General features: G+C 37.8%; 62 protein-coding genes (2 of these 62 only partly in view). 24 read left to right on the top strand and 38 right to left on the bottom strand.

What is annotated here, in order from left to right; translation table 11 throughout:
• The 20 genes from ASG38_RS10425 to ASG38_RS10330 all read right to left on the bottom strand — a co-directional run.
• Positions 1-594: the 5' end (the start) of a multicopper oxidase family protein gene (locus ASG38_RS10425; protein ID WP_056070236.1), read on the bottom strand. It extends 1,755 nt beyond the left edge of the window; only the first 594 of its 2,349 coding nucleotides appear in the window; the start codon lies at positions 592-594; the stop codon falls past the left edge of the window.
• Between the two features lie 21 nt (positions 595-615).
• A complete protein-coding gene (locus ASG38_RS10420) occupies positions 616-1,065 on the bottom strand; it encodes a heme-binding domain-containing protein (protein WP_056070234.1) in 450 nt (149 codons plus the stop codon).
• 1 nt (position 1,066) lies between these two features.
• Positions 1,067-1,663, bottom strand: a complete 597-nt coding sequence (locus ASG38_RS10415) for a DUF3347 domain-containing protein (RefSeq protein WP_056070227.1) — start codon at positions 1,661-1,663, stop codon at positions 1,067-1,069.
• Positions 1,664-1,666: 3 nt separating this feature from the next.
• A complete protein-coding gene (locus ASG38_RS10410; protein ID WP_056070225.1) occupies positions 1,667-2,092 on the bottom strand; it encodes a hypothetical protein in 426 nt (141 codons plus the stop codon).
• A 9-nt stretch (positions 2,093-2,101) separates the two neighbouring features.
• Entirely contained in the window at positions 2,102-2,545 is a 444-nt protein-coding gene (locus tag ASG38_RS10405) for a DUF3347 domain-containing protein (protein ID WP_056070224.1), read from the bottom strand.
• A 212-nt stretch (positions 2,546-2,757) separates the two neighbouring features.
• A complete protein-coding gene (locus ASG38_RS10400) occupies positions 2,758-3,327 on the bottom strand; it encodes a DUF2652 domain-containing protein (RefSeq protein WP_162239693.1) in 570 nt (189 codons plus the stop codon).
• A 386-nt stretch (positions 3,328-3,713) separates the two neighbouring features.
• Positions 3,714-4,508: a porin family protein gene (locus ASG38_RS10395; RefSeq protein WP_082482201.1), complete on the bottom strand. Its 795-nt coding sequence runs from the start codon at positions 4,506-4,508 to the stop codon at positions 3,714-3,716.
• 171 nt (positions 4,509-4,679) lie between these two features.
• A complete protein-coding gene (locus ASG38_RS10390) occupies positions 4,680-5,873 on the bottom strand; it encodes an MFS transporter (RefSeq protein ID WP_056070217.1) in 1,194 nt (397 codons plus the stop codon).
• A 228-nt stretch (positions 5,874-6,101) separates the two neighbouring features.
• Positions 6,102-7,049, bottom strand: a complete 948-nt coding sequence (locus ASG38_RS10385) for a cation diffusion facilitator family transporter (RefSeq protein WP_056070214.1) — start codon at positions 7,047-7,049, stop codon at positions 6,102-6,104.
• Between the two features lie 155 nt (positions 7,050-7,204).
• On the bottom strand, positions 7,205-7,753 hold the full coding sequence (locus ASG38_RS10380; protein WP_056070204.1) for a hypothetical protein: 549 nt from the start codon (positions 7,751-7,753) through the stop codon (positions 7,205-7,207).
• A gap of 166 nt (positions 7,754-7,919) precedes the next feature.
• The gene (locus ASG38_RS10375) at positions 7,920-8,927 is read right to left on the bottom strand and encodes a hypothetical protein (RefSeq protein WP_056070201.1); all 1,008 of its coding nucleotides are present in this window, start codon (positions 8,925-8,927) and stop codon (positions 7,920-7,922) included.
• Between the two features lie 9 nt (positions 8,928-8,936).
• Complete coding sequence (locus tag ASG38_RS10370) at positions 8,937-9,203, bottom strand: hypothetical protein (protein WP_157486143.1); 267 nt, start codon at positions 9,201-9,203, stop codon at positions 8,937-8,939.
• Between the two features lie 222 nt (positions 9,204-9,425).
• The gene (locus ASG38_RS10365; RefSeq protein WP_056070194.1) at positions 9,426-10,049 is read right to left on the bottom strand and encodes a hypothetical protein; all 624 of its coding nucleotides are present in this window, start codon (positions 10,047-10,049) and stop codon (positions 9,426-9,428) included.
• A 100-nt stretch (positions 10,050-10,149) separates the two neighbouring features.
• Positions 10,150-11,022 carry an alpha/beta hydrolase family protein gene (locus ASG38_RS10360; protein WP_056070191.1) on the bottom strand — a complete coding sequence of 291 codons (873 nt, stop codon included), beginning with the start codon at positions 11,020-11,022 and terminating at the stop codon, positions 10,150-10,152.
• 44 nt (positions 11,023-11,066) lie between these two features.
• Positions 11,067-11,945 (bottom strand): AadS family aminoglycoside 6-adenylyltransferase, encoded by an 879-nt coding sequence (locus ASG38_RS10355; protein WP_056070188.1) that lies wholly within the window; start codon positions 11,943-11,945, stop codon positions 11,067-11,069.
• Positions 11,946-11,950: 5 nt separating this feature from the next.
• A complete protein-coding gene (locus ASG38_RS10350) occupies positions 11,951-12,313 on the bottom strand; it encodes a cupin domain-containing protein (RefSeq protein ID WP_056070185.1) in 363 nt (120 codons plus the stop codon).
• A 117-nt stretch (positions 12,314-12,430) separates the two neighbouring features.
• Positions 12,431-13,003 (bottom strand): AAA family ATPase, encoded by a 573-nt coding sequence (locus ASG38_RS10345; RefSeq protein WP_056070183.1) that lies wholly within the window; start codon positions 13,001-13,003, stop codon positions 12,431-12,433.
• A gap of 20 nt (positions 13,004-13,023) precedes the next feature.
• Positions 13,024-14,184: an NAD(P)/FAD-dependent oxidoreductase gene (locus ASG38_RS10340; protein ID WP_056070181.1), complete on the bottom strand. Its 1,161-nt coding sequence runs from the start codon at positions 14,182-14,184 to the stop codon at positions 13,024-13,026.
• A 32-nt stretch (positions 14,185-14,216) separates the two neighbouring features.
• Positions 14,217-14,972 carry an AraC family transcriptional regulator gene (locus ASG38_RS10335; RefSeq protein ID WP_056070179.1) on the bottom strand — a complete coding sequence of 252 codons (756 nt, stop codon included), beginning with the start codon at positions 14,970-14,972 and terminating at the stop codon, positions 14,217-14,219.
• 21 nt (positions 14,973-14,993) lie between these two features.
• On the bottom strand, positions 14,994-15,461 hold the full coding sequence (locus ASG38_RS10330) for a GyrI-like domain-containing protein (RefSeq protein WP_056070177.1): 468 nt from the start codon (positions 15,459-15,461) through the stop codon (positions 14,994-14,996).
• 217 nt (positions 15,462-15,678) lie between these two features.
• On the opposite strand from ASG38_RS10330, the gene ASG38_RS10325 reads away from it, so the two are divergent.
• From ASG38_RS10325 to ASG38_RS10300, 6 genes are all read left to right on the top strand, one after another.
• Entirely contained in the window at positions 15,679-17,493 is a 1,815-nt protein-coding gene (locus tag ASG38_RS10325) for a hypothetical protein (protein ID WP_056070174.1), read from the top strand.
• A gap of 46 nt (positions 17,494-17,539) precedes the next feature.
• Positions 17,540-18,229 carry a VIT family protein gene (locus ASG38_RS10320; RefSeq protein WP_056070172.1) on the top strand — a complete coding sequence of 230 codons (690 nt, stop codon included), beginning with the start codon at positions 17,540-17,542 and terminating at the stop codon, positions 18,227-18,229.
• Positions 18,230-18,315: 86 nt separating this feature from the next.
• A complete protein-coding gene (locus tag ASG38_RS10315) occupies positions 18,316-18,750 on the top strand; it encodes a thioredoxin family protein (RefSeq protein ID WP_056070171.1) in 435 nt (144 codons plus the stop codon).
• 12 nt (positions 18,751-18,762) lie between these two features.
• Positions 18,763-19,686 (top strand): FAD:protein FMN transferase, encoded by a 924-nt coding sequence (locus ASG38_RS10310; protein ID WP_056070169.1) that lies wholly within the window; start codon positions 18,763-18,765, stop codon positions 19,684-19,686.
• Position 19,687: 1 nt separating this feature from the next.
• Positions 19,688-19,903 (top strand): DUF4266 domain-containing protein, encoded by a 216-nt coding sequence (locus ASG38_RS10305; protein ID WP_056070167.1) that lies wholly within the window; start codon positions 19,688-19,690, stop codon positions 19,901-19,903.
• A gap of 19 nt (positions 19,904-19,922) precedes the next feature.
• Entirely contained in the window at positions 19,923-21,110 is a 1,188-nt protein-coding gene (locus tag ASG38_RS10300; RefSeq protein WP_056070164.1) for a DUF3570 domain-containing protein, read from the top strand.
• Between the two features lie 73 nt (positions 21,111-21,183).
• Here the strand turns inward: ASG38_RS10300 and ASG38_RS10295 are convergent, their stop codons facing one another.
• The 3 genes from ASG38_RS10295 to ASG38_RS10285 form a co-directional block, all read right to left on the bottom strand.
• Entirely contained in the window at positions 21,184-21,717 is a 534-nt protein-coding gene (locus ASG38_RS10295) for a hypothetical protein (protein ID WP_157486142.1), read from the bottom strand.
• A gap of 190 nt (positions 21,718-21,907) precedes the next feature.
• Positions 21,908-25,348, bottom strand: a complete 3,441-nt coding sequence (locus ASG38_RS10290; protein ID WP_056070153.1) for a methylmalonyl-CoA mutase family protein — start codon at positions 25,346-25,348, stop codon at positions 21,908-21,910.
• A gap of 237 nt (positions 25,349-25,585) precedes the next feature.
• A complete protein-coding gene (locus tag ASG38_RS10285; RefSeq protein WP_056070152.1) occupies positions 25,586-27,067 on the bottom strand; it encodes a catalase in 1,482 nt (493 codons plus the stop codon).
• Positions 27,068-27,234: 167 nt separating this feature from the next.
• On the opposite strand from ASG38_RS10285, the gene ASG38_RS10280 reads away from it, so the two are divergent.
• Positions 27,235-27,990 (top strand): DUF4197 domain-containing protein, encoded by a 756-nt coding sequence (locus ASG38_RS10280; protein WP_056070150.1) that lies wholly within the window; start codon positions 27,235-27,237, stop codon positions 27,988-27,990.
• Positions 27,991-28,201: 211 nt separating this feature from the next.
• On the opposite strand, the gene ASG38_RS10275 is transcribed toward ASG38_RS10280, so the two are convergent.
• The 4 genes from ASG38_RS10275 to prfA are packed head-to-tail and all read right to left on the bottom strand — an operon-like array spanning position 28,202 to position 31,350.
• Complete coding sequence (locus tag ASG38_RS10275; protein WP_056070148.1) at positions 28,202-29,008, bottom strand: ABC transporter substrate-binding protein; 807 nt, start codon at positions 29,006-29,008, stop codon at positions 28,202-28,204.
• Positions 29,005-29,400 (bottom strand): DoxX family protein, encoded by a 396-nt coding sequence (locus tag ASG38_RS10270; RefSeq protein WP_056070143.1) that lies wholly within the window; start codon positions 29,398-29,400, stop codon positions 29,005-29,007. The genes ASG38_RS10275 and ASG38_RS10270 overlap by 4 nt, the downstream gene beginning before the upstream one ends.
• Before the next feature lie 5 nt (positions 29,401-29,405).
• On the bottom strand, positions 29,406-30,218 hold the full coding sequence (pyrF, locus tag ASG38_RS10265) for an orotidine-5'-phosphate decarboxylase (protein ID WP_056070141.1): 813 nt from the start codon (positions 30,216-30,218) through the stop codon (positions 29,406-29,408).
• A gap of 55 nt (positions 30,219-30,273) precedes the next feature.
• Positions 30,274-31,350: a peptide chain release factor 1 gene (gene prfA / locus ASG38_RS10260; protein ID WP_056070137.1), complete on the bottom strand. Its 1,077-nt coding sequence runs from the start codon at positions 31,348-31,350 to the stop codon at positions 30,274-30,276.
• A 344-nt stretch (positions 31,351-31,694) separates the two neighbouring features.
• On the opposite strand from prfA, the gene ASG38_RS10255 reads away from it, so the two are divergent.
• From ASG38_RS10255 to ASG38_RS10235, 5 genes are all read left to right on the top strand, one after another.
• Positions 31,695-32,189, top strand: coding sequence for an SRPBCC domain-containing protein (locus ASG38_RS10255; protein ID WP_056070134.1), 495 nt, complete (start codon positions 31,695-31,697; stop codon positions 32,187-32,189).
• 1 nt (position 32,190) lies between these two features.
• Positions 32,191-32,997, top strand: a complete 807-nt coding sequence (locus ASG38_RS10250) for a DUF6597 domain-containing transcriptional factor (protein ID WP_056070131.1) — start codon at positions 32,191-32,193, stop codon at positions 32,995-32,997.
• Positions 32,998-33,068: 71 nt separating this feature from the next.
• The gene (locus ASG38_RS10245; protein ID WP_056070129.1) at positions 33,069-33,584 is read left to right on the top strand and encodes a DUF6265 family protein; all 516 of its coding nucleotides are present in this window, start codon (positions 33,069-33,071) and stop codon (positions 33,582-33,584) included.
• A gap of 34 nt (positions 33,585-33,618) precedes the next feature.
• Positions 33,619-34,050 (top strand): VOC family protein, encoded by a 432-nt coding sequence (locus tag ASG38_RS10240; protein WP_056070127.1) that lies wholly within the window; start codon positions 33,619-33,621, stop codon positions 34,048-34,050.
• An 86-nt stretch (positions 34,051-34,136) separates the two neighbouring features.
• On the top strand, positions 34,137-34,685 hold the full coding sequence (locus ASG38_RS10235) for a PepSY-associated TM helix domain-containing protein (RefSeq protein ID WP_056070125.1): 549 nt from the start codon (positions 34,137-34,139) through the stop codon (positions 34,683-34,685).
• A gap of 54 nt (positions 34,686-34,739) precedes the next feature.
• Here the strand turns inward: ASG38_RS10235 and ASG38_RS10230 are convergent, their stop codons facing one another.
• Together ASG38_RS10230 and def are read right to left on the bottom strand one after the other, a co-directional pair.
• Positions 34,740-35,174, bottom strand: coding sequence for a DUF5606 domain-containing protein (locus ASG38_RS10230; RefSeq protein WP_056070122.1), 435 nt, complete (start codon positions 35,172-35,174; stop codon positions 34,740-34,742).
• A 38-nt stretch (positions 35,175-35,212) separates the two neighbouring features.
• Positions 35,213-35,800, bottom strand: coding sequence for a peptide deformylase (gene def, locus ASG38_RS10225; protein WP_056070119.1), 588 nt, complete (start codon positions 35,798-35,800; stop codon positions 35,213-35,215).
• Between the two features lie 175 nt (positions 35,801-35,975).
• Between def and ASG38_RS10220 the strand changes: the two genes are divergently transcribed.
• The gene (locus ASG38_RS10220) at positions 35,976-38,198 is read left to right on the top strand and encodes an FUSC family membrane protein (protein WP_056070116.1); all 2,223 of its coding nucleotides are present in this window, start codon (positions 35,976-35,978) and stop codon (positions 38,196-38,198) included.
• 48 nt (positions 38,199-38,246) lie between these two features.
• Here ASG38_RS10220 and ASG38_RS10215 read toward each other — a convergent pair whose 3' ends face one another.
• From ASG38_RS10215 to ASG38_RS10200, 4 genes are all read right to left on the bottom strand, one after another.
• Positions 38,247-39,746, bottom strand: coding sequence for a malate:quinone oxidoreductase (locus ASG38_RS10215; protein ID WP_056070113.1), 1,500 nt, complete (start codon positions 39,744-39,746; stop codon positions 38,247-38,249).
• 107 nt (positions 39,747-39,853) lie between these two features.
• Positions 39,854-40,270, bottom strand: a complete 417-nt coding sequence (ruvX, locus tag ASG38_RS10210) for a Holliday junction resolvase RuvX (protein ID WP_056070110.1) — start codon at positions 40,268-40,270, stop codon at positions 39,854-39,856.
• A 1-nt stretch (position 40,271) separates the two neighbouring features.
• Positions 40,272-40,853: a hypothetical protein gene (locus tag ASG38_RS10205; protein WP_056070106.1), complete on the bottom strand. Its 582-nt coding sequence runs from the start codon at positions 40,851-40,853 to the stop codon at positions 40,272-40,274.
• 25 nt (positions 40,854-40,878) lie between these two features.
• Complete coding sequence (locus tag ASG38_RS10200; RefSeq protein ID WP_056070103.1) at positions 40,879-41,616, bottom strand: class I SAM-dependent methyltransferase; 738 nt, start codon at positions 41,614-41,616, stop codon at positions 40,879-40,881.
• A 117-nt stretch (positions 41,617-41,733) separates the two neighbouring features.
• Between ASG38_RS10200 and ASG38_RS10195 the strand changes: the two genes are divergently transcribed.
• Both ASG38_RS10195 and ASG38_RS10190 read left to right on the top strand, forming a co-directional pair.
• Positions 41,734-42,549, top strand: a complete 816-nt coding sequence (locus tag ASG38_RS10195; protein WP_056070100.1) for a 2,3,4,5-tetrahydropyridine-2,6-dicarboxylate N-succinyltransferase — start codon at positions 41,734-41,736, stop codon at positions 42,547-42,549.
• Between the two features lie 89 nt (positions 42,550-42,638).
• On the top strand, positions 42,639-43,700 hold the full coding sequence (locus ASG38_RS10190) for a glycosyltransferase family 9 protein (protein ID WP_056070096.1): 1,062 nt from the start codon (positions 42,639-42,641) through the stop codon (positions 43,698-43,700).
• Here ASG38_RS10190 and ASG38_RS10185 read toward each other — a convergent pair.
• Both ASG38_RS10185 and ASG38_RS10180 read right to left on the bottom strand, forming a co-directional pair.
• On the bottom strand, positions 43,697-44,509 hold the full coding sequence (locus tag ASG38_RS10185; protein ID WP_056070093.1) for a glycosyltransferase family 2 protein: 813 nt from the start codon (positions 44,507-44,509) through the stop codon (positions 43,697-43,699). The genes ASG38_RS10190 and ASG38_RS10185 overlap by 4 nt on opposite strands.
• A 22-nt stretch (positions 44,510-44,531) precedes the next feature.
• A complete protein-coding gene (locus ASG38_RS10180; RefSeq protein WP_056070091.1) occupies positions 44,532-45,290 on the bottom strand; it encodes a lipopolysaccharide kinase InaA family protein in 759 nt (252 codons plus the stop codon).
• Between the two features lie 110 nt (positions 45,291-45,400).
• Between ASG38_RS10180 and ASG38_RS10175 the strand changes: the two genes are divergently transcribed.
• The 9 genes from ASG38_RS10175 (at position 45,401) to ASG38_RS10135 (ending at position 55,235) form a co-directional block, all read left to right on the top strand.
• Positions 45,401-46,252 (top strand): glycosyltransferase, encoded by an 852-nt coding sequence (locus tag ASG38_RS10175; protein ID WP_056070088.1) that lies wholly within the window; start codon positions 45,401-45,403, stop codon positions 46,250-46,252.
• Positions 46,253-46,638: 386 nt separating this feature from the next.
• Positions 46,639-47,592 carry a hypothetical protein gene (locus ASG38_RS10170; RefSeq protein ID WP_056070086.1) on the top strand — a complete coding sequence of 318 codons (954 nt, stop codon included), beginning with the start codon at positions 46,639-46,641 and terminating at the stop codon, positions 47,590-47,592.
• 6 nt (positions 47,593-47,598) lie between these two features.
• Positions 47,599-48,735, top strand: coding sequence for a hypothetical protein (locus ASG38_RS10165; RefSeq protein ID WP_056070084.1), 1,137 nt, complete (start codon positions 47,599-47,601; stop codon positions 48,733-48,735).
• A 5-nt stretch (positions 48,736-48,740) separates the two neighbouring features.
• Positions 48,741-49,814, top strand: coding sequence for a DegT/DnrJ/EryC1/StrS aminotransferase family protein (locus ASG38_RS10160; RefSeq protein ID WP_056070083.1), 1,074 nt, complete (start codon positions 48,741-48,743; stop codon positions 49,812-49,814).
• The gene (locus ASG38_RS10155; protein WP_056070080.1) at positions 49,811-50,443 is read left to right on the top strand and encodes an acetyltransferase; all 633 of its coding nucleotides are present in this window, start codon (positions 49,811-49,813) and stop codon (positions 50,441-50,443) included. Before ASG38_RS10160 ends, ASG38_RS10155 begins: the two co-directional genes overlap by 4 nt.
• Complete coding sequence (locus tag ASG38_RS10150; protein ID WP_056070077.1) at positions 50,440-51,000, top strand: L-threonylcarbamoyladenylate synthase; 561 nt, start codon at positions 50,440-50,442, stop codon at positions 50,998-51,000. Before ASG38_RS10155 ends, ASG38_RS10150 begins: the two co-directional genes overlap by 4 nt.
• A gap of 37 nt (positions 51,001-51,037) precedes the next feature.
• The gene (locus tag ASG38_RS10145) at positions 51,038-52,471 is read left to right on the top strand and encodes a CCA tRNA nucleotidyltransferase (protein WP_056070074.1); all 1,434 of its coding nucleotides are present in this window, start codon (positions 51,038-51,040) and stop codon (positions 52,469-52,471) included.
• A 35-nt stretch (positions 52,472-52,506) separates the two neighbouring features.
• Positions 52,507-53,532: a heme A synthase gene (locus ASG38_RS10140; RefSeq protein WP_056070072.1), complete on the top strand. Its 1,026-nt coding sequence runs from the start codon at positions 52,507-52,509 to the stop codon at positions 53,530-53,532.
• Positions 53,533-53,537: 5 nt separating this feature from the next.
• Positions 53,538-55,235: a S41 family peptidase gene (locus ASG38_RS10135; RefSeq protein ID WP_082482200.1), complete on the top strand. Its 1,698-nt coding sequence runs from the start codon at positions 53,538-53,540 to the stop codon at positions 55,233-55,235.
• Positions 55,236-55,616: 381 nt separating this feature from the next.
• Here the strand turns inward: ASG38_RS10135 and ASG38_RS10130 are convergent, their stop codons facing one another.
• The 3 genes in view from ASG38_RS10130 to ASG38_RS10120 are tightly spaced (at most 37 nt apart) and all read right to left on the bottom strand, a layout consistent with a single transcriptional unit that may run on beyond the window.
• Entirely contained in the window at positions 55,617-56,372 is a 756-nt protein-coding gene (locus ASG38_RS10130) for a LytTR family DNA-binding domain-containing protein (protein WP_056070066.1), read from the bottom strand.
• 37 nt (positions 56,373-56,409) lie between these two features.
• Complete coding sequence (locus ASG38_RS10125) at positions 56,410-56,727, bottom strand: 2TM domain-containing protein (protein WP_056070062.1); 318 nt, start codon at positions 56,725-56,727, stop codon at positions 56,410-56,412.
• 4 nt (positions 56,728-56,731) lie between these two features.
• Positions 56,732-56,964: the 3' portion of a 2TM domain-containing protein gene (locus ASG38_RS10120; protein ID WP_235498583.1), read on the bottom strand. Its footprint extends 112 nt past the window's final position; 233 of the gene's 345 nt are visible here — the last part of the coding sequence; the start codon falls outside the window, past its right edge; it ends in the stop codon at positions 56,732-56,734.

Genomic DNA, 56,964 nt, shown 5'->3' with positions numbered 1-56,964 from the left:
ACTTTGCGTGGCTCCTTTTCTTATGGCAAACCAGTCGGTAGCTGAATGCAGCATACGATGTACATTGTCCGGACTAAGGTTAGTCCATTCACTTAATACAATGGGCACTGAAGGCAAATCGTCAATACCTTTACGGAATGTTTTATCATCAGCCCTTTTATACATGACGAAATTACCATACATCCCTATCTGTTCCTGTAAACCTTCATGTGAATGATACCAGTGCGTACCATTCTGAATAATAGGAAAACGATATGTAAATGATGTTCCGGGTTTAATAGGCTTCTGAGTTAAATAAGGAATACCATCTTCTTTATTGGGCAGAAACAGGCCATGCCAGTGAAGGGCTGTGCCCTCTCTTAGTTGATTATGTACAACAATTTCAGCCGTATCGCCTTCTGTAAATTCAAGAGTGGGCATTGGGATTTGTCCGTTAGCCGCAATGGCTCTCTTCTGTTTACCGGCAAAGTTGACAAGAGTGTCTTTGAGTACCAGTTCATACCGCACTACCTTTTGTGCAAAAAGCGACTGCGTACAAAATAATATAAAAATTGCCGGCAATAACCTTTTAAACATATGGATGAGTCTATTCATTTTTTAATTTTTTATTGAGATTTACGGCTGTTCTTTCAGCCATTTCGTCAAAACTTCAATCTGATCTTTACTAAGTACCGCATTCTTGTGCAGTAAAGTATAAGAACGTAGCGGCATTTGCCCGGTTTCTACCTGCTCTGCCATTGAATGTAACAGGCGTTCCTGTTTACGGGCTGAGTAATTGCCCCATTCATTAAAATTCAATTCATTTTTAGCCTGTCTGATGTGTTTCTCTACGAGCCATCTGCCCGGTTGTACATAGTCATACCATACATAATTGGTATTATTACTATGGCAGTCATAGCAGGAGGCCTTGAGCATTGTGCTTATTTCAGCAGGCATTTTATAAGTGTGAGTAAAATCGGTAGTATAAACCCTACCTTCATCTGTATTGAGAGCAGGTTGAAAAAACTGTATCACTAAAAAAACAAAGAGTATTATGACCAGAATTTTTTTAATTACCTTTTTCATTTCAATACTCTTTTTTTACAGACCCGCAGGTAATCATCTTACTGCCGTAGTATGGATTTTTAATTTCTTTTGTTTCGCTGATCCAAATAGCTCCTTTACCATCATTGAACATTGGACAATGATCCTCATATAGCTTTTGTTTCGTACCAAATAATTCAATCAGATCTGCAACATCTTTGCTTAATGAAGCGAAATGCTCCCGTTGATGAGCTATCTTTTCGGCACTAACACTTATATGTTCTGCATTTTCTTTGGCATTATCTGCAATTTCTGTATAGTCCCTGAGTTTATCTCCGGGGATTGTTTTCATATCCACAGCATTCAGAGAACCAAAGAGCTGTTTACCTGCTTCGGCCGCCGCTTTGCCATCATCTATTGTAAGCGCAGTTTTTAAAGTCAGATAATCTTTAACTATTGTTTCAATAGAGAAATTTTGCGGAGCAGTTGTGCTATTTCCTGCTTCCCCGGTTTCCTGCCCGTGTAGCGCAGGAGCCTTTTCCTCTTGTTTTTCATTGCTTTTATCCGGAGCCTGTTTGCAGGAAAAGACAATGATAACAACAGTAGCAAGGACAAGGATAGATAGGATTCGATGTTTCATATCTTATTTTTGTTTAAAGAAGGTTTTATAGTTTTTATTGTTCTCAAAGTAAGACACCTCACTATTGTCGCCTGTGATGGCTATCACCGCTTTGGCTTTATCTACCTGTTTTTTGGAAACAGGATCAACAGCCATCCTCACCTCTTTTTCTTTTGGAATTCTTTTCTCACACATTTCACAGCAGCCATAGTATTTCTTTCCCTCATATTCTACCTCAATCTGCTTTTTACCCATATAGGCATCATTGACCATGCATACTTCATTATGCGGTACCACATCACCTTTTTGATAGGCAACCCCATTGGCTTTTCCGTCGCTATGGCTATGATCCCTATTTTCTGTTGAAACATTTTGCGACTTGCTATTCTGCGCGCAGGCAACATTTAAAATGGCAAAAAAAAGAACGATAATTATCCTAAAGTTTTTCATAATACAGTTTTATTGTTTAGTTGAGGTTACTTTTCCACAGGTAAGCATTGAAGAGCCGTAATAAGGGTTTTTTATTTCTTTGTCCTTGCTTAACCAGTAAGTTTTTTTCATAGGACAGTATTGGTAATAAACGGTCTGGTCCAGCTTTTTATCACTTTCTACCAACTTCCAGAGAATGACAGACACATTGTTCAGTTCTGCTCTTTGCTTTTCAATATTTCCTGCCTTGCTGAGCTTTTCTGCAGCCTGCAGCAGTTCTTGTTTCTGGTTAAAACTATCTTCTTTTTTGATAGATTCATACAACGAAGCAGTAGCTTCAGAGGCAGCTTTACTGTCACCGTTTACCAATGCATTTTTTACATTCAGGTAGTTGTTTAAAAGATTAGCCGTATTCTGGGCAAATGCTGGAAATCCAAAAAATAGTACTACCAGTACCAACATTAATTTTTTCATATTGTTATAATTTTAAAGGCTGAATAAGAGGATCGATACAAGTCCGGATCGGAAACTTCTAATTTTTAATGACTAACAGTATCTTAAAGGCAAGATTCCAAACTGATAATTTTCAATCCTATTCCACTCTGCTGTTTTAGATATTACAAATTTCAGTCGATTCTGTTCCGTCTTGTTTACAATTTTTCTTATTTGATTTGTGATATTTACTGTTACAGATAGTGTATGTAGCCTATTTCCGGAAGATACTTACAATCTTCGCAAGCATCATATTGCACCATTGATCTTTCAGGCTGGTCAAAATTGGCTCTCACAAAAGTGTCTGAAAATAGTGCATAGGGAGGATATTGCGCAATACGGTTCTTCAACATCTTGTGCGCTTCTACCACAGTTGCCCCATAGAGTTTCTCAAACTTACCTATTCTGTACTTAGTAAATTCTCCATAGTGCACAATGGTTTTTAGCGAAAGCGGAATCTCAAGCGCCAGTTTTTTTGACAGGCGGCGCAGTTCCTTTTGAAACTCACTGTATGTTTGCTCTATCTGTATCAATGTTTCCTGAAATGTGGGTAGGTTACGATACTTGTAAAAGAGTACAGCATCACCTTCTATTTCAGAGATTTCAAAGCCAAAGATGTTACTGTTTATTATTGATTTGATAAGGTTTTCTGTAATATATTTACCTACTGAAATGTCTGAATTGATAACGAAATCCGTAAACCCTGAAATGTCAGGAATCATCAATATTCCCTTTTTATCTTGGATACTTTGTTCTTTCATCATTAGATTTATTATGATAAAATAGTGATGCCCACTGAACATTCTCACATTTAGAGTTGAATTTATAATTTGGGAAATTTGTCACCAGTGTTGGTCTTTACAGTTTGCACTATTGCTTTGTATTATATAGAAATTTACTTAACCCGACTCAGATTTAAGGAACCAGGATTAAAAAAGCTGAAAGAAGGAGGCAGGTATTACTTTATCCCAATTATTCAGGTAGTTACCGCAGAATAAAATTACCTTATAAAGGAAAAGAAGGAATGCTTTTTATCACCTAAATCACTATCCTATTTACTTACCTCTCTCTCACAGCCCCCAAACCAATTAACACAAAAACTCTTAACCTGCATCAGGTTATTAAAAAATTTAATCAGATGGGTTTATAGTTACAGGCTGTAGGCATAGCCAATCATAACAGTGGCAGCGCCCGATTTGTTTTTTCCATTGGCAGTTCCTTTCTGTATATCGATAAAACCGTAATTTCCACCTCCTTCCAGGAAAATAGTACTACGCTTTATTTTATAACCTATTCCTACATTTCCCTCCAATCCGAAATTGAATTGACGGAGCCTGTCCTTAATATTTTTAGTATTGTCAAAGGATAAAGTCAAAAGTCCCTGAGAAGGATTGGCTGGATTTAAAGGAACAGGGGTTGTCCTACCTTCATCAAGATATACCTGACTTGTTCCTTCTGTTACCTGTTTTGCATCAAGCAACAAACCCACAAATGGTCCGGCACCTGCATAAATCCTCCATTTCTTTTTGGGTCCCAAATCCCAACCAAATTTGGCTAAAACCGGTAACATCAAATAATCAAATTTAGCTGTACTGTTAAAATCAGCATATAAATAAGGAGGAGCCTGGCTGCCAAATAAAGGAGCCATTTGTGCCGGAACCGGAAATGCCTGAAAACCATTTTTCTTCCCACCTTGTTGTGAATATTCTATCATTATCTGAATAGAAAAAAGTTTGCTTGTCTGGTATTCCGCAAAAACACCAAATCCAGCTCCCAAACGGGAACTGTATCCTTTACTTAGTGGATTATTCGCTGAACCACTACCTGCCGTTAAGTTAGGTATTGAAAGTCCACCACGGGCTCCGATGCTCCATTGTTGGGCCGATATTGAATTTGTATAAAACAAAACGGCTGCCATTACTAATGAGAATATGTATTTTTTCATTGCTAAACTTTTAAATGCTGTCTTTATTCCATTTCTCTGCAAGTCGTAACTGTTGGTATTATTTTCAAGAAATGGATGTATTTATAATCTTGTAATCTGTCTTACAAATTTCAACAGTTGAAGGCATAGCAGCATTGCGATTTTCATGATTTAATTTGCGACATTTACAGATTACCGGACAGATTTGCCCTGATACCAGGTAATTCTCAGGGCTGCTATCAAAGTAATGACTAACATTGGTATCAGTACTATATTTACACCTTTCCATCCCCAATGATTAAAAAGATTTCCGGCAAAGAAACTGGCAATACTGATTACTGCAAAAACGGTAAAATCGTGAAAAGCCTGTGTTTTCTCTTTCTCTTCCGAGCGATAGACTTTAGTGAGTAAGGACGAACCGCCAATAAACAGGAAGTTCCAGCCCAAACCTACAACAAATAACGCTGCAACAAAATTTCCGGTGCCTGTTCCGCTAAGCGCAATAATAATATAGAGAAACATAATGAACAGACCCGAAATAATAATACGGTAAGTCCCGAATTTCTGGATGAGCAGTCCGGTAAAGAATGAAGGTAGAAACATTCCCAATACGTGCCACTGAATAACTGTAGCCGAACTCTCCGCAGAATGTCCAAAACCATACATTGCTATGGGTGTAACGGTCATAGACATCCCCATTACAGCAAATGCGGTAGATGAAGCGAGTAATGCAAGAATAGTATCTTTATTTTTAATGATTTTCTTTAAAGAACGGCCCTTATCTGTATTGTTTTTATCATTTTTTTGCAATGAGGTCTTATCCAGTTTTAGCAGCGATACAATACCAAATGCCAGTATGCTCAGCAAGACGATAGAAAAGTAAGAATAAGCATAAGGCACCTTACCTAAATGCTGTGTGAATTTTGCCAGATTAGGCCCGGAAAAAGCAGCAACAATACCTCCCGCAATTACCAAAGAAATGGCTTTGCTCTTCGCTTTTTCCGGAACAGCATCAGCCGCAGCAAAACGATAATATTGTGAAAATCCCTGATAAGCTCCTATTAGCATATTACCTATAGAAAATATCCAGAATGAATTCTGAATAATACCATACCAGGAGACTAATCCGGCCAGTACTCCAATCAGCGTACCAACCATAAAGGCATTACGCTGGCCTGCTTTTCTGATAAGCATAGAGGCAGGAATCATCATCATTGCCGTACCTACCGTAATCATAGCTATTGGTAATGTAGCCAGATTTTTATCAGGTGCCATTGCCAGCCCTACGACGCCTGATAGTGTAATAACCAGAATGGAGGCTGTCTGGAACAATGCCTGTGCTATAAACAGTAGATATACATTACTCCATTTAGCTGTTGTTTTCATATACATAAAACTTAGGGTACAAAATTCAGTACTTGCCTTCTTGCTGCTATTGTGTTATTTCTTATTTGTTTTATGATGTTTACTGATTAGATAAAAAACAAAAGGCTGTAGTACAACAATACCACAACCTTTAATGATGTTATTTTTGGTTTTAATCTTTAAAAACCATTCAGCACAATAGAGCTATGCTGCTATAATTATAAATTATTTAGTGAGGTTTGCAGTAAATTAATGATTATGGTCGTGGGCAATTACCTCTGCCTTTGTAGTACACAATACCGAAGCATCATGCAAGTGTGCCGGCGTTTCCAACTGGATAGTTACGTGATGTATTTTTAAGTGCTCCAAATCGTGTTCTATTTTACGAAGCATAATCTCTCCTGCTTCAATTGTCATTTTTTCATCAACTACCGCATGGCAGGTCAATACGTTTAGTCCGCTTGTAATCGTCCAGATATGCAGGTCGTGGATACTGATAATACCTTCAGTTTCCAATATTTTTTGTGTTGCTTTTTCCACTTCAACATTATCTGGTGTGCCTTCCATCAACACATGTACCGATGATTTCGTAACCAAATAGCCGCTACGCAATACCAACACAGAAACGATGACACTTGCGAATGCATCTGCCCAGACCCAACCAAAAAACATAATAAGCAAAGCCGCGATGATGGCGCCTACCGAACCAAGCATATCACTTATCACGTGCAGATATGCCCCTCTCATGTTCAAATTTTCCTTGACATCTGCACCACGCATCATTATCCAGGCTACAAGCACATTTACGGCCAGACCTACAGCAGCGATGATTAGCATTCCGCCGGAAGTAATCTCCGGTGGCTTTTGAAAACGTTCAATAGCTTCATAAATAATATAGACTGAAATAAGTATGAGTGTTGCCCCATTGATAACAGCAGCTAATATTTCAAATCGTTTGTAACCATACGTTTTGCTATAATCTGCTATTTTGCTGCTGAATGTAAAAGCCATCAGGGCTATAAAAAGTGATATGGCATCACTAAGCATATGCCCGGCATCTGCCAGCAGGGCAAGACTATTTGTAATCAATCCGCCTACAACCTCTATAACCATATAAGCCGTAATAATAACAAGGCTAATGATTAAGGTTTTTTTATTCGCGCTACCAGAATGATTGTGTTCGTGGTCATGTCCCATAAGTATTTGCTGTGAATTATTTGTCGTATTTCTATTTATTTATGTAATACGATACAAAACTGGCGACAATCTACGTGACTAATGTTGTGGAATTCTTTGATAGATTTGTAAGATTTACCTTTTGTCAAAAAAAAAGAGACCGAAGTCTCTTTTAATTATTTTCTTGTTACTATATTTTCTTCCTTAATGCCATATGCTTTAACTACAGCTTCATAATCTTTATAATCGACTGTCTGAGTTACTGTCTTACCTTTACTTCCTGCAGACCTTGCGAATATTGGGTTTTGCCCAGGAACAACTATAACTCTAAAGAACTGGCCTACACTATAATTTGGGATGGAAGCAAGGTTAATATCTGTTTCTGTCCAAATTTTAGCCTCCGTAGTTGTAAAATCATAGTTATAAGTTAAATACCCTGATATACTTGGATATTCATTATTAGGGAAATAAATATTTTGCGGAATTAATCTCCAAACCGGATTTCCGTTAGTAGTAGTACTTTCCATCCAGTAGATTAAAACTACGTCGCCAGAAAAAACTTCACCTGCATTAAACGGGAATATAATTTCTCCTTGTGCATTAAAGCTTTTATTAATATCAAAAACTAATCCGACTGTATCGTTATCAACGCGGTCGTCATCATTGCTACAACCTTGTAATGCCGTCATTCCGACGATAGCTAAAAGTAAAAGTATTCTTTTCATAATATTATTTTTTATTTGTTTATAAATGTATTCCAAAAATAAAGCCAAAAAAAAGTTTTTAGAGAATTTTAATACTTTTTCCCTTATTATCTGGATGTCTTTTCACGACAAATATTTACTAATTTACTGAATTTAAAACAGTTATTTAAAAATAATTTTAACAAAATTATTCTTTATTAAAATTATTTTTTCTTTTCGTCTCCAAATAAACTCTTAAAAAACGACTCAAATCTATTTGATGCAATTTCTGCGTTTTATTGATAAATGGCTTTCTCGAAAAATTTTCATTGGTTAAATAATAATGGAATCCGTCTTGTGTAGCAATACCTTCAACCTGATGGAAAGGCAATCGTAGTTTAATTCTTCTTTTATTTCCGGTAAAAAAATCGGTTCCGTGAAAATCATACAAGAGATATAAAAAAGGCTTGAGGTGTTTTGAGTAGCCGCACAAAACAATGGTACTTTCTGCTTCTAAAAATACCGCACCCGTAACTAATCCGCGAATGTCATGTACCGTTTTTAGTTGGGCAACATGATTTCCCGGAGTTTTAGGCAATGAATAGAGGGCCGTTTTTTTGGATGTCCATTGTTTGGTAAAAATATAAATACTGTCTTTTGAAACTACCATGGCCTCGCCGTCATAATCGGTTTGGTTGGCTTTTGAGGGTATGAGGGGATTTGCCTGGCCTGAATAACGGAAAGAGATAGTATCTATGACAGGGTTTACGGCAAGAGATTTCTTTTCAATTCTTAAAATATGCAGATCTGTTCTGTTACCGGCCACATTGTTGCCAAAATCGCCTATATACAGATAACTACTGTCCTGGGCGATTTCTTCCCAATCTTTATTGACTACTTTTTTTAGTTCATAACTTTCCTGGATATTTCCCGAAATGGTATCGATTCCATAAATAACCGTGTCTTTATCGTCATTATGTGTCCATAATTTTCGATTCCAAAAAATCAATCCCGAAGTTTCGTGTAATTTTTTATCCAGCTTTTTTGAAAATTCAGGTCGAATTGCTGCTCTTTTGTATTGGCAACTCCCGTCGTTTATTGTTGCTTCCGGATTGTAATTTTTAGATAATGGGTCTGTACAACCGGCAATTTGCGCTGCCATATCAGCTATAAAAAAAAGATTCAAAAAAAACAGCCAGCTGCAAATCGTTTTCATACTACCCAATTAAATCGTTTTTCCTTTGGCAGTCCTGGCTCGTTCAATATCTTCCAATGTTGCACATTTGGTATTGATTTTTACCTCATCTACAACAAAAGGCAGGTGAATATATTCTACTTCAGAAAGGTCTTCATTTAGATAATCGGCAACATCCTTCAGGTCATAAAACCAATATTTATCAAATTGTACCTTCTTTATTGAAGCGTCCTTTAGGAGGATTTCTTCTTTTAGCTTCTTTACCATAACAATATCTGCTGATTTCTTTTCCTGCAAATTACGTTATTTGAATTATAGAAATGTTCAGTTTTTAGGTGTTTTAACAAAAAAAGACTTCTGTTAAGGAAGTCTTCTATTTGATAAATTTTGCGTCTCTGCGTCTTTGCGAGCAGCTGTTTTCACGCAAAGACGCAGAGACGCTAAGTTAGGGTATAACACATTTCGATGTAAGGTTTCTAAACTTAGCATCTAGGAACCTTAGCAACTTGGCCCCTCTTTCTAAGATGTCAAAAAGTAATCAATTAATATCTCATTTTCTTGTTTCCAACGAATCCATCCTGATTTTATGGGATTTCCGTCATCATCACAATGCGAGCCCGTAAAAATCTGAATCCAGTCGCCTTTCATAGACTTGACCTGAAAGCAATCTTCGCCATCAAAAGGAATTGTTCTGGCTGAATCATTAGGTTGTGCTTTGATTTCTTGCGGGAAAGAATTTCGGGAAATCATAAATGCATTTTTCAGAAAACCTTCCCAGGTATCCAAGTCAACCGATTTTGTCTTTCTTATCCAGTAAGATTCACCGGTTTCGTTATTTACGATTACCTCAATCCAAAAACGTTCTTCTGATTTGCATCGGAAAACCAATTGGTCATAGTCCAAAAAGAAACCTTCCGGTTTCAGCCATTTTTCAACGGACTCAATATCGCGTATGTCAGGGCTTCCTGTTACTTCGTCCTGGTAAAACTGGATAACCTGTTTTGGCTCTTTATCATAAGCGGCTGCATACAAATTCAAAACAGAGTTACCTGTATATTTTATAGTTGCAATTCCAATTCCTAATTCTGATTGTGCGGTTGCATTGACTGCAAATAGAATAAATAGTGCTTGTAAAAATTTCATTATCAGGGCATGCTTGTTTTTGATAGCATACTACAAAGAACGCTCTAAAAAACTTTTTATTTTGTTTTTTAAGAAACTGTTATTTCTTTATTATTAAGGCTTATTGGGCTGTTGCGTTGTTTACTTTAAATATTTTGGAAAAAAATAACACATGATAAGGCAAGGAATTTTCCCAGTATTCCCACGTATGGGCACCCGGCCGTTCTGTATAATCATGCGGCACCTTACTGTAAACCAATCTCCTGTGTAATTCCCTATTAGGCCCAATCAGAAAATCATCGAAACCGCAGTCAATAATGAGAGGCAGGCCGTTTGCTTTCATTTTATCTATCATATTCAACACTGCATGTGCAGCATATACTTCCTGAGGTGCGCCCTGAGGCCCAAAAACAGGTTCCATCAATTGGTCAATTCTCTCCGGTGTATCGATTCCCATATTTTTCATGGTTCCCATGTCAACAGCTCCGCTCATACTTCCGGCCGCCGCATATATGTCCGGGTGTTTGGCTGACAAATACAACGCACCATGTCCTCCCATTGACAATCCGGTAATAACCCGGCCTTTTTTCTCATTGATTGTTCTGTAGGTCTGGTCTATTTTCTGTACAACTTCTTTAGTAATGTAGGTTTCGAACTGGCTGCCTTTATTGACGGGACTGTCCAGATAGAAGCTAAACGTTTCGCCTTCCGGCATGACAATGATAATATCATACTGGTCTGCCAAATTCTTAACCGTACTGTTTTTTGATGTAGCATTTAACCAGTCTCTGAAATGTCCGTAAGCACCATGCAGCAAATATACAACCGGATATTTCGCTTTGCTTTTTGCATATGAATTAGGAAGGACAACTGCCGCATTATAGGTTTTGTTCATGGCAACACTAGGAATTGCAAGTGTGTCTACCTTTGCTGCCTGAGAGGCCAACCCATAGAATAAGAAAATGGCACTCCATAGTAATTTCAGATTTTTCATAACATTATTTTTCAGGTTGATAATTCCGTTGATGGTTGCAGTCGTTAGCTATCTTTACTTTCCATTGATTTTACGTGATTCAGATAATTTCTTATTTTAGAATCAAGTTCTGTCGGATATACATAGCCCAGCTTTTGCGCCATTACGGTTCCCAGTTCTGTACCTATATCTGCATAGGCAAACAAGGCACGCCAATTGTCCTGTATGTCACTGCCGGAAAAAGTGGCTTCTATCTTTTTCCACATTTCGGGAGAAAGGTATTTTTTAAACAATCTCCCTTTTTTATTGGTTGATACATTCCAGTTGTGCTCCAGCCCTATATGCCATTCTATCATTTTCTGGAAGTATTGCGTTCTCATATTGTCTTCAAGCATGAATTTGACATAAAAAAGATCATCGCGCCACAGGCATTTCGCCACATAGGTCATGTCCCACCAAAAATCATTAAATAGGATTGTAAACTCCTGTTTTGTAGGTTTTTTAACCATAACCGCATTATAGGTTGGCGGCTTCATTTTTTTCGTAATACCATCTTTGTCCAGCAGTACCTTATAGCCTACATCCCAATCTTCCTGCAATTCTTCATTGTTTACTTCTTCGAGAAATTTATCTACGGAATAGATTTTATAGTCCACTTTGGTATAATCTTCATAAAAAACCATGCGCATGGCGTGTTTGCCTTCAAATGCTTCTTCGTTTTCTACAATCATGGCTATTTTTTTGCCGAAATTCTCTACCCAACTATCATCTGACAAGAACTGTTGCAGGTTACTCACGACAAACTCAATATCCAAATCGCTAAACTGGTCTACCGGAGCATAGGGATTAACAAGCGAACTTGTTAGTAGCACCGCCCTGATGTCATCATTCGATGCCGCCCAATCCATGATTTCCATTAATTGGGTTTCTCTTTTGTTTTCCATTGTTGCTAAATCGTATCCAGGGTTCGTTTTGTAAGGTCGCTTTTTTCTGCATCGCCTGTATTAAGTGTCGATGCAGGTTCAAACAACAAAACAGATACTTCCTGTGGCGCTACAGGCCGGTGTTCAACTCCGCGTGGTACAATCAAAAATTCGTTCTCTTTGAGTTCAACGGTCTTATCCCGAAATTCCATGTTGAATTGGCCTTTGACCACCAAAAACATTTCGTCTTCATTGTCGTGTTTATGCCATACAAATTCACCCTGAAATTTTACCAGTTTGACATGTTGCCCGTTCAATTCTCCAACAATTCTTGGGTTCCAGTAATCGTTAAATAAAGAAAGCTTTTGGGCGATAGTTACTTTTTCCATTTTCTTCAGACTATAAAGACGAAGTTATAAAAAATAACGCTTGTTTGAACCCACTCTTTTCCAATCGTTATCAGTCAATTTAATATCCCTTTCCCAATTCAAACTTATTCTTCTGACTTAATCTTCATCAGATGTATTCTGTTTTATCCTATTTATTATGAACTCCTTCCTCTTCTCAACGGTATCTTTTGGCACTTCTATAATTTCATAACCATAATCCTGATAGGTCTTTTTCATGGCTTCAAAAGTAGCTTCGGCTTCTTTCCAATCCTGTTTTCTTTCCTCATCTGTTTCGTAGATAGCCTGCCAGGGCGGGAAGATGAATATTTTTGTATTATACTGATAATGTTCTGCTATTTCCTGTATTTCATTTGACAGGTCCAAACCTACCATTCGGGCATAGCAGACTGCATCCAAAATTCCCCTATCAAAAAAAACGGGAAGCAGACTGTTTTTAGAAATAGCCTCACGGTAGCTTTCAGCAGAAGCTTCTACCATTAACTGCATATAAATCTCCTTGCTTTTCCAGGGTAATGCCTCTCCGCCAGTTGCCATCTGTTCTTTGATAATTGCACGTGCTGTTTCTGGCATAACAGTGTAACCGCTTTTTTCCAGTTCGTTTAAAACGGATGTCTTGCCAACACCGGGACCGCCGGTAAGAATATAAAAGTTCTCGTTTTGGTATTTCATTTCATTATCATTATTCCCATTTATTCTTTAAACAATTCCAACATATGGGAGATTGCATTTTCAGAATGTAGGGCTTCGGTTTGTTCTAATGTCATTTTTGCAATTTCGGAGGCTCTTTTACGCATCTGCTTTTCATAATGGGCAATTGCTTCTTTGATATCTAAAAAATCTGTTCCCGTAAGACAATTGCTGAGTTCAAGGGCATCAAGCATTGCCATATTTACGCCTTCTCCGGCATAGGGTGGCATCAAATGTGCTGCATCACCAATCAGAGTAGAGTCTGCCTGGGCTTTCCATGTCTGGTCTAACGGCATACAGTACTGCGGACGCGGAACAAAAGAAGTACCTTCCGTTGCAAATAATTCCAGCCAGATTTCATCCCAATCTGAAAATTCTGTACGAAACCAGGTTGCTACTGATTGGCTATCCTTAAAATCAATACCGCTATCGCGTACCCAGGTTTCCTGTGTTTTGCAACCTGTATAAAAAGAGAGACTTCCATCTCCTTTTGCACTTACAATAAGTGACTTTTGATTACCAAAGGCAAAAACTTTTCCGCCCTTAACCATTTCATAGATTCGGGGTGCTTTTTCCGCCGCCTCATAAAGACTACCTTCTACGACTGTAATTCCGGAATAGAAGGGCCTGATAGTTGTAAGATAAGGACGTATTTTTGAATTGGCACCATCTGCCCCGATAACCAGGTCTGCTCTTTCTGTTTTTCCATTTTGAAAAACAAGCTTCCAGATACCGTTTTCCTTTTCTAATGCTGTAATATGACTATCCCATACTATTGTTTCCGGTCGTAACGAATCAAGGAGCAAATCACGCAAAGGACCACGGTCTATTTCAGGGCGGAAGTGTTCGTGTCCAAAATCAGCCATATTATCAGGTTCGTTATGCTGGTCGTAAACAAGGTTACCATATTGGTCCGCAATACGCATCTTGTCGGCACCAGGTCTGTAATATTTTTTAAACGCTTCCATTAGTCCGGCCTCTTTGAGTGCTTTAAGGCCTGAATTGTCATGAAGGTCGAGCGTGGCTCCCTGTACTCTTACAAATCTTCCCGCATCTCTTTCATATACTGTTACATCAACCCCTTTTTGTTGCAGCAGTCGGGCAAGTGTCAATCCTCCAGGTCCACCACCAATAATTGCTATTTTTTTGTTTTTAACTACCATGATTTTAAAGATTTAGTTTTATCAAGGCAAAACTATTTCTTATTCAAGGTGGAAAATTGTATAAATCGGTCGTTTTTATTTTGGGATAATTCTTTGGGAAGCACACCGGAGAACTTTTTTACATCACGGATAAAATGGGCCTGGTCTGTAAAATCCTGTTCGGGAAACAATTTCCCTTCCTTGAGATGTTTAAAGGAAGCTCTGAAGCGCAAAATATTGCAATAGGTTTTTAACGGCAATCCAAACTGATGGCTAAAATAACGGTTCATCTGGCGACTGCTCCATCCGGCCTTTTCAGAAAGTTCTTTCACCGTTAACGTACCATTTGAAGTGTATATTTGGTCAAACAGTCTGAGTTTCCTGTTATCGGGTACTGTTTTAATAAGGCTTTGTATTTTTCCGGTTAGCTTGTTGCAAAAAGCATCAAAATCGGAAAGGTCTTCTTTGGCAATATTCCAGAAACCTTCCGGAAGAAGACGTCCGCCATTAAGCAAAGATGAAACGCTGGCTTCTAAAAGATATTCAACCGCTAAAAGGCGAAGGCTAACCGCAAACATGGTTCTTCCTGATTGCATCAGGGTTTGTGAAGCTTCCGTTTCCAACCCTAAAAGAACGGCACGAAATGGTTCGGTATCGGAATATGAAAAAATAATATCAATCCTCCCGTCTGGCAATACTATGATATTTTTGGGTTCTCCGGAAGGTGTCCTGATTTCCCAAAAGCTTTCAACATATCCGGCAATCGACGAATCGGGTTTTACTATTTTATATTTAAACGGACCGTCCATTTTTTAATGATGGTCGTTAGGTTATTTTTTTACGGAAAGAAAAATATCCACTTCTGCATTGTTCCAATCTGCACAGCGTTCATCATATATTTCAAAATCATATTGATAGGCCCTGTTCAAATTGGCATCTTCTTTCCATATTTCTCTCCATGCTTCTGCAATACAGGCCGGCATGACGCCTTTGGCTATTTTTTGAGTATAGGTTTGTGCCGGTATTTTCAGACTTTTGAATCCTTGCGGAACTGCCGTACCTTCTGCTACTTTGCAGCCTATGAAATAGGAATACGGTTGTGTATGGTCGCCATCATAGTCAAAATAAACAGCATAGATTTCATTACCTAATTTACCTCCTATCTGGCCGTATCTCTTTTCCGTCTCGAATTGATGCCAAAGTCCGCCACAGTCTATGGCAGCCTGACCATCTTTATTGGTTGTTTTGTTATCAAGTTGAATGCCTATCAGTAGGAAGTTTGCTTTACCGGTTTCCATTTGTTGTATGTTATTTTTCGAAGCTCCTATATTAGTGTGTTCCAGAAAAAAAGATTATTATTTTCTAAACCGGATAATCACATTATCTTACGAAATTAATAAAATAAATGGGATATGTCGCTGTGACCTTTCATCTGCTTTTCCAAAACTGACATTTATCATCTTTTACGACAATTGGTTTATCCATATTTGCAGCTATCTTAAATTAATATGCATTATGGCGCCTGATACTTCTGTACATACTTTTCATATTCCTGTAATGGGACTTTCTTTTACAATTGACAGTCCAATCCGGGTGGCTCATTATGGAATTTCTTCCGTAGTTTCTATTGTAGACGATGAACTTATTGAAAAGATGAATGCTTTTTACAGCAAGAAATTTTGTTTGCCTTATCAGGAAATTACAAAAAAAATCCATGACTATCGTGCCGAACGCATTAAAAGTTATCTGGATATGATGGACCATGTTGTAAAGGAAAAGTTTCAGGCTTTTAAACGCGAACTTTCAGAAAGTCGTCCGGCTTTGGAACGTTTTCTGGGTATGCTTCCGAACCAATCCGATTTTAAAAGAAGTTTACAGGAGCTTTTGGAGAATGGTTCCGAATTGAAACAGGGCATCAAAAGTTTCCTTGAAAAACATTTCACACCCGGAGCTATTGATGTCAATATCATGACTAAAGTTGACAGAGAAAATTATGATAAAAAAGAAGCCCTGTCTATTGATTTTAATGATGCGCATGCCGCTTTGAGGGGATTTGCAAACAGTAAGCTTCAATCTTCAATAGTATTTTCGGCAGGTATGAATCCAAGACTGTATAGCTATCTTGAAAGTTTCAATTGTTTTTTTCCGGATACAGAAGGAAAACTCGAAAAGAAAATTACATTGAAAGTCAGTGATTACCGTTCAGCATTAATACAAGGCAATTTTCTGGCAAAGAAAGGCTTATGGGTTTCTGAATACCGCATTGAATCGGGACTGAACTGCGGAGGACATGCCTTTGCCACCGAAGGTTTTCTTTTAGGTCCAATATTGGAAGAATTCAGAACAAAAAGAAAAGAACTCATCCAAACATCACACGAGTTGATGGCAAAAGCACTTGAACAAAAAGGACTTCCCGCGCCATCCCATCCGCTTCCTTTAAAAATTACAGCTCAGGGCGGCGTAGGTACTGCTGAAGAACATGATTTTTTATTACATCATTATAGAATGGATTCTGTAGGCTGGGGCTCGCCTTTCCTGTTGGTTCCTGAAGCTACTTCTGTAGATAATGACACCCGATTATTATTGGCGAAAGCAGAAGAAAAAGACCTTTATCTGAGCCATATATCTCCTTTGGGCATTCCTTTTAATACAATTCGCGGCACAAGCAATGAACAGCTAAAACAGCATCGCATTACAGCTGGGCGACCGGGAAGCTCCTGCCCTAAAAAATACCTGGCATTGGACAGAGAACTAGATAAAAAGGGAATTTGTACGGCTTCCCTAAAATACCAATCTCATAAACTGGAAATGTTGGAAAACAGAAAATCTGAACTCACGGCTATGGCTTATGAACAGGCAAAGTTCAATATTACCGAAAAAGCCTGTCTTTGTGTTGGACTCGCCAATGCGTCCTATCTTGAAAATGGTATTACCGTTAAAGGTGAAGCACAAGGTGTTGTTATTTGTCCGGGACCTAACATGGCCTATTTTAACAGAGAAGTTTCATTACAGGACATGCTACGTCACATCTACGGATATGATTCTGTAATGGATTTTCCAAACCGTCCAAATTTGTTTCTAAAAGAAATACAGCTTTATATTGATTATCTGAAAAAAGAAATAGCCCTACACCATAGCACTGCAACTCCAGCCCAATTTAAGAAATGGACAACATTTCAAAAAAACCTGCTTTCCGGAATTGATTATTATGAGAAGTTATTTCTTTCTGTTTCTTTAGGAACTGACACCCATCCGTGGAACAACCTGCGTAAAGAAATTGAGGCAATTGAAACAGGTCAGGTTTCTTTTGAGAATCTTCAGACAAGTTAACCAAACAAACAAAACCTTTGCTATATTTATATTAAAATAGTGAAATATGCAAAATGAGACACATTACATAACCCGTAGCGGCTGGCTTAGGGCTGCGGTATTAGGAGCCAATGATGGAATTCTCTCTACCACGAGTCTGGCTATTGGAATAGCTGCTGCTTCCGAAACCAGGTCACCTATCATACTGGCTGCTTTGGCTGGAGTGGTAGCTGGCGCGCTTTCTATGGCAGCGGGAGAATATGTATCTGTCAGCTCACAAAGCGATATCGAAAAATCCGACCTGAAACGGGAAATGAAAGAATTGGAAGAAACGCCTGAATCGGAACTGGAAGAACTCACGCAAATTTATATTTCCCGCGGACTTACTCCTGAACTCGCAAAAGAAGTGGCCCTGCAACTCACCTCACATAATGCACTCGAAAGCCATGCCCGTGATGAGCTTGGAATCAATGAAATTACTCAGGCCAGGCCTATGCAGGCAGCATTGGCTTCTGCCCTGGCATTTATTTGTGGAGGAATATTGCCGCTTTTGGTAGCAATTTTTGCCCCGTTGAAGTATATGGTGTTTTTGCAATACGGATTTGCTATTATTTTTCTAGCCCTATCGGGAACATTGGCTGCAAAAGCCGGCGGTTCAAATAAAATAAAATCGGTGGCCCGTATCTGTATCTGGGGAACGGTTGCCATGGTAGCTTCAGCGCTTGTCGGCTATGCTTTTGGTGTTCAGACTTCGTAAGGTAATCTTAAGCCAATCTTAAGGAAACAGCAATACATTTTCAGAACGCTATTACGTTAATCTGCTATAACGATAACTGTATAGCGATGAAACTTTTCACCTTCTTATTCTTGCTGGCATTTGTTCCTTTAAAATGGGAAACAGATTTTGACACCGCCCAAAAAGATGCCAAAGAAAAAAAACAACTAATCCTGCTCAATTTTTCAGGGTCTGACTGGTGCGCGCCCTGTGTAGCTACTAAAAGGGACTATTTTGAAAACGATTCCTTCGTGTCTATGGCAAAGGATAATCTTGTTCTGCTTAATGCTGATTTTCCAAGAAAAAAGAAAAATCAACTCTCTCCCGAACAAATCAAAAAAAATGAAGCACTTGCTGAAAAATACAACAAGCAAGGCAATTTTCCATTCACTCTATTATTGGATTCAAATGGCAAAGTGCTGAAGTCATGGGTTGGAAAACCTGAAGTTTCTGTCGAAAAATGGACAAAGGAAATCAAAAATATCTGTGACTCTCACAAATAAGAAACAGGCACCATGCTGGAATTTTCACAATCGCTAAGGCTGATGGGGAATCAATTTACCATAACGGTAGTAAGCCCTACTAAAACAGAGGCAGAATCACATATCAATACTGCCATAGAAGAAATAAGGCGTATAGAAAGACTGCTTACTACTTTTGATGAGAATAGTCAGACCTGCCTAATCAATAACAATGCAGGCATTTCACCTGTAGAAGTTGATACAGAAGTAGTAGAATTAATTGAACGAAGCATCGGAATTTCAAAAATTACGCAAGGTGCTTTTGACATAAGCTATGGCAGCATTGACAAAACACTCTGGAATTTTGACAGGAATATGACTCAACTTCCTTCACGTGAAGAAGCCCTGAAAATGGTACATCTTATTGATTACAGAAATATTCTTATTGATAAAGAAAACAGTACCGTATTTCTCAGGAATAAAGGCATGAGGATTGGATTTGGAGGTATTGGTAAGGGCTATGCCGCCGAAATGGCAAAAAGGTTATTAATGCAAAAAGGCGTAGGGAGCGGAATCATAAATGCCAGTGGCGACCTTAGCGCATGGGGACATCAGCCTTCAGGAAGACCGTGGAGAATAGGAATATCTAACCCTGACTTTCCGGAAGACATTTTTTCCTATTTAGACATTAGCGGAAAAGCCGTAGCAACTTCCGGTAATTATGAAAAATATGTCATGATAAACGGAAAAAAATATTCGCACACCATAGACCCTAAAACAGGATTACCCATATCAGGAATTAAGAGTGTTACAATAATCAGCAGCAATGCTGAATTTGCCGATGCAATGGCAACTCCCATCGCTGTCATGGGCATAAAAGCGGGGCTTTATCTCGTCAACCAGATACCGGAACTGCACTGTATCATTATTGATGATGACAACCAGCTATATACTTCAAAAAATATAAATCTTACATAAAATGAAAAATCTCCCCGTTTGGATAGCAGCATGCTGTATAGTGATGACTGCCGGGTGCTCGTCCGTTAAAGAGTACCAAAAAAATAAGATAAACGATTCCGAAATGGCATTGTCTAACCGGAAAGTCGAAAAAACCGAACTGAGCTTCCAATCTTACAGGGAAGGCTCATCTGGTGCCAATGCCGGAAAAAGTGGTGGCGGATGCGGTTGCAATTAATCCCTAACTGTATAACAAAATGAAAAGAGTTTTTATAACCGGCTTTGCTCTGCTGGGACTTTTAAAAGCCTATGCCCAAAATGAACAGGCAGATTCGACCGCATATAAGCCTAAAAAACTTAAAGTCGATGAGATAAATCTTGTGTCCAGCTATTACAGACAAAATGGAGACAATTCAGCTGTTACAGGAGGATTGGGAACAGAAAAACTTACTGATATATCCAATGCGATAGACCTCAGGGTGGTAAAATACGGCAAGAATAATATCAAACATAATTTTGATGTTGAAGTAGGTGTCGACCATTATAGTTCTGCCTCTTCAGACAAGATAGATCTTAATGCCAATTCGTCTGCATCGTCTTCTGACATAAGAGTATATCCTTCGTTGAACTATATCCGAGAAAATGAAGAAAAAGGACGTACATTGGGTATTGGGGTTTCTTCCTCTACAGAGTATGATTACCAGTCTTTTGGAGGAAATGTGAGTTTTTCACAAAAAACCAAAGACAGAAATGGCGAATTTGGAGTAAAATTTCAGGCTTATCTTGATCAGGTAAAACTACTTGCTCCTATAGAACTTCGCGGATTACCCAATGTTGATGATTCTGGCAATGCTTCCCGAAATACATTTGTTGGGTCACTCACTTATTCGCAGATCATTAACAAAAACTTCCAGGTAATGTTTCAGGCTGATCTGATATCGCAGCAAGGCTATCTTTCACTGCCATTTCACAGAGTATATTTTACTGACGGTTCAGTACATCAGGAAAAACTTCCGGACAGCCGCCTTAAGATACCGCTGGCTGCCAGAGCAAGTTATTTTTTAGGTGATAATGTGATTATTAGGGGTTATTACCGGTTTTATACTGATGATTGGGGAATCCAGTCTCATACAGCCGATATTGAAATACCGGTAAAAATCACATCATTCGTATCCGTTTCTCCATTTTACAGATATTATACGCAAACAGCTGCCAAGTATTTTAAAGGCTATGAAATGCACAATCTCCAAAGTGATTTTTATACCAGCAATTATGACCTTTCAAAATTCGACAGCAGTTTTATTGGTCTTGGCCTTCGACTGACTCCGGTTAATGGCATTTTTGGTATCAAGCATCTTAATATGCTGGAAATACGTTACGGACATTATGCCCGTTCCAATAATTTAAATTCTGATATTGTCAGCATCAACATCAGATACAAATAAATGAGAATTAGAATAGAGTTAAAAAAATCCGAAGCTAGCTTCGGATTTTTTAGTTACGTCAAGTCAATACTTTTTATTTCGGTATCGCCAATAATTCACAAACCTCTTCATAGCTCCTGTCTCTTAAATTTATAGATCTGGCGGCGGGAGTTCCTCCAGGGATTATAATATAACGAAATTTAACACCAAAGCCAACAGAAATGACAGGCGCTACTCCATCGTGACGATACCTGAAAATTTTCAGATTTCCTAAAGCAGTAATGGCCTCTATTGTATTTATATTACCACCTGCCCTTGAAGTATAGGGTAAGGCAAAAATATCTGCACCATTAAATTGCATATACACCAGAACGGTACCACTATTCAAAATTTCATTGGTTATCTGAGGTACAGAATAAGTATATAACATTCCAGAAGTTGCATCAATCGTCGTTTCTGTTCCATTGGGGCGTTCGAGCCAGTCACTATAAATTACATTGGCTGTTCCGGGTTCACCATCCATTCCATTTAATCCGTCTACTCCATCTTTTCCGTCATCGGAACAGGAGATGATACTTGTTCCTAAAATCATTAATAAAAGAATACTGAGTTTTGCAATTGATTTCATATTTAGGTTATTTTAAATTTATGAAACGAAGCTAGGCATTCAATAAGGTCAAAAAAACAAGTAATAGACCAATAACGTTTTTAATCTACCAATGACAGTGGACAGTGGATAGTCGGTAGTGGGTAGTGGGTGGTTAATAAAAAAAGACCTTCGATGAAGGTCTTTTTTTTGGCAATTATGTGATATGTTCTTACATATTTCTTCTGTATTGTCCACCTACTTCAAACAATGAAGCAGTGATTTCGCCTAATGAACACACTTTGGTTGCTTCCATAAGCTGTTCAAAAATATTCTGGTTGTTGATAGCTACATCCTGAATGATAGCCAATTGTTCTTTCATTTTATCGCCATAGGCTTTGTGCAGGTTTTCCAGAGTGTGAATCTGGAATTGTTTTTCTTCTTCACTGGCACGGATAACTTCGGCAGGAATAACCGTTGGCGAACCTTTGGAACTCAGGAAAGTATTTACGCCAATAATAGGAAACTCCCCAGTATGTTTCAGTGTTTCGTAATACATACTTTCTTCCTGTATTTTAGAACGCTGGTACATGGTTTCCATAGCTCCCAATACGCCTCCTCTTTCTGTAATCCTGTCAAATTCCTGCAATACAGCTTCTTCTACAAGATCAGTCAATTCTTCGATAATAAAAGAACCCTGTATCGGATTTTCGTTTTTAGCCAAACCAAGTTCCTTGTTTATAATCAGCTGGATTGCCATGGCACGACGCACCGATTCTTCAGTTGGCGTGGTGATCGCTTCATCGTATGCATTGGTATGCAACGAGTTACAGTTATCATAAATAGCATACAATGCCTGTAATGTAGTACGGATATCGTTAAAATCAATTTCCTGAGCGTGCAATGAACGGCCTGATGTCTGGATATGGTATTTCAACATCTGTGCTCTTTCGTTGGCACCGTATTTATTTTTAAGTGCTTTCGCCCAAATCTTTCTGGCTACACGTCCAATTACGGCATATTCCGGGTCAATTCCGTTCGAGAAGAAGAACGAAAGGTTCGGACCAAAATCGTTGATGTCCATACCACGGCTCAAGTAGTATTCTACATAGGTAAATCCGTTAGCAAGCGTGAATGCCAATTGTGTGATAGGGTTGGCTCCGGCTTCTGCAATGTGGTATCCTGAAATAGATACCGAGTAGAAGTTACGTACATTTTTGGCAATGAAATATTCCTGTACGTCACCCATTAACCTTAAAGCAAATTCTGTCGAAAAGATACAGGTATTTTGTGCCTGATCTTCTTTTAGGATATCTGCCTGAACGGTTCCACGTACTTGTGATAAAGTTCTAACCTTGATCTGCTCATAGACATCTTTTGGCAATACCTGATCGCCGGTTACTCCTAAAAGCATCAGTCCCAAACCGTCGTTTCCTTCAGGAAGTGTTCCGTTATAACGCGGTCTTTCTATATTTTTCTTTTTATAGATTTCGGCTATGATTGCTTCAACCTCGTCTTCCAGATTATTTTCCTTGATGTAAATTTCGCATTGTTGGTCTATTGCAGCATTCATAAAGAATCCCAACAACATCGGAGCCGGACCGTTTATGGTCATACTTACTGAAGTCAGCGGATGTGCCAGATTGAATCCTGAATATAATTTTTTGGCATCGTCCAAACAGCAGATAGATACTCCTGCATTACCAATTTTTCCGTAGATATCCGGTCTTAGGTGCGGGTCATTTCCATATAATGTTACACTGTCAAAAGCAGTAGAAAGTCTTTTTGCCGGAAGCCCTGCGCTCACATAGTGGAAACGCTTATTGGTTCTTTCAGGTCCTCCTTCTCCGGCAAACATCCTTGACGGGTCTTCTCCTTCGCGTTTGAACGGATATAATCCGGAAGTGAACGGAAACTCACCCGGCACATTTTCCTGCAGGCACCATCTTAGAATATCGCCCCATGCCTCATACTTCGGCAAGGCTACTTTCGGTATCTGCGAATGTGATAAGGATTCCGTGTGTGTTGCTATCTTTATTTCCTTGTCACGTACTTTAAAAGTGTAGACAGGATTTTTGTATTTGTTTACTTTTTCATCCCAGGTAAAGATAATTTCCCAATTATACGGGTCCAAATCCATCTTTACTTTGTCAAACTGGTTGAGCAAAAGGTTTAGGAAGATTCTGGTTTCGTTGTGTTCTTCTACTGCGCTTGGCAAAACAGAATCATCATTTATTCCGGCTTTTGTCAATTCCGGGGTTTTACCTGAAACCGATTCAATAGTTTTGAAAATACCGTATAATTTTTGTGCTACCTGCTGTTGTGTCAAAGCAACTGCATCGTATTTTCTGTTGTTTTCTGCAATTTCAGATAAATAGCGTGTCCTGTGCGGCGGAATGACAAAGATTTTTTCACTCATTTCACGCGTAATCTCAAATGTGGATTTAAGATCGGCTTCTGTCTTTTCAACAATCTTGTCCATGATTGCCTTATAAAGCGTATTCATGCCCGGATCATTGAATTGGGAAGCAATGGTTCCAAATACCGGAAGATCGTCCGGATTGGCATCCCAAAGATTATGGTTTCTCTGGTATTGCTTTTTGACATCACGCAAGGCGTCCAGCGAACCTCTCTTATCAAATTTATTAATGGCTACCAAGTCTGCAAAATCAAGCATGTCGATTTTTTCTAACTGCGTAGCGGCTCCAAATTCAGGAGTCATCACATAGAGCGAAACATCGGAATGGTCCATGATTTCGGTATCTGACTGTCCGATTCCCGAAGTTTCCAATATGATAATATCGTATTTAGCAGCTTTGAGTACCTGAATGGCTTCTGCAACATATTTGGACAAAGCCAGGTTGGACTGTCTTGTTGCCAAAGAACGCATATAAACACGTGGATTGTTGATCGCATTCATACGAATCCTGTCTCCTAAAAGTGCTCCGCCAGTTTTACGTTTTGAAGGGTCAACCGAAATCAAACCGATTGTTTTTTCCGGAAAGTCAATTAAAAATCTTCTGACCAATTCGTCAACCAAAGATGATTTACCGGCTCCACCTGTTCCTGTAATACCCAGAACCGGAATTTTGCTGGTTTCATTTTGTTTGTGTATCGCATCAAGGGTTTCTTTTGCAATTTCAGGAAAATTTTCTGCTGAAGAAATAAGACGGGCAATTGCCGTTGGGTTCTTCTCTTCCAAATGTTTGGCCTCTCCGTTTAGCTTGTCGCCAATCGGAAAATCAGATTTCTGAACAAGGTCATTAATCATTCCCTGCAGTCCTAATTCACGTCCGTCATCTGGCGCATAGATTCGCGTAATTCCATATTCCTGCAATTCTTTTATCTCATCCGGCAGGATAACTCCGCCTCCTCCGCCGAAAATTCGGATATGGCCTGCTCCTTTTTGGTTAAGCAGATCATACATGTATTTAAAATATTCATTATGCCCACCCTGATAAGAAGTCATGGCAATGGCATTGGCATCTTCCTGAATAGCTGTATTTACAACTTCTTCAACGCTCCTATCATGTCCTAAATGGATTACCTCGACTCCTGTCGACTGGATAATGCGTCGCATAATATTAATGGCAGCATCGTGTCCGTCGAAAAGTGCTGCTGCTGTTACAATTCTTACTTTATTTTTAGGAATATAAGGTTTGGCTTGTTCCATTTTGAAATATATGTCTTTTTAAGGTCGGCAATTTACGAAATTCCTAAAAATTTCGAAGTGTTTATTAAGTATTTTAACTGAACAACCTTTCCGCACCCTGGCAGGGTTTAAAACCCTGCCAGGGTGCGGAAACGTTAAAAAAAGAAAGCCCTTCCGGTAGAAAATTACCGAAAGGGCCCAGGGGGTCAAAACTCTAAAATATTGACTTATCTGTAAAATCCTGTTTATTTAGGATTCTTATTTCATCATGGTCGGATCGACTTCAACTCCCAATCCTTGTGCAATTCCCATTCCTAATCGCGGATCGGCCCGGAACCAATGGCAAAGCTGGCGGTTGATGATTTCCATTCTTTTTGGCCCTTCAATGCCTGACATTGCCCCCACTACATTGCTAATCAGATTCTTTTGCTGTTCCGGTTCCAATAAGCGGAAAAGATTACCCGGCTGTGTGTAATGGTCGTTTTCACCTTCAGCATTGCGGTCATACCAACCCGCTACATTACTTTCCAATGCCCATGCAGGTTCTTTATACGATTGGTCAACAACAATATTGTCAAAACTGTTTGGGAAATAATTTGGAGCACTGCCTCCGTTTCCATCAATACGCATCTGTCCGTCTCTTTGATAATTGTTTGTAGCAAACGGACATCTGTTTACCGGAATTTGCTCATAATTGGCACCCAATCTGTAACGATGCGCATCCGGATAAGAAAGCAATCTTCCCTGCAACATCTTATCTGGCGAATATCCTATTCCGTCCACGACATGTGCCGGAGCGAAGGCGGCCTGTTCTACATCCTGAAAATAGTTTTCCGGATTTTTGTTGAGTTCGATAACACCAACGTCAATTAGCGGATAATCGGCATGAGGCCAAACTTTTGTAAGGTCGAACGGATTAATATGGTAGGTTCTTGACTCTGCTTCGGTCATCACCTGAATTTTCATGTCCCAACGCGGAAAGTTACCCTTGTCAATATTTTCAACCAGGTCTCTCTGAGCAAAATCCATGTCTTTTGACTTCATTTCTGCTGCTTCGGCATCCGTAAAATTTTTAATGCCTTGTTTGGTAAGCATATGGAACTTTACATAGAATCGTTCGTTATCCTTATTGATAAAAGAAAAAGTATGGCTTCCAAATCCGTGCATATGGCGGTAACCGTATGGAGTTCCTCTGTCAGACATTAATATTGCAACCTGATGCAAACTTTCCGGATTCAACGACCAGAAATCCCACATCATGGTAGGCGACTTCAAGTTAGTATAAGGATCACGTTTTTGGGTATGGATAAAGTCTCCGAATTTTTTCGGATCCTTGATAAAAAATACAGGCGTATTGTTTCCTACCAAATCCCAATTTCCGTCTTCGGTATAAAATTTCAACGCAAATCCTCTTGGGTCTCTTTCCGTATCTGCCGAACCTCTTTCACCTCCAACAGTAGAAAAACGAAGCAGAAGTTTTGTTTCTTTTCCTATATGTGAAAAGATTTTTGCCTTGGTATATTTCGTAATATCGTGTGTTACAGTAAAAGTTCCGAAAGCTGCCGATCCTTTTGCGTGTACTACCCTTTCCGGAATACGCTCCCGGTTAAAATGAGCCATTTTTTCGTGCAGGATAAAATCCTGAAGCAAAAGTGGCCCTCTGGGTCCTACTGATTGTGAATCTTCGTTTTCGGCATAAGGCTTTCCTGAGGCTGTGGTGAGTTTGTTGTGTTCTTTCATAATTTTTATTATTTGTTGTTAGTACCTAATTATCAGTTTGTTTTACTCAAATTTAAACAATCCTTTTTGATAAACAAAATTGATTGTTTTTATATTTTAATAATTTTTAACTATATTATTAAACGGTATGATGTTTGATTATCTTTGAATCGAAAAACTTTACTCTCATGAAAAGATTATTACTAGTGGCGTTTTTAGTACCTGCAACCTGCTTTGCACAATTGGATGGATTTATCAAAAAGGCAACCGAAAAGGTACAATCGAAAACAGAAAAAACACAAACTAAAACAAGTTCTAAAAAAACCGGCAGCCTATTGGGAAGCACCGATATTAGTGCCGGACTAAAAGAAGCACTTCAAAAAGGAATTACGGAACAGGTAACCAAACTGACGGCTGTGGACGGATTTTATAAAAACGAAGCCGTAAAAATTCTCTTCCCGGAAGAATTACAGAAAGTGGACAAGACTTTACGTTCTATGGGATTGTCAAGCCTGGCTGACGAAGGAATTAAAGTATTGAATCGCGCAGCTGAAGATGCCGTAAAAGAAGCAACTCCTATTTTTGTAAGTGCCATTAAAAACATGAAGTTTGCCGATGCAAAAAACATTCTTTTAGGCAATGAAAATGCCGCAACGACTTATCTACAAGGTGCAACTTCTACCGAACTCTACACAAAATTCAATCCTGTTGTAAAAACATCATTGAGCAATGTAGGTGCTGATAAGGTATGGGAAGGTATCATTAAAAAATACAATACGATTCCTTTGGTCACAAAAGTGAATCCTGACCTTAACGACTATGTGACTGATAAAGCTATGGAAGGTGTGTTTAAGATGATTTCTGTGGAGGAGAAAAAAATCCGCACCGATATTGGAGCCCGTACTTCTCCACTACTAAAAAAGGTGTTTGCCATGCAGGATTAAGAAGGACAAAACAGACCCTTAAAAAATTAGTAATCAATAACATATAAATAACATTGCCTTAACACATACGCTCCAAAAAAAGTTGGACATTTGCAGAGAGATTAATGGTTTTCTCATTTGGTTAGGGTTAGTTAGAAAAAAAATGCCAGTGTTTTTAGGAACACTGGCTTTTTTATTATATCAGCTGACAGTTATAGTTTCTGATAATAGATTATAAATTAGAATGCAGCTTTTTAAAATAATCAAAGGCTTTTGCCATTCGGCTTCCATACCAGGAAAACATTTCGCCGTCAACAAAAACAGTCTTGGCATGATGTGTAAAACGTCCCAATTCAAAAGCATGCTCATCTTTGAAAGGAAAAGGTTCTGAGGATAGCAAAATCAAATCCGGATCACCTTGTATTCTCATTTTTTGAATCACAATTTCCGGATACCTGCCTTCGTATTTTGGATGATTATCATAAATATTGACAAACTTGTTCAGCTTTAGCATTTCATTGATAAAATTATCGCCTCCCGCTACCATATAAGGATTAGCCCAGATAAAATAGGCTACTTTTTGCTCTTCTTTGTCTCTGATAAAATTTTGAAAATCGGTTAAGGCAAATTGTATTTTGTCAATCCACTTCTGAGCTTCCGTTCGCTTATTAAATAATTGTCCAAAATCTGAAATCATCTGCAGGCTGTCCTCAATAGTAAGGATATTGGTGACCCAAACCGTACAGATTTTACGCAATTCTTCTACAATTTCCTCCGTATTCTCTTCTTTGTTGGCGATAATAATATCGGGCTGTAACAGCTTTATCTTTTCATAATGCACCTTTTTGGTTCCTCCGATAATCTTTTTGGTTGATTTCAGATGGTAAGGATGAATGCAAAATTTGGTAATTCCCACAAGATTTTCTTCCAGTCCTAAATCAAACAGCAACTCTGTTTGCGATGGTACGAGGGAAATTATTCTTTTGGGAACCGATTCAAAAGTATGCGAATTGCCCAATTGGTCGCTGTACGTTTTCAATGGTTATTTTTTGAAAGTTTACTATTTATCCCTTCCGGGAACATAATTGCCAAAAGCACAAAAATAAGAAGGAAGTTAAATTCAACGCCGTTTCTTCCGCCGCCAACCACAAACCAGCCTTCCGGATAATGAACCATGATAATGCCCATAATCAAAACGAAGATAGTAACGATAGAAGCAATCTTGACATATTTATTCAGCAAAAGCAATACCGCCGCAACTACGTGTGACAGCTTAATCAACCAGGCCAGTAAAACTCCATAAGGAGCAAATCCAACTGTATTCAGATAAAAGGTTCCAAACTCATGGATCCCATTATTGAACATTCCCGGCACACTATGCATGATGAGGATAAAGGCGACTGCAAAACGAAGAATAAAAGTCCTGTCCATAACAACTATTTTAGAATTTGTTCCATTTCCTGCTGTATTTTAAGGGCCTCTTCCCTAGCCTTTTCTGCAAAATCCTGTTGCTGTGAAGCATAAATGATTCCTCTTGACGAATTGATGAGCAATCCAACATTTTCAGACATTCCGTACTTGCAGACTTCCGAAAGGCTTCCGCCCTGGGCACCTACTCCCGGAACCAGCAAAAAGCTTGTTGGTATTATTTTTCGTATTTCTGTAAAATATTCCGCTTTGGTAGCTCCTACAACATACATCAGGTTTTCGGAATTTTTCCACTGTTTTGACGTTTCGATAACCTGCTTGTAAAGCTCTTTCCCATCAACTGATTTTGTCTGGAAATCGAAAGCACCTTCATTGGAAGTCAGCGCCAAAAGTATTGTAAACTTATCTTTCACAGCCAGAAATGGTTCAACAGAATCTTTGCCCATATAAGGTGCCACTGTAACCGAATCAAAAGCCATGTCTTCTAAAAAAGCCTTGGCATACATGGAAGAAGTGTTTCCTATATCACCACGCTTGGCATCGGCTATTGTAAAAATTTCCGGATGTTTCTCGTTGATATAACGGATTGTCTTTTCGAGTGAAATCCATCCTTTGATTCCGTAGGCTTCATAAAAAGCTGTATTAGGCTTATAGGCCACAGCCAGATCATGAGTAGCATCGATAATAGCCTTATTGAATTCAAAAATCGGGTCTTCCGTATGGAGCAGATGTTGGGGAATTTTATTCAAATCAACATCCAATCCAATGCAAAGGAAGGATTTTTTTTTGTGGATTTGTTCGGTTAGCTGTTGTGTTGTCATGGTGTTGTGTAGTTGGTCTTATAAAAAAAGCCCCAATAATGAGGCTTGTTTATTTTTAGAATACTTCGCTGGCTTCTTTTAATTTTTCTGTATTGCTAACCAGCTGAAGCTCGTCAACAATCTTATGGATATCTCCGTTCATGATGTTTCCTAAATCGTATAACGTCAATCCAATTCTGTGGTCGGTTACACGACCCTGGGCATAGTTATACGTACGGATTTTTGCAGAACGGTCTCCTGAACTTACCTGAGAGCTACGTTTTTGAGCATCTTCTTCCTGTTTTTTAGCCAATTCCTGCTCATACAAACGGGAACGCAAAACGGTAAATGCTTTATCCTTATTCTTATGCTGTGATTTTTCATCCTGACACTGGGCTACCAATCCTGTTGGAATGTGCGTCAAACGAACAGCAGATTTTGTCGTGTTTACTGACTGTCCACCAGGTCCTGACGAACAGAAAAAATCAATACGAACGTCATTCATGTCAATCTGAACGTCAAATTCTTCCGCTTCTGGCAAAACCATTACAGTTGCCGCAGAAGTATGCACACGTCCCTGGGTTTCGGTCTGCGGCACACGCTGTACACGGTGTACACCTGCTTCAAATTTTAAAGTTCCGTAAACATCTTCACCGGTAACCTCAAAAATAATTTCTTTGAAACCTCCGGAAGTTCCTTCGTTCATATCCACAACCGAAGTTCTCCAACCTTTACTTTCGCAATATTTGGTATACATTCGGAACAAATCACCTGCAAAAATACTGGCTTCATCCCCACCGGTTCCGGCACGGATTTCAACCATTACGTTTTTCGCATCTTCCGGGTCTTTCGGGATTAGCAAAAATTTGATTTCTTCTTCCAATTCCGGCAATCTCTGCTTGGCTTCATCCAACTGCATTTTCGCCATTTCGGTCATTTCCGGGTCACTACCGTCAGCAATAATTTCATTTGCCTCATCAATATTGCCCATTATATTTACATACTCGTCACGCTTTTCTACAAGCGCTTTCAAGTCTTTGTATTCTTTGTTTAATTGAATATAACGCTTTTGGTCGGCAATGACATCCGGCTGGATAATCAAATCCGAAATCTCGTCAAAACGCTGTTTTACAATCTGCAATCTATCTAACATCTTTTCTTCCTTATGTAATTGGAGTGCAAATTTACAAAAAAATTGTTTACGTTCCATCGGGCTTGAGATTGAGTTTTTATGTCTGTCAGGAAGTCTATACCAAACAAAGAAAAGCCGGTTTTCTTACGGTTCATTTCATTGTTTTTAGGCCACGGATTATCATATTAAAACAATTACGTGGATTTTAGAAGTCTAAACCACACCGGTAATGTCAATAATTTGTTCTTAAAAAACTTTGTGGCTCTGCGCCTTTGCGAGCAACTATTTCACACAAAATCGCAAAGCAAGTTTTCTGATAAACAATTGAGTTTTTTTTACTTACTTTAGTCTTTAAAAACTCTTGTATGGAAAATTTCGACTGGACAAAATTCACCAGAAAAATTGCAATAAAGTCTAGCCTTTCAACACTTTACAATGCCTGGACCACATCTTCAGAAATTGAAAGATGGTTTTTGAGCAATGCTTCCTATTTTGACCCAAATGGCAAACAGCTCGATTCGAAAACAGCCGTCGAAAAAGAGGCCACCTATGAATGGCGATGGTTTTTGTATGACGATGTCGAAAAAGGAAAAATTACTGAGGCCAACGGCACTGATTATTTGCAGTTTACTTTTGCCGGAAATTGTCTTGTCGATATCCAACTTACGCAAGAAGACGGCTATGTATTGGTGGAACTCACACAAAAAAACATTCCGACTGATGAAAATTCAAAAAGGAATATCCGTCTGGGATGCCATACGGGCTGGAGTTTTTATCTGGTTAATCTGAAATCAGTATATGAAGGTGGTCTGGACTTGAGAAATAAAAACGAAAACACTTATCCAATGGTAAATAATTAAGATGAACTACCATGTTTTTTCACCAAATGACAGGCTGTCAAAATACATCCGCTGTTATTGGAGCCTCGACAATCTTGATGATTTGGAACCGCATTCAAGAGAACGTATTTTTCCTGACGGCTGTATTGAACTGATTTTTAATCATGGCGACCTGTTTGTCACCTACACTAAAAACGGAGCCGAAACACAACCAAAAAACTTTATACACGGTCAGTTAAAAAAATTCATTGAAGTACAGGGAATCGGCAAAGTTGGTATTTTCAGCATCCGGTTTCAACCCGCCGGATTACAGCCTTTTATTGATTTTCCTGTCAGCAATTTGACCGGAATTTTTGTGGAGCTCTCAAAAATCTGGAAAGACAGCAGTTCTTTGGAAGAACAAATGGGTTGTTGCCAGAATAATGAAGAACGCATTCGGGTTATCGAAAATTTCCTTGAGAACCATCTCAAAAATACCACCGACACGGATGCAATTGAAAGCTGTGTCAATGAAATCATCCTATCCGAAGGAATGATTTCAATAGAAAAACTGACAGCTAATCTAAAAACCGGGCAACGTCACCTGGAACGTAAATTTCTTTCCAACGTAGGATTGAGCCTGAAATTATTTTCAAGAATCATACGGTTCAATCATGCCTTACAGCTCATTGAAAACAAAGATTTTAGAAATTTTACCAATGTAGCCTATGACGGCGGTTTTTACGACCAGGCCCATTTCATAAAAGACTTCACATATTTTACAGGCCTGAATCCGAAAAAATACTTTTCGGAAAATCTTGAAATGGCAAAATATTTCAATTTAGAATAGAAAGTCGTTTTTTTACAATTTTATCAATCGACATTGATTCATATTTGTTTCCTGTAAACTAAATCAATCTTATGAAAAAAACTATTTATGCACTGACTGTTTTGGCAACTTTAGGAATCACTTCCTGTAAAGAAGCCCATGATTCAAAGCTTCCTCCCGTTGAAGCTACTCCAAAAACTTATGCCGAAATCAAAAAAGCCGATTGGTTTTTAGGACGTTGGGAAAATAATTCCAAAGAAGGCAATCTTTCTGAGATATGGACCAAAGAAAACGATTCTACTTTTCACGGAGAAAGCTATTTTGTCATTGGTAAGGACACCGTATTTGGAGAAATCGTAAAACTTTGGCAAAAAGAAAATCAATTGATTTATGAAGTATCAGTAAGAAATCAAAACGATGAAAAGCCTGTAGAATTTGCCCTGACATCCTCTTCAGACAAGCAGCTTATTTTCGAGAACCCGAAGCACGATTACCCAAACAAGATTACTTACAACCAAATTACAAAAGACAGCATCGTAGCTGAAATTTCCGGAATGAAAGACGGAAAAACGAAATCGGAACAATTTGCAATGAAAAAAGTTCAGTAAGTTTGAACAAACAAAAACAATAAAACAATCCAACATGGCACAAGTAAATCCTTATCTTACTTTTAATGGAAACTGTGAAGCAGCATTCCTATTTTACAAATCCGTATTTGGCGGAGAATTTACCTATATCGGAAAGTTTAAAGATATGCCTTCTGAACAACCACTTCCAGCCGGAACAGAAGATTTGATTATGCACGTTTCATTGCCAATCAGCAAAGAAACAATACTCATGGGAAGTGATACGAGCGAGGCTTTCGGACAACAGCCTGTTACTGCAGGAACGAATTTTTCAGTTTCCATCAATACAGAAAGCGAAGACGAAGCTAAAAAACTTTTCGACGGACTTTCCAATGGCGGAAAAGTAACCATGCCTTTGGAAAAAACTTTCTGGGGCGCTTTATTTGGAATGTTTGTTGACAAATTCGGTATCCTCTGGATGGTGAATTACGATTATGAGCAAAAATAAAAACCTTAAGCCCCGCCAAAACGGGGCTTTTTTTTGCCCTGTGCTGGAAAAAGTGAACTATATTTGCGCCATCTTTTAAAAACAACATGAAGCAACAAAAAATAAGAGGCCTGCACCGTGATTTAGGCTATTTTTACATTGGATTGATTATTTCTTTTGCCTTTTCCGGAATATTGATGAATCACAGAGATAGCTGGCATCCGGAAAAATATACCGTTGAAACAAAAAACATTGAAGTAAAGCTACCGCCAGAAGAACTGATTAGCGAAAAATATGCTGAATCCTTAGGAAAAGAACACGGCATTGATGATAAAATCAGACGCCATTCTATCAAAAAAGGAACTTTGAAGATTTCATTTGAAAACCACGATGTGGAAATTGATATGAAAACAGGAAAAGGAGAAATTGTCGCGTTCAAAAAAACACCAATCATCAGCCATGCTATGAAACTACACAAAAACACTTCAGAATGGTGGATTTATTATTCTGATATTTTTGGTATTTCATTAATTGTAATTGCGGTTACCGGTGCCCTGATGATTCCTTATGGAAAATTTACCTTTAAGAAAAGAGGCTGGAAACTCGCTATAGCCGGCATTGTGTTTCCGCTGTTGTTTCTCTTCTTATTGAGCTAAAATAAAAAAACCTCGTTTATTTCTAAACGAGGTTTTTTATTTTTTGATGAAGAATTAGTTTGAATTTTCTTCTGTTACTTCTTCCTTAACTTTTGGTGCAGGAGCTTCTTTTGAAACCAGGCCTTTTGCCTGAAGCATATTGTACCAGTTCAAAACTTTTTTGATATCTGACGGATATACTCTGTCCTGATCATAGTCCGGTAAGATTTCAAGAAAATAAGCAGCCAATTTAGCATTGTCTTCTTTATGCGATAAGGCAGGTCCGTTATCTTCTTTTACAGCAATAGCTCTCATTACTTCAACCAACGGTTTTTCCTGCTCATTTGTATAAATAGAAATTTCTGAAAGCAGGCTGACATTGCTTCTCAAACCAACCGTAATTTTCTTTCCGTCAAGTAATGATTCGGCAACAAAACCGGTACGGGTTTGAAGTTTAAGTGCGTATAAGCCCGGCTTGCCAGAAATGGCCAATATTTTGTCTAAATTCATTTTAAAGATATTTTATAATTGAAATTAATTTGTTCTTCTTATCTGCCTTTTTTGGCAACAAACTTCATTTTATAATCCGGACGTGTTTTTCCGTCCATAATGTTTTGAAGTTTTTTCTTTATTAACTGTTTTTTTAGTGAAGATATTTTATCTGTGAATAAAATTCCTTCGATATGGTCGTATTCATGCTGAATTACCCTTGCAATCAATCCGTCAAATTCTTCCGTTTTCTTATTGAAATCTTCATCAAAATATTCAATAGTGATTCTTTCATTTCGGTACACATCTTCACGGACTTCCGGAATGCTCAGGCATCCTTCATTAAATCCCCATTCTTCCCCTTCTTCTTTAAGCATTTTTGGGTTGATGAAGGTTCTTTTAAAGTTTTTCAGTTCTTCACGCTCTTTTTCCTCTAAATCTTCATCATCACTAAACGGTTCCGTGTCAATAACAAATAGTCGAAGGCTAAGTCCTACCTGAGGCGCTGCCAGACCTACTCCATAAGCATTATACATCGTCTCATACATGTCTGCAATCGCTTGCTTCAGGTTAGGATAATCCTGTGGCACTTCCTCACCTACTTTTCTTAAAACCGGATCGCCATATCCTATAATTGGTAAAATCATTTCTTTCGTATTGAATTATAAAGAATTAGCAGAATCTCTGCAAAATCAGAGGGCAAAAATAGTGAAAAAAGATTATAGACGGTAATCTTTTAATAACATCAAAAGCATTAAATCTTTATTTTTTTAATTCCGAAAATGTTTATCAATCCCTATCTTTGCTAGTAACCGCTTTGCAATGATTCAGAAAGTCCGAAATTTTACCGATAGCACCAATTTTTCCAATGCCTTAAAAGTGACATTGGCTGCTGCTATTCCTGTGCTTTTGTTCTCTTATACAGGTAATTTCCAAATTGGTTTTAATATTGCCTTAGGTGCTTTTTTGACCTATCCGAGCGATATTCCCAGCAACAGAAAACACCGTATAAATGGTATTCTCGTTGCTGCTCTGATTGTAGCCGGGAACAATCTGGTCGTTAACCTGCTCTATCCGCAACCCTGGATATTGTATCCGGCTATGGCGGTAATGATTTTCTTTTTTTCCATGATTTCGGTTTATGGGCAACGGGCGACTCAGGTTTCATTTTCAGCCCTCTTATCTATCTGCCTTGCTTTTGGCCACATACACGATGGATGGGAAATGCTCCAATATTCAGGACTAATGTTTGTTGGCGGTCTGTTTTACCTTCTCATATCCCTGACATTTAATTACATCAGACCGCACCGCTATATCGAACTTCAGGTTGCCGAATGCTTGCGGCTGACTTCAAAGTATATGAAATTGCGTGGTGATTTATGGAAGATTGATTCACCCCGCGAAAAAATTATCGAAAAGCAGTTATACCTTCAGGTAGAATTAAACACAATCCATGAAAACCTAAGGGAAATTTTAATACGAAACCGAAGCCATTCCAACGGTACTTCAGACCAGACCCGAAAGATGACCCTGGTTTTTATTTCACTGCTTGAAATTCTGGAATTGGCACTATCGACCTCATTTGACCATAATAAACTGCATCAAAAATTTGCAGACCATCCAAAAGTCCTGGCTACCTATCAGCACCTGGCCTACAACCTTGCTTCTACTTTAAAAGCAATTTTTAAAAGCCTGGAAAATCGCAAAAAATATGTCCCGAAGCATTCGCTGCTAAAAGACCTTGAAGCGCTCGAAAAAGTAATTTCAGACTACGAGCAGGAATTGGGAAAGGAAAAAGCTTCCGAAGGCGTTTGGATGCTTTCCAACATGCTGCATTATGCGGAAAAGCAGATTGAAAAAATCAAGATTGTGGAGCGTGCCTTCATGCCCAACTTCAACACGAACGATTATAAAGGAAGAGATAAGAATCTTGACAAATTACTGACTCCACAATATTATCCGTGGAGCACATTCCGTGAAAACCTGAGTTTTTCGTCAACCATATTTCGCCATTCGTTACGGCTGACGGCCACAATTATGCTTGCATTTTTATTAGGAAGCCTTTTCCCTTTTCAAAATGTATATTGGATATTGCTGACTATAGTAGTTATCATGCGTCCGGGCTACGGATTGACCAAAGAGCGTTCGTTCCACAGGATTATCGGAACCGTGGTCGGCGGACTTATTGCTTTTGCCCTACTGCTGTTTATCCATAATCACATTATCATTGGTGCTTTAGCTATTACTTCGATGATTTTAGGCTTTACCTTTACCTCGATAAATTATAAAGTAGGTGCTACTTTTGTAACCATTTATGTTGTTTTTGTTTACGGAATCATTACCCCCAATATTAACGATGTCATCCAATACCGTATTCTGGATACTGTTGTAGGGGCAGGCCTTGCCTTTTTGGCCAATTATTTCTTCTGGCCATCATGGGAATTTATGAGCCAGCCTATTTATATTAAAAAATCCATTGAAGCCAATCGTGATTATCTCAACGAAATTTCTCTTTTCTATAACAACAAAGGAGAAGTAACAACCTCATACCGAATCGCGCGAAAAAATGCCTTCATTGAAGTTGGTAACCTGATGGCCTCGTTTCAACGTATGACCCAGGAACCCAAATCCAAACAGAAACAGGTGCAGCAGGTTTACAAACTTGCCGTCTTAAACCACACATTGCTTTCTTCTTTGGCTTCTTTAGGAACTTATATACAGACGCATAAAACATCGACAGCATCTGAAGCTTTCAATGTAGTTGTCCAAACGGTAATCAAAAATCTGAATTATGCCATCACATTTGCTGATTTGGAGGTTTCCGGCACATTGGCACAAACCGAAACGAATGAAGATTTGGCCATGCGCTTTACCGAATTAAAGAATATGCGTGCCAAGGAATTAAAGGAAGCGCATCTTTCAGAAGATGAAGAATTCCAGCTTAAAATGCAGGAAGCCCAATTGGTTATCGAACAACTGGTTTGGTTGACCAACCTTTCTGAAAGTATTGTCAAAGCGGCCAAGCTGCTGCATCAGACCAAATAAAAAGCCTGAAACAATTGCTTCAGGCTTCTTTGTATAATTTCTATTTATTTACAACGTATCTAATTTCAAGACTTTAGCAGAATGTTCTCTTACCTGCTGAAGCAGAGATTCATTATCATTTAATGAGATTCCATACGATGGAACCATTTCTTTTAACTTTTTCTGCCATTCTGTTGTTTTTTCGTGTTCAGAAAAACATCTTTGAATCAGGTCAAGCATAATCGAAACTGCGGTTGAAGCTCCCGGAGACGCACCTAGCAAAACGGCTAACGAACCATCACCCGCTGTTACTACTTCTGTTCCAAATTCCAATACTCCTCCCCCATTCTCGCCTTTTTTGATAACCTGTACGCGTTGGCCTGCAGTTTCCAAAACCCAGTCTTCCATCCTGGCATCCGGAAGATATTCTTTCAAAGCTTCAAGTCTGTCTTCAGGAGATTGACGCACCTGGTCAATCAGATACTTTGTCAAAGGCAGGTTATGGAATCCGGCTGAAAGCATCGGAATCAGGTTATTCGGTTTTATAGAAAGCGGCAAGTCCAAATACGAGCCATTTTTAAGGAATTTAGTAGAAAAGCCTGCATAAGGCCCAAACAATAAAGCTTTTTTACCATCAATCATACGGGTATCGATATGCGGAACTGACATTGGCGGAGCACCTACAGAAGCCTTACCGTAAACTTTGGCATTGTGTTTTGCGATTATATCTTCATTGACACATTTCAACCATTGACCGCTTACAGGAAAACCTCCAAAACCATCACCTTCCGGAATACCTGCTTTTTCAAGTAACGGTAATGAACCACCTCCGGCTCCAATAAAAACAAAACGTGTACTGATTTTGGTTTTATCACCTGTCTCCAGATTTTTCACCTTAATCTGCCATCTTCCATTTTCGCCTTTTTTCAGGCTTTTCACTTCATGATGGAACTTCATGCTAACACCTTCTAATGTTTTAAGGTAATTAAAAATACTTCGGGTGAGTTCACCAAAATTCACATCGGTACCAATTTTCATTGAAGTAGCCGCAATAACTGATTTTGGATTCCTGCCTTCCATAACCAATGGCATCCACGAACGTATTTTATCTTTATCTTCTGAATATTCCATTCCCTTGAAAAGACTGTATTGCTGAAGCGCATCATATCTTTTTTTCAGGAAATCCACATTTTCTTCACCCCAAACAAAACTCATATGCGGGATACTCTTGATAAAATTTTCAGGATTGGAGATAAGATTTTTTTCAACCAGATAGGCCCAAAACTGCTTCGAAACTTCAAAAGATTCTGCAATCTTTACAGCTTTTTTGGTATCGATTTCTCCACCTGCAAGCTCCGGAGTATAATTGAGCTCACAAAATGCAGAGTGACCTGTTCCCGCATTATTCCATGCATCAGAACTCTCGGCCGCAGCCATGTCAAGCCGCTCATAAATTTCAATTTTAATATTGGGATTCAGTTCTTTAAGCAATAAACCTAAAGTAGCGCTCATGATTCCGGCGCCAATTAGAACCACATCCGTTTCTGTTCTTAAAGTTGTAGTTGCCATCACAAAAATTTTTGTCGTGCAAAGATACTTTGAAAGAAACAAAAAACTTTGTTATTTATATCTATTTTAAATTACAAACAGGTTTTTTAATAAAATAAAAATAAAATCTAGAATTTTTTTCTGGATAAGTAATCCTGAAGCATAATCGTTGCCGAAATCTCATCTATCAGGGCTTTATTTTGACGTTGTTTCTTTTTTAACCCACTATCAATCATGGTCTGGAACGCCATTTTTGATGTAAAACGCTCATCTACCCTTTCAAATGGCAGGTCTGGAAAATTATTTTTAAATTTTTCCACAAAAGCTTCAATCAGTTTGGCACTTTCAGATGGTGTATAATCCATCTGTTTGGGTTCTCCTATCAAAACTCTTTCTACTTTTTCCTTAGCAAAGTAATCTTTGAGAAAAGTGATGGCTGTTTCTGAAGGAATAGTTGTTAGTCCGGAAGCAATAATCTGCATTTCGTCTGTAACGGCAATTCCGGTTCGTTTTAGTCCGTAATCTATAGCTAGTATCCTTGGCATTTTAATTTTTCTTATTTTCTGAAATTATTTTCTTAAGCCTGCTTAATTCGCCATTCATATTAAAACAGTCTACAATTGCAGATTTATTTGAAAAACTATATAATCCACACTTAAAACAAATCTTTGCCATTCCTGTTTCTTCCTTATTCATTTTAAAAATAAAGATATCTCTGTAAATAGGGTCGCAAGCGGCAATAAAAAATTGGTTACATCTCTTTTCTGCAAAAATCTGCGTTCTCAGCTCATCATAATACTTAGGATTGATAGCAGTATTTTCTACTTTATCAACAGATTTAATGGCTTCTTTGAACTTTATTTTTTCTTCTTTAGTTTCCGGGCAAGGCTCTCTTAATAAAAATTCAAATATTTTACCTTTTTCAGAAATTGTATCTGCTAAAATCAAATCATAATATTCATTCTCGTCAATTGGAATCTGATAATGTATTACTTCATCAAAATCAAAAAAAGGCTTGTTTTGGGTTATCTTTTTATTAATATCTTCCATAGATTCATAAGACGAACTTTCCTCTTTCTTGCAGGAAATTATCAAGAAAACCAATAACAACGGAATCAATATTTTCATAAATCAAAAATTAGGCTGCGTAAAATTACATTTTTAATTTCCCTAATCTCAAAAGCATTGGAAAAACAACCGTTTTATCTCCTGCTTCCCATGAAATCTCCAATTCCTTGCGAATCAAATCGATTGGATTTTCGTTGTTATGCGCTTTATAATGTTCTACCGCTGACCATGTTTCCAGATAACCTACCAACTGTTCGAAAGTCCACGTAAATTTATTCTGGAAATGAAGCGTTTCCAATTCTTCAAATGGAAAAGGAATCGTTTGATAATTCTCGTCCAGGTATTTTCGTTCAGCATCCCAAAATGGACCTACAATATTGTAATAAAAATCAGAAAGTATTTTATCTGATTCCTCGTTGGTACTGAAAAGCCCATAACCAACTACTGCGAAGATTCCGTTGGGTTTTAGTATGCGATATACTTCCGCATAAAACTGGCCAAAATCAAACCAATGTATTGCCTGGGCTACCGTAATCAGGTCAAATTGCTTGTCCAGAAAATCGGTTCTTTCTGCAGGAAGTTTTTTGTAAATTACATTTAATAATTGTTTGGCATGCTGCAATTGATTTTCGCTGATATCCGTAGCATATACGGTCTGGAAATATTCAGATAGCTTTTGGGCAATCTGCCCATTGCCTGTGGCCACGTCCAATGCCATTTCTCTCGATTCCGTAAACGAAACGATATGTTCAATAAGTTCCGGCGGATAAGATGGCCTGAACTTTGAATACTCCGAAGCTTGATTTGAAAAATTATCTTTCATAGGAAATAGTGTGTCTTACAAATTTACGTAAAATCCATTTATTCAACCCTGCCTGAGTTTGAAACTCTGGCAGGGTTGAAAACGAAAAAAACATATCTTTGCTGAAAATCAAATTTTATGAGCACTTTGCAGACAATTATAGAGCAGGCATGGGAAAATAGAGCCCTGCTTCAGGAAGAAAAAACAACAACAGCAATCCGTGAGGTTATCGAACTGCTAGACAGTGGAAAATTACGCGTAGCTGAACCAATTGCCGGTGGATGGCAAGTTAATGAATGGGTAAAGAAAGCAGTTGTAATGTACTTCCCTATTCAAAAAATGGAAACCCTTGAAGCAGGAATCTTTGAATATCATGACAAAATGCCTTTGAAAAAAGGCTATGCCGAAAAAGGAATTCGTGTTGTTCCTAATGCTGTAGCCCGTCATGGTGCTTATATTTCAAGCGGTGTAATCTTAATGCCAAGTTATGTCAATATTGGTGCTTATGTAGATGAAGGTACGATGGTCGATACCTGGGCTACCGTAGGTAGTTGTGCCCAGATTGGCAAGAACGTACATTTGAGCGGTGGTGTAGGAATTGGCGGTGTTTTAGAGCCATTACAAGCTGCTCCCGTAATCATTGAAGATGGTGCTTTTATTGGTTCGAGATGTATTGTAGTTGAAGGTGTTCGCGTTGAAACAGAAGCAGTTCTTGGCGCTAATGTTTGTCTGACAGCTTCTACAAAAATTATAGATGTGACCGGTGATGAGCCTGTAGAAATGAAAGGTGTCGTGCCAGCACGTTCTGTTGTGATTCCGGGCAGTTATACTAAAAAATTCGCTGCAGGAGAATTTCAGGTTCCTTGCGCTTTAATTATCGGAAAAAGAAAACCTTCTACCGATTTGAAAACTTCTTTAAACAACGCACTGAGAGAATACGACGTAGCGGTATAATAATTAGGAATTGAGATTAGGAATTACGAACAACCTGCCTGGCATAATTCGTAATTCCTAATTATTAATTTGTAATTCATACAATTTTCATGAAAAAGATACTTGTAATCCAGCAGAAAATGATAGGCGATGTTTTGGCCAGTTCTATTCTTTGCAACAACTTAAGGACTATTTATCCTGATGCACAGATTGACTACCTGATTTATCCTTTCACAAAGCCGGTGGTAGAAAACAATCCCAATATTGATAATTTGGTACTTTTCAAAGAAGAATTTCGCAAAAGCAAAAAAATGCTCCTGCGTTTTCTGGTTTCTATCCGAAAAGAGAAATACGATATTGTTGTTGATGCCTATGGAAAGCTGGAAAGCAATCTTGTTGTAGGAATGTCAGGCGCAAAGAAGAAAATCGGATTTCATAAGTCCTATACCAACTTTTTATATACGGACACGTTTAAGGAACTTTCAAAACCAAAAACTTCAGCCGGTCTGGCTATTGAAAACAGAATGCTGTTGCTACAGCCTTTTTCTTCGGGCATTCCGCTTGACAATCGCCCTAAAATTTTCCTGACAGAAGAAGAAATTAAAAACGGAAAGGACATCCTGATTCAAAACAACATCGATTTTTCCAATAAAATCTATATGATTGGTGTTTTGGGTAGTGGTCATAATAAAACCTATCCTTTTCCTTATATGGCAAAATTGCTTGATGCCATAGTTGCCAAAACCAACGCTACGCTTCTGTTTAACTACATGCCATCACAGGTGGAACAGGCAAAAAAAATATTCGGACTGTGCCAGCCGGAAACACAAAAGAACATTAAGATTAATATTGTTCCGGGAAGCATTCGGGAATTTTTATCGATTACTTATCATTGCAATGCCCTTATTGGCAACGAAGGCGGGGCCGTAAATATGGCCAAGGCCCTATTCAAGCCTACATTCACAATATTTTCTACATGGATAAAAAAGGAAGCCTGGAATTCGTTTGAAGACGGCATACATTATGCTTCTGTTCATCTTAAAGATTTCAAACCGGAATTATACGGTAAAAAATCTGCAAAAGAAATGAAAAATCAGGCCATGAAACTGTACGAGTCTTTTACTCCGGAACTCATTCTGCCGGAACTCAACAGTTATCTGAAAAAAAATTAATTGGAATCAATCCCGATTGGCGTCCTGATAACCTTATTTTTTCGGGTATTTTCACGAATAGCAAAATTCTTTTTCCAGGTAGCTTCATTTACGTAGCCTCTTGCATGGTCGAGGTGAACTACGATGGCACTGTATCGAATCTGTTTTGATTTCAGCCCTTTATTAAAAAGCCTTTCACCCAGTTCCCTGTCCTGTCCGCCATATTGCATTTCCTGGTTAAAGCCATTGATAGCAACCAAATCGTCTTTCCAGCCCGAAGCATTATGTCCGTTCCAGGTTGCTTTTGTTGGCGTAATAAAGTTCAGGAACTTTGCCCATAAACCGGTAGCAGAAAGTTTTGTGTTTTTAAATGACTTTTTAAGGCCTCGCCCAACAAGCCATTTTACATCAAAACAATTCTGGTGCAGGATATGATTTTTTGTGATAGCCTGTGAAATATTCATAGGAAGCATAAAATAGCCTCCGGAAAGAAAATAGCCTCTTTCACGATAATGAAGATGTGTTTCCACAAAATCTTTCCTCGGAATACAATCGCCGTCCGTAAAAATAAGGTAATCTGTATTGGAAGCAACAATTGCCTTATTGAGTATTTGTGACTTTTGAAAACCGTTATCTTCCTGCCATACATGAATTAACGGCATTGAAAGTTGCGGTCTTAACGTATCGAGCAATTCTTTGGTTTTAGGTTTTGACCCGTCATCTGCAATAATAATTTCAAAGTTGAGTTCAGTTTGCACACTAAATCCCCATATGACTTTTTCAAGCCATTCTTCAGAATTATAGGTACTCATTATTACGGATGCTTTCATAATCTATTTAAATGCAAAAAAATTATTTCCAGAAAAACAGTTTTTTCTTGAGCCGCTTCTTTCTATGAAACCTGTTTCTGAATGATTCCGTTTCAACAATCATCATTTGCAAAACCTCTTCATAAGGCCTGCCATAAAGCTTTGCATATTCGTCGCTCATTACTTCAACCAATTCTCTTTTGGGTGTGAGTTTGGATAAATTGACAATACGCTGCTTCAAGGTCATGGACTTATGAAACTGCATTCTGTTCAGGTCAACCAAAAAGAAATTATAATTCCCTTCACCGTTCTTTTTAATCAGTGTATTACCTGGCGTGTGGTCGAGAAATTCTATACCATTTTCATGTAAATTAAATGAAAACCGCACAAACTGCCTTAGTATATTCTCGTGGTCAGGATAATTCAAATCTGTTGTCAATTCTCTAAACGTCAAATCTGCATTCAACTGTTCGCTAATGTAATAACTGTCGTAAAGAACATTTTTGAAATTTTCAAAATAAGCAATGGGCTGAGGGGTTCCTATTCCTTTTTCTAGCAAAATATTGGCAAACTCAAAAGAGCGTCTGGCTTTTGAACGCCTGAAAAATTTATAGGCTACCTGATTGATAAAATTAGGAATCTTGAACGATTTGACATTCAATGTAATCTCATCTAATTCAAAGAGCCTGATTTTGTTGCGCTTTCCGTCAACAAACAAAATACCTTTAGCCTCAAAATTAGCAATACAGTCCCGTATGGCTTCTTTCTGGTGTAGGAATTTTGGATTGTAAACTTCGTGCATTTATGCTTTTCTTATTTTGTTCACAAAAGTAACCATTTTCGATTTTAGAGTTCAAATAATTAATTTAATTTTACAAAAAAATTGCCGAAAGGTTAATTAGCACCCAATAAATGTTTAAACACTATCTAATTACTAGGTTTAATCTAAGAAATCCTGATTGGAACGTTACTAAAAATAACGAAACCTTACTGACCGACGAGTGGATGGAAGACAGAATGTGGCTCTTTGAGAACTTTTGTTTCCCATCTGTTGTGGCGCAGACCAATACGGATTTTAACTGGCTTCTGTTTTTTGACACTACAACACCCGAAAAATATAAAAGTGCCATAACTAACCTGATTTCGGATAAGACAAACATCAAAGCCTTTTATATTGATGGTATGCCTGAATTTTATCCGGCTATCCAACAGTTTATTTCTGAAGATACACAGAATGTTCCTTATTTGATTACTTCAAGAATTGACAATGACGATTGCATCCATAAAAATTTCATCAACGAAGTACAACGCAAATTTCAGTCACAGGAATATCAGGCTGTTGATGTTATCAAAGGCTATTCACTACAGGTAAAACCCCGTTACATATTAGGTAAAAAAGAACATATTTTCAATCCTTTCATAAGCCTGATTGAAAAAAATGAAAACCCGAAAACCGTTTGGTTTAACGACCATACGTTGTGGAAAAAGGAAACCCGTATTACGCAGATTACAGACAAGCGTTTATGGATGTCAATCATTCATGAAAAAAACAAGGTGAATGAGTTTGACGGTTACGACAATGTAAAATGGGCGCATATCAATAAAGATTTTATTGTATCAGAGAAAATGAACAGCCTGATTGAAAAAGAACTTATTCCCTATAAAAACTGGATGTTCCTGAGTTTGAAAAACCGATTGTATGTAAAATTGGTTCTTTTAAGCAAAAAGATAAAAAAGGCATTGGGTGTTTATAAAATAAAATAATCTTGAGTCGAAATTCGACTTTTCTATCACAAGCATCTCACCTCCTAAGAATTTGTTTTCAAGTTTCAGTTTTAAGACTGTTATTTTGCTTTTTACTGTTTAAATTCTAATCTTAATTGGTAAATCCCCATTAAAAACATCTGCAAATTATTGATTATCAATTTAATTAAGATTTTTTTAACATATTACACCTATCGCTTGTTTCTTCCGTTTAAAAAAACTTATCTTTGCGGAAATCAAATTTTTTACAAGCATTTTGCAAGTAATATTGAGAATTGAAGCAACCAACATTTCGGCAAAAGACAAAAAACAAAAAGCAAAATCAGGTTTCCACTTCAAGAAATTATTTCGTAATTTCTTATTGCAAACCGATACAAAGGAGATAGATGAAAATTGCGTTGATTAGTTTTGACAATTGGGGTTTGAATGAAGGAATTGCTAAAGTCTTAAAACAGGACGGTCACACTGTGCACCATATTGATTTCCATAATTTTATATACAAATACCCAAGTTTTTATTATAAAATTTATAATGCTTTCCTGAAGGTCTTTTTCAGGAAAAATATTAAAAACATTTACTACGGAAAAGAAATCATCAAGCGTCTGGAACAAATTGGTGAGAGGCAGGATTTGATTGTGACCATCAAGGGAGACTTCATTGACAAAAGCTATTTAAAGCAATTAAAAAAATATACGCGAAAGTCAATCGGTTTTTTTAATGACAGTGCTACACGTTGTCCAAAAATAAAGCGGGTTGCTTCTGCATTTGACCAGGCATTTTCTTTTGAAAAGGAAGACTGTCAAAAATTAGGCTTAAAGTTTGCTCCTAACTGGATTTATGAAGAGAACAAGAACAGCAGTAAAGGGCCGTTTGATTTTCAGGTTTTTAATATCTGTTCCAAAGACAAAAGACTTCCCATTCTTTCAAAAATCATTTCTGAATTAAAGTCGAAGCAGATAAAACACAAGATTATTGTTTTGAGCAGAGACAAGGAATGCCCGAAGAGCGAAATCGAATTTTTCTTTGAAAGAATTACATTGGAAGAAGTCTCGAAATTTATCGAAAAATCCAGGGCCCTTTTAGACATCAAAAGAGATGGACAATTTGGACTGACTTTCAGGATTTTTGAAAGTATCGGGTTAGAAAAGAAACTCATAACAACCAATACTGATATTGTAAATTATGATTTCTACAATCCCAATAATATTTTGGTCATAGACGAAAAAAATCCGGTAATCCCTACCTCGTTCTTTGAAAGCGACTATGAAAAGCTTCCTGAAGAAATCTACCACAAATACACGATTAGAGGCTGGATTCAAAATGTTTTATTTCACAAATAGCTATTTATGTCAATAAAAAAAGATTTCCATAAATTTCAGCATCAGCTCAAGAGCTTTTTTTTACAGGGACACCACAAATCCTTCAAAAAAAAATATTTTAAAGAACATTATTCCGGCACAAAAAAACTAATCCTGTTTTTTGTTCCTTCCGGAACAGACAGGATTAACGGAGGAATTTTGTCAATATGCACCATTTATAACATTGTTAAGAAGTTAAAAGACATTCACGGATGTGACGTGGTTGCCAGTTTTTTGCCCGGGAAAAGTGAAACCGACTATAAATACAGGAAGTTTTCAAACGAAATGATTATTTTCACTTTCAAAGAAATTGAAAGGTATTTTGACCATCTTGACTTTGCGGAAATTCATATCCCGGATGTAATGATTGCTGCTTTCAATAAAGGGAACAAACGTATGGTTCCTTTTTTCAGATGGACGGAAAATATAAAAGATATAAAAATCAACCTGCTCAACCAGAATGACCTTTTTATGCCTCCGATTGAAAAAATCGACAATGTCAAGAAAATGTTCCCAAACACGACTATGACCATGGCACACAAGCGTTATGCTACACTTGAAAAAAGAAATTATTACGGCGTGCCGCTTCATCTTTTTTCAGCCTGGTTAAGCCCAACTCCCTACAATAGAAAGGTATTTAGAGAAAAAGAAAATCTGGTTATCTATTCCCCAGATAAAATTCAATGGGTTCCCAATTCAAGTACGCTGACAAAAGAGGGAATTTTGGCAAATCTAAAAGCCAAACTGCCGCATTATACTTTTGTTGAAATAACAAACATGAAGTATGACACCTATAAAGATTATGCTTCAAGAGCCAAATTTGTCATTACTTTTGGAGAAGGATTGGACGGCTATCTTATAGAAACTATTTTCTCCGGAGGTATTTCATTTGCCGTTTACAATGAGATTTTCTTTACTGAAGATTTCAAGAACCTGCCAACGCTTTATTCTTCATTTGATGAAATGAATGAAAAGATAGCAGATGATATTAAACATTATGATAATCCTGAAACTTTTAAAGAATATCAGGACAAACTGGACATCATTGTTAACAAATTATACAGTTTTAACATGCTTGAGAATAACATAAAGCAGTATTATTTGCATAACTTTGATTTTAAATAATCAAAATGATAAACGTAACACAGACATTTTTACCACCGCAAAGCGAATATAACAACCTGGTTAAAAGAGCTTGGGATAGTTTGTGGCTTACAAACAGGGGCCAGTTGACCTTAGAATTGGAAAACAAGCTGAAAGAATGGCTGAATACTGATTCTATTTTAATCACCAATAACGGTACTGTTCCATTACAAATTGCACTGAAACTTTTGGGAAAAGGAGGAGAAATCATCACGACACCTTTTTCTTATGTTGCGACAACTTCAGCAATAGTCTGGGAACATTGCGAACCTGTTTTTGTTGACATCAACCCCGAATATCTTACAATTGACGAAACCAAAATAGAAGCTGCCATAACTCCAAAAACTACAGCCATACTGGCTACTCATGTTTTTGGCAACCCCTGTCAGGTGGAAGCAATTGAGGCTATCGCTAAAAAACATAATTTAAAGGTCATTTATGATGCTGCCCATTCTTTTGGTGTAGAATATAAAAATCAGTCTCTTTTTAATTTTGGCGATGTGAGCACCTGCAGTTTCCATGCAACCAAATTGTTCCATACGGGTGAAGGCGGAGCCCTTTTCTGTAAAGACAAAGAACTTTTTCATAAATTATATTACAGCCATAATTTCGGACACAACGGACCTTTGGATTTTCATGGTTTAGGAATCAATGCTAAAATTTCAGAACTTCAATCTGCTATGGGTCTGGCCGTTTTGCCTTATATCGATACCATTCTCGCCGAACGAAAAAAAGTGGTCGATTTTTATAACGCCAATTTAAACTTTTCCAATCTTCAAGGCTTGAAGATTCGGGAAAACACCAAATGGAATTACAGCTATTATCCTATAATTCTGGATTCTGAAGAAACACTGTTAAGGGTACAAAAGGCATTAAACGAGAATCAGATTTTCCCAAGAAGGTATTTTTATCCATCCCTGAATACGGTTAATTTTATAAAAAATACCGAAATGCCCGTTTCGGAATCTGTTTCAAAAAGGGTAATGTGCCTTCCTTTGTATGTGGGATTAAAAACAGAAGATTTAGAAAAAATTACTTCTATAATCAATCAAAACATATGATAATTATTGGAGCAAAAGGTCATGCTAAGGAAGTTTTCGATGTTCTAACCATCGATGCACCCGATTCGTTTTATTTTTTTGACAACGTTAGTGCCGACCTTGAAGATTCTTTATTCTCATATCCGATTCTAAAAACTACCGAACAAGCCCGGTCCCAACTCAAAAAAAATCCCGATTTTATCTTAGGACTTGGCAATCCTTTTAGCAGAAATAAAGTTTACAACCTGTTTTTAGAATACAATGGCAACCCTGTTTCAGCAATAGCCAAAAACGCTGTTGTGAGCAAAAGTGCCGTTTTAGGAAAAGGACTGAACATCATGCCTTTTGCATTTGTATCTGCAGACACTTTTATTGGAAACGGCGTATTGATCAATGCGTATGCGAGTGTCCACCATGACTGTAAAATTGGCGAATTTGCAGAAATATCGCCGGGTGCAAAAGTTTTGGGCAACTGCGAAATTGGTGCTTTTACAACAATTGGTGCCAATGCCACAATTTTACCTAAATTGAAAATCGGAAAAAATGTAACTATAGGAGCCGGTGCCGTTATCACAAAAGACATTGAAGACAATGCGGTTGTTGTTGGTGTTCCGGGAAAAATAATTAAATATAACGTTCCAAAAATATGAACGAAGAAGTTCACAAAGCTTACGAAGTAATCAAAGAAGGCGGTATTATTCTTTATCCTACGGAGACCGTTTGGGGAATTGGATGTGATGCAACCAATCCAGACGCAGTAGCGAAAATCTATGCCCTAAAAAGAAGAGAAGAGTCAAAATCGATGATTGTCCTGATGAATGGCGAAAGAATGGTATATAATGTCTTCAAGGATATTCCTGAAGTAGCCTGGCAGATTTTAGACCTTTCTGAAAAACCGACAACGCTGATTTTAGACAATCCGAGAAACATTGCCAAAAACCTGATTGCTCCTGACAACACTTTGGGCATGAGAATCGTAAAAGAACCTTTCTGCTACAAATTGCTGGAACGCATGAAAAAACCTCTTGTTTCTACTTCTGCCAACATATCCGGAGAGCCTACCCCTATAAATTACAAAGAAATTAGCCCCGAGATTTTAAAGGGCGTTGACTATGTCGTAAATTTGCAGCAAGAAAAGATGACAGGAAAACCTTCTGCTATTATCAAACTGACTTCAGACAGCCAGGTTAAGATAATCCGAAAATAGCAATCGGTTTGCGGTTCTCAGAACTTTAAGCATAATAATGAAAGACAAAACTTCATATAAAGAAGCAGTAAACAGCAAAATATTCCATGTAATCGCGCAGGCTTCTAAAGAGCTCAACATTGACAGTTATGTTATTGGAGGATTCGTACGGGATTTACTTTTAAAAAGAAAATTTAAAAAAGATATCGATATTGTTGCTGTTGGAAGCGGCATTGAGCTGGCTTTGAAAGTTTCTGAAATGCTTCCAAAAAAACCAAAAGTCCAGGTTTTTAAAACTTATGGAACGGCCATGCTCCGATTTGAAGATACCGAAATTGAATTTGTAGGCGCCAGAAAGGAGTCCTATCATTTTGAAAGCAGAAATCCTGTAGTTGAAAACGGAACTTTGGAAGACGACCAAAACCGCAGGGATTTCACCATCAATGCTTTGGCCATTTCACTAAATGAGGCCAATTTCGGAGAACTTGTTGACCCGTTCAATGGATTATCCGACCTGGAACTCAAAATCATAAAGACGCCTCTCAATCCGGATATTACTTTTTCTGACGACCCGCTTCGTATGATGCGCGCTATTCGTTTTGCGGCGCAATTAAACTTTGATATAGAAGAAGAATCCCTCAAGGCAATCGAACGAAACAGAGAAAGAATAAAGATTATTTCCGGTGAACGAATTGTTGACGAGTTAAATAAAATATTGATGACAGACAAGCCTTCCATTGGCTTTCTCCTGTTGCATCAAACCAAGTTATTACACATCATTTTACCTGAGTTGACAGCACTTGAAGGTGTAGATGAATCTGAAGGACAAACCCATAAGGACAATTTTTACCATACTTTGGAAGTTGTCGATAATATTGCCCCTAATACAGATGATGTTTGGCTTCGATGGGCTGCCCTGCTCCACGATATTGGAAAAGCGCCTACAAAACGCCACCATAAAAAAAACGGATGGTCGTTCCACGGCCATGAATTTGTTGGCGGAAAAATGGTCAAGAAATTATTTGAAAGGCTTCATATGCCATTGAACCATAAAATGAAGTATGTTTCCAAAATGGTAATGATGAGTTCGCGTCCCATCGTATTATCACAGGATATCGTAACCGATTCTGCCGTAAGAAGGCTTGTTTTTGATGCCGGAGAAGATATTGAAGACCTGATGGTTTTATGCGAGGCAGACATCACGACAAAGAATCCGAACAAATTCAAAAAATACCATAATAATTTCAAGATTGTACGCCAAAAGATTGTGGAAGTGGAAGAGCGCGACCACATCAGAAAGTTTCAGCCGCCTATCTCCGGAGAAGAAATCATGGAAACATTCGGCTTAAAGCCCGGAAGAGAAATCGGTATATTGAAAGAAGCTATTAAGGAGGCTATTCTTGAAGGAGAAATCCCTAACGAATATCAGCCCGCCTATGATTTCATGCTGAAAAGAGCGGAAAAATTAGGATTGCAAAAAACAGCCAACTAGGCACCTCATCCAATTCGAATTCAAACTAACTAAAAATGAAAAAATATTTTTCCTCCATTACCAAAACAGCCCTGATTCTGGTTTATTTGGTAATCATTGCCGGTGCTTTAGTACGAATGACCGGTTCCGGAATGGGTTGTCCGGACTGGCCTAAATGTTTTGGCTACTATATTCCGCCAACAGATATTTCTGAACTTACGTGGTCGCCTGAACGCGAATTTAAAAAAGGGCAGGTAATTATTCGTGGCGAAAAATTGCTCGTGGCACAGGAAGATTTCAAATCAGGCAGTGAATTTGAGGAAAACTATTGGCAGGTTTATACAAAACACGACTATGCCTCGTTTAATCCAACGCATACCTGGGTAGAATATATTAACCGTTTGGTTGGAGCGTTGGCCGGATTGGCCTGCTTTGTCATGGCTGTCTTTTCTTTCAGCCTTTGGAAACAGAATAAAAAGATAACGCTCCTTTCATGGCTTGTGGTCTTTTTAATGGGTTTCCAGGCCTGGTTAGGAGCAACCGTTGTTTATTCTGTACTGAATCCGGTAAAAATTACCATCCACATGGTGATGGCGCTATTAATTGTATGCATCATTCTGTACATTTTAAATCTGGCAAAGCCAAAACCGGCAACACCTCTAAAATTTGACAAAGTTTTTGACAGCGTCCTGATTATTTCGCTGATATTGACATTAACTCAGATTATCTTAGGGACACAGGTACGCCAATTTGTGGATGAACAGGTTAAAATTTATGGCTATGATGCCATGCATAAAATTCTGGAAGACCCTATTATCGGGTTTTATTTCCACAGAACTTTTTCATTTGTAGTCTTGCTTATCAATGTAATTCTAATTACCCGAAACAATAAATTACAGCTAGGTTTCAAAAAAATCAATTGGGTGATGTGGCTTTTAGGCATTGAGATACTTTCGGGAATTGTGATGTATTGGTACGATTTCCCGTTTGGTTCACAAACCATACATCTTGTTATCGCATCACTTTTGTTTGGAACGCAGTTTTACCTAATTTTAGAAAGTAAAAACAGAGAAATCAAATAACATTTATGAAACAGCCCTTCTTAGTGATTTGCAGTTGTCTTTTAGTGACCACAATGGCTTTAGGCCAAAATAAAAAATCCATTTCGGATAAAGACCTGATAACAATCTGCAAAACCTGGGGACTGTTAAAGTATTATGAACCTGTTCTTTCAAGCGGTAAAATAGATGCCGATTCTTTATTGGTTACGGCTTTAGACCAAAAGCTTCCTGCAGAAAAAACCATAGCAGACTGGATTGATTTTCTGAAAACTAAAACCGTGATAAAAAAGGCTGAAGCGGTAATTTGTAAAGACCAGGACAATAGAAACCTGTCAACAGCCTGGATTCAAAAGGATAAGAATCTTAATGCTGCACAAAAAAAATACCTTTCCGCTCTGGTTTCATCCAATCAGATACCGGGTGGCTATTATTGCCAAAAACCAGATTTTATCCGTTATAGTGGCGGTAATGAAAAAACGTACACAGAAAAAGCGTTACAAGAAAACTACCGTATCCTGAACCTGTTCAGGGCCTGGAATGTTATTGAATATTTTTACCCTTATAAATATGGCATTTCAAAACAATGGGATGATGTTTTAAAAGAATTTATCCCATTGGTTAAAAATGCAACTGATGCACTTTCTTATAAAAAAACAATGATGCTTTTTTCAGGCTCAATTGAAGACACGCATTCAAGAATTGAACCTGTAAATTACAAAGAGATTTTTGGAAATTATGGTGCCCCTTTTACCTATCAGATAGCCGAAAATAAAATTGTAGTTACAAAACCTGTTGATGTTGAAATATGCAAAGCTTTAGGCATTGAATATGGAGATGTAATTGAAACCGTAAATGGCGAATCTATTGACAGGATTATCCAAAGAAATTCAAAATACATTTCGGCTTCCAATACTTCTGTAAAAATCAGAGATTCCTATAATTATATGTTCTATGGCGAAAAAGGAAATTTTACGATTAAAGGATACGACAAAAACAAAAAGCCATTTGAAAAAAAGATTGATAGAATTGACAGAACAGGTGGGTTATGGTTTGAAAATGGAATTCCTGACAACAGCTTAGTACGTTATGATGAAACTGCAAAAAAAGTAATCTACTCAGCTATCAATAAGGACAATATAGGCTACATTGACTTTTCTTTTTTCGAAACTTCTGAAGTTGACAGCATTATGAAGGCTATGAAAAATACAAAAGGAATAGTGTTTGACTTGAGAGGTTACAGTACAAACGGCGGAGTTGTAAAAACTTTCAACTATCTTTTTCCGGAACCTAAATGGTTTGGTATTCTGACCAGACCTGATTTTGGCAAACCAGGAAGATTCTGCTGGCAGGATTACATAATTAGAGAAGACTATAAATACATTGGCAAGGAAAATCCTGATTATTATAAAGGTCATGTCGTTATCCTTATTAATGAAAATACGCAGAGCCTTTTTGAAATGTGGTCTATGATTTTCAAAACAGCTCCAAATATTACCGTTATAGGAAGCCAGACAGCCGGAGCCGACGGTAACGAAACTACTATTCCTTTAGTGAATGGCGAAAAAATGATTTTTTCCGGTGTAGGAATCTTTTATCCGGATAAAAAAGAAACGCAGAGAATAGGAATTGTTCCTGACATTAAAGTAAAACCAACCATTTCTGACCTTCAAAATAAGCGGGACCCACTTATCGAAAAAGGCTTTGAAGTGATACTTAAAAAATAAATTGATTATCTGAAACCCTATTAAAAGTAAACTCCAGCTTTGCGTCTCTGTCCCTTTGCGAGCAACTATTTCACGCAAAGACGCGGAGTCGCAAAATTTCTAATAATAAAAATATTATATAACTAATTATCAAAATGATATAACATTTCTGTGCTAGTCTTATAGTAACTTTACAATACAGAAATCGCACAAAAAGAATCAAATCTTTATTTGATTTTGAGTTCATTTTTTAATCTGTAGTAATCAGGAAAAATTTGGAAAAATTCAGTAAAATGAATTTAAAATAAACAAATTTACCATTACATAATAAGACCAAAAAAATGATCCAAGGACTGTTTCATTAGCTTTATCAACCCGATAGCTTTTGAAACAGTTTCTTTTTTAGCCTATCCAGTTTTTAAAATCATTGACCCGTTCCCGGCTAACAATTACTTCATCTTCCTTATAAGTTGGAAGGATTAATTTCAGTCTTGAATTGCTGTATACTACAATATCCTTAATTGTTTTCATAGGAACAATGAATTTGCGGCTCACGCGGAAAAAGTCTTTAGGATCCAATTCGGTTTCAAGCTGCTCCAGAGTTCCTTCCAGAAGATAATCCCTGTTGTCTGTCGTATGCAGATAAGTACCTTTATTTTCACTATAAAAGCATTCTACCTCATCAATATTAATCATTTTCAGATGCTGTCCGGTTTTAATCGTAAAACGTTTCTTGTAGTTTTTAGTATCCGGACTGACAAGCATTTTTTTTATCATTTCCAAATCCAGAGACATGGATTCGGCTTTTGGCTGTCGGGATTTGAATTTATTTACGGCTGCTTCCAAATCATCTTCATCAATAGGCTTCAACAGATAATCAATACTGTTTAATTTGAATGCTCTTAATGCATATTCATCATAAGCAGTTGTAAAAATAATGGCACTTTTTATATCAATAGCATCAAAAATTTCAAATGATAGTCCATCAGAAAGCTGGATATCTAAAAAAATCAAATCCGGGTGCGGGTTATCCTGAAACCAGTTGATGGCTTCTTCTACAGAATGAAGCATCGTACTTGTTTCTATATCCAATTTTTGAAGCTTTCTCTGCAGCAATCTTGCTGATGGTTTTTCGTCTTCGATAATTATGGTGGTCATGATTTGATGGTATTAATTTTGATTTTTTGATTAAAAGCTACTCCCATTTTGAAGCTTTCTCCCTTTTCATAATCTCGTTGATTTTCTTTTCTTCCCAATCTCCTCCTAAAAAGATATTTTTTCCAAAGACGGAAGCAGCATGAACAGCCAACCCAAATCCCCAAAAGAAAGCTACTGAAAAAGTAGAAAACTTAAAAAACTCCTCTCCTGGTTTAAGGTCAAAATAGTGTCGTGAAATAAGAAATAAATTCACCAACACATAAGCAATCAAATGCTTATAAAATCCTAAGATTGATTTAACACGTTTCTGCGCGCGTTCCAATCTTCGTTGTTCTTGTTCAGTTAGATTTTCCATTTTCTTATTTGATATTTTGTTGATAATAGTCCTGTTTTCTTTTTTCCTTTTCAATAATCTCTTTTATTTTTTTCTCTTCCCAATTTTTTCCCAGAAAAGGATTGTATCCGAATGCGGCCATTCCGTGGCATAAAAGCCCTGTACCCCAGCCCAACATTGAAAACCAGAACCATTGAAATTCAGGAGTAAAAACCAGATTGATGATAATCAGTATTGGAATGATGATACAATACATCG

Origin of the sequence: Flavobacterium sp. Leaf359 (genome assembly GCF_001423985.1) — a bacterium.
Classification (GTDB): Bacteria; Bacteroidota; Bacteroidia; order Flavobacteriales; family Flavobacteriaceae; genus Flavobacterium; species Flavobacterium lindanitolerans.
This window is presented reverse-complemented; position numbering and strand designations above follow the sequence as displayed.

What these genes read in the sequence shown, in the direction of transcription:
- ASG38_RS10420 (WP_056070234.1), bottom strand. Translation starts at nt 1,065, where the DNA reads ATGAAAAAGGTAATTAAAAAAATTCTGGTCATAATACTCTTTGTTTTT.
- ASG38_RS10415 (WP_056070227.1), bottom strand. Translation starts at nt 1,663, where the DNA reads ATGAAACATCGAATCCTATCTATCCTTGTCCTTGCTACTGTTGTTATC.
- ASG38_RS10410 (WP_056070225.1), bottom strand. Translation starts at nt 2,092, where the DNA reads ATGAAAAACTTTAGGATAATTATCGTTCTTTTTTTTGCCATTTTAAAT.
- ASG38_RS10405 (WP_056070224.1), bottom strand. Translation starts at nt 2,545, where the DNA reads ATGAAAAAATTAATGTTGGTACTGGTAGTACTATTTTTTGGATTTCCA.
- ASG38_RS10400 (WP_162239693.1), bottom strand. Translation starts at nt 3,327, where the DNA reads ATGATGAAAGAACAAAGTATCCAAGATAAAAAGGGAATATTGATGATT.
- ASG38_RS10395 (WP_082482201.1), bottom strand. Translation starts at nt 4,508, where the DNA reads ATGAAAAAATACATATTCTCATTAGTAATGGCAGCCGTTTTGTTTTAT.
- ASG38_RS10390 (WP_056070217.1), bottom strand. Translation starts at nt 5,873, where the DNA reads ATGAAAACAACAGCTAAATGGAGTAATGTATATCTACTGTTTATAGCA.
- ASG38_RS10385 (WP_056070214.1), bottom strand. Translation starts at nt 7,049, where the DNA reads ATGGGACATGACCACGAACACAATCATTCTGGTAGCGCGAATAAAAAA.
- ASG38_RS10380 (WP_056070204.1), bottom strand. Translation starts at nt 7,753, where the DNA reads ATGAAAAGAATACTTTTACTTTTAGCTATCGTCGGAATGACGGCATTA.
- ASG38_RS10375 (WP_056070201.1), bottom strand. Translation starts at nt 8,927, where the DNA reads ATGAAAACGATTTGCAGCTGGCTGTTTTTTTTGAATCTTTTTTTTATA.
- ASG38_RS10365 (WP_056070194.1), bottom strand. Translation starts at nt 10,049, where the DNA reads ATGAAATTTTTACAAGCACTATTTATTCTATTTGCAGTCAATGCAACC.
- ASG38_RS10360 (WP_056070191.1), bottom strand. Translation starts at nt 11,022, where the DNA reads ATGAAAAATCTGAAATTACTATGGAGTGCCATTTTCTTATTCTATGGG.
- ASG38_RS10355 (WP_056070188.1), bottom strand. Translation starts at nt 11,945, where the DNA reads ATGGAAAACAAAAGAGAAACCCAATTAATGGAAATCATGGATTGGGCG.
- ASG38_RS10350 (WP_056070185.1), bottom strand. Translation starts at nt 12,313, where the DNA reads ATGGAAAAAGTAACTATCGCCCAAAAGCTTTCTTTATTTAACGATTAC.
- ASG38_RS10345 (WP_056070183.1), bottom strand. Translation starts at nt 13,003, where the DNA reads ATGAAATACCAAAACGAGAACTTTTATATTCTTACCGGCGGTCCCGGT.
- ASG38_RS10340 (WP_056070181.1), bottom strand. Translation starts at nt 14,184, where the DNA reads ATGGTAGTTAAAAACAAAAAAATAGCAATTATTGGTGGTGGACCTGGA.
- ASG38_RS10335 (WP_056070179.1), bottom strand. Translation starts at nt 14,972, where the DNA reads ATGGACGGTCCGTTTAAATATAAAATAGTAAAACCCGATTCGTCGATT.
- ASG38_RS10330 (WP_056070177.1), bottom strand. Translation starts at nt 15,461, where the DNA reads ATGGAAACCGGTAAAGCAAACTTCCTACTGATAGGCATTCAACTTGAT.
- ASG38_RS10325 (WP_056070174.1), top strand. Translation starts at nt 15,679, where the DNA reads ATGGCGCCTGATACTTCTGTACATACTTTTCATATTCCTGTAATGGGA.
- ASG38_RS10320 (WP_056070172.1), top strand. Translation starts at nt 17,540, where the DNA reads ATGCAAAATGAGACACATTACATAACCCGTAGCGGCTGGCTTAGGGCT.
- ASG38_RS10315 (WP_056070171.1), top strand. Translation starts at nt 18,316, where the DNA reads ATGAAACTTTTCACCTTCTTATTCTTGCTGGCATTTGTTCCTTTAAAA.
- ASG38_RS10310 (WP_056070169.1), top strand. Translation starts at nt 18,763, where the DNA reads ATGCTGGAATTTTCACAATCGCTAAGGCTGATGGGGAATCAATTTACC.
- ASG38_RS10305 (WP_056070167.1), top strand. Translation starts at nt 19,688, where the DNA reads ATGAAAAATCTCCCCGTTTGGATAGCAGCATGCTGTATAGTGATGACT.
- ASG38_RS10300 (WP_056070164.1), top strand. Translation starts at nt 19,923, where the DNA reads ATGAAAAGAGTTTTTATAACCGGCTTTGCTCTGCTGGGACTTTTAAAA.
- ASG38_RS10295 (WP_157486142.1), bottom strand. Translation starts at nt 21,717, where the DNA reads ATGAAATCAATTGCAAAACTCAGTATTCTTTTATTAATGATTTTAGGA.
- ASG38_RS10290 (WP_056070153.1), bottom strand. Translation starts at nt 25,348, where the DNA reads ATGGAACAAGCCAAACCTTATATTCCTAAAAATAAAGTAAGAATTGTA.
- ASG38_RS10285 (WP_056070152.1), bottom strand. Translation starts at nt 27,067, where the DNA reads ATGAAAGAACACAACAAACTCACCACAGCCTCAGGAAAGCCTTATGCC.
- ASG38_RS10280 (WP_056070150.1), top strand. Translation starts at nt 27,235, where the DNA reads ATGAAAAGATTATTACTAGTGGCGTTTTTAGTACCTGCAACCTGCTTT.
- ASG38_RS10270 (WP_056070143.1), bottom strand. Translation starts at nt 29,400, where the DNA reads ATGGACAGGACTTTTATTCTTCGTTTTGCAGTCGCCTTTATCCTCATC.
- pyrF (WP_056070141.1), bottom strand. Translation starts at nt 30,218, where the DNA reads ATGACAACACAACAGCTAACCGAACAAATCCACAAAAAAAAATCCTTC.
- prfA (WP_056070137.1), bottom strand. Translation starts at nt 31,350, where the DNA reads ATGTTAGATAGATTGCAGATTGTAAAACAGCGTTTTGACGAGATTTCG.
- ASG38_RS10255 (WP_056070134.1), top strand. Translation starts at nt 31,695, where the DNA reads ATGGAAAATTTCGACTGGACAAAATTCACCAGAAAAATTGCAATAAAG.
- ASG38_RS10250 (WP_056070131.1), top strand. Translation starts at nt 32,191, where the DNA reads ATGAACTACCATGTTTTTTCACCAAATGACAGGCTGTCAAAATACATC.
- ASG38_RS10245 (WP_056070129.1), top strand. Translation starts at nt 33,069, where the DNA reads ATGAAAAAAACTATTTATGCACTGACTGTTTTGGCAACTTTAGGAATC.
- ASG38_RS10240 (WP_056070127.1), top strand. Translation starts at nt 33,619, where the DNA reads ATGGCACAAGTAAATCCTTATCTTACTTTTAATGGAAACTGTGAAGCA.
- ASG38_RS10235 (WP_056070125.1), top strand. Translation starts at nt 34,137, where the DNA reads ATGAAGCAACAAAAAATAAGAGGCCTGCACCGTGATTTAGGCTATTTT.
- ASG38_RS10230 (WP_056070122.1), bottom strand. Translation starts at nt 35,174, where the DNA reads ATGAATTTAGACAAAATATTGGCCATTTCTGGCAAGCCGGGCTTATAC.
- def (WP_056070119.1), bottom strand. Translation starts at nt 35,800, where the DNA reads ATGATTTTACCAATTATAGGATATGGCGATCCGGTTTTAAGAAAAGTA.
- ASG38_RS10220 (WP_056070116.1), top strand. Translation starts at nt 35,976, where the DNA reads ATGATTCAGAAAGTCCGAAATTTTACCGATAGCACCAATTTTTCCAAT.
- ASG38_RS10215 (WP_056070113.1), bottom strand. Translation starts at nt 39,746, where the DNA reads ATGGCAACTACAACTTTAAGAACAGAAACGGATGTGGTTCTAATTGGC.
- ruvX (WP_056070110.1), bottom strand. Translation starts at nt 40,270, where the DNA reads ATGCCAAGGATACTAGCTATAGATTACGGACTAAAACGAACCGGAATT.
- ASG38_RS10205 (WP_056070106.1), bottom strand. Translation starts at nt 40,853, where the DNA reads ATGAAAATATTGATTCCGTTGTTATTGGTTTTCTTGATAATTTCCTGC.
- ASG38_RS10200 (WP_056070103.1), bottom strand. Translation starts at nt 41,616, where the DNA reads ATGAAAGATAATTTTTCAAATCAAGCTTCGGAGTATTCAAAGTTCAGG.
- ASG38_RS10195 (WP_056070100.1), top strand. Translation starts at nt 41,734, where the DNA reads ATGAGCACTTTGCAGACAATTATAGAGCAGGCATGGGAAAATAGAGCC.
- ASG38_RS10190 (WP_056070096.1), top strand. Translation starts at nt 42,639, where the DNA reads ATGAAAAAGATACTTGTAATCCAGCAGAAAATGATAGGCGATGTTTTG.
- ASG38_RS10185 (WP_056070093.1), bottom strand. Translation starts at nt 44,509, where the DNA reads ATGAAAGCATCCGTAATAATGAGTACCTATAATTCTGAAGAATGGCTT.
- ASG38_RS10180 (WP_056070091.1), bottom strand. Translation starts at nt 45,290, where the DNA reads ATGCACGAAGTTTACAATCCAAAATTCCTACACCAGAAAGAAGCCATA.
- ASG38_RS10175 (WP_056070088.1), top strand. Translation starts at nt 45,401, where the DNA reads ATGTTTAAACACTATCTAATTACTAGGTTTAATCTAAGAAATCCTGAT.
- ASG38_RS10170 (WP_056070086.1), top strand. Translation starts at nt 46,639, where the DNA reads ATGAAAATTGCGTTGATTAGTTTTGACAATTGGGGTTTGAATGAAGGA.
- ASG38_RS10165 (WP_056070084.1), top strand. Translation starts at nt 47,599, where the DNA reads ATGTCAATAAAAAAAGATTTCCATAAATTTCAGCATCAGCTCAAGAGC.
- ASG38_RS10160 (WP_056070083.1), top strand. Translation starts at nt 48,741, where the DNA reads ATGATAAACGTAACACAGACATTTTTACCACCGCAAAGCGAATATAAC.
- ASG38_RS10155 (WP_056070080.1), top strand. Translation starts at nt 49,811, where the DNA reads ATGATAATTATTGGAGCAAAAGGTCATGCTAAGGAAGTTTTCGATGTT.
- ASG38_RS10150 (WP_056070077.1), top strand. Translation starts at nt 50,440, where the DNA reads ATGAACGAAGAAGTTCACAAAGCTTACGAAGTAATCAAAGAAGGCGGT.
- ASG38_RS10145 (WP_056070074.1), top strand. Translation starts at nt 51,038, where the DNA reads ATGAAAGACAAAACTTCATATAAAGAAGCAGTAAACAGCAAAATATTC.
- ASG38_RS10140 (WP_056070072.1), top strand. Translation starts at nt 52,507, where the DNA reads ATGAAAAAATATTTTTCCTCCATTACCAAAACAGCCCTGATTCTGGTT.
- ASG38_RS10135 (WP_082482200.1), top strand. Translation starts at nt 53,538, where the DNA reads ATGAAACAGCCCTTCTTAGTGATTTGCAGTTGTCTTTTAGTGACCACA.
- ASG38_RS10130 (WP_056070066.1), bottom strand. Translation starts at nt 56,372, where the DNA reads ATGACCACCATAATTATCGAAGACGAAAAACCATCAGCAAGATTGCTG.
- ASG38_RS10125 (WP_056070062.1), bottom strand. Translation starts at nt 56,727, where the DNA reads ATGGAAAATCTAACTGAACAAGAACAACGAAGATTGGAACGCGCGCAG.